Origin of the sequence: Paraburkholderia sp. (assembly GCF_049581445.1) — a bacterium.
GTDB lineage: Bacteria > Pseudomonadota > Gammaproteobacteria > Burkholderiales > Burkholderiaceae > Paraburkholderia.
Window position 1 is genome coordinate 1 of the sequence record NZ_JBAURZ010000328.1, and the last position, 40,936, is coordinate 40,936.

Annotated in this window: 39 protein-coding genes and 1 pseudogene; 13 read left to right on the forward strand and 27 right to left on the reverse strand. The window is 60.4% G+C overall.

Translation table 11 applies throughout. The features are described from left to right. From WCA85_RS27245 to WCA85_RS27255, 3 genes and pseudogenes are all read left to right on the forward strand, one after another. Positions 1 to 279, forward strand: a pseudogene (locus tag WCA85_RS27245) (hypothetical protein); the annotation flags it as partial. Between the two features lie 398 nt (positions 280 to 677). Continuing rightward, positions 678 to 1,358 carry a PspA/IM30 family protein gene (locus WCA85_RS27250; RefSeq protein WP_424067975.1) on the forward strand — a complete coding sequence of 227 codons (681 nt, stop codon included), beginning with the start codon at positions 678 to 680 and terminating at the stop codon, positions 1,356 to 1,358. A gap of 106 nt (positions 1,359 to 1,464) precedes the next feature. After that, positions 1,465 to 2,631, forward strand: a complete 1,167-nt coding sequence (locus tag WCA85_RS27255; RefSeq protein ID WP_424067976.1) for a tetratricopeptide repeat protein — start codon at positions 1,465 to 1,467, stop codon at positions 2,629 to 2,631. A 257-nt stretch (positions 2,632 to 2,888) separates the two neighbouring features. Here the strand turns inward: WCA85_RS27255 and WCA85_RS27260 are convergent, their stop codons facing one another. The 5 genes from WCA85_RS27260 to WCA85_RS27280 form a co-directional block, all read right to left on the reverse strand. Continuing rightward, the gene (locus WCA85_RS27260; protein WP_424067977.1) at positions 2,889 to 3,014 is read right to left on the reverse strand and encodes a hypothetical protein; all 126 of its coding nucleotides are present in this window, start codon (positions 3,012 to 3,014) and stop codon (positions 2,889 to 2,891) included. A 68-nt stretch (positions 3,015 to 3,082) separates the two neighbouring features. Then, the gene (locus WCA85_RS27265; RefSeq protein ID WP_424067978.1) at positions 3,083 to 3,901 is read right to left on the reverse strand and encodes an ABC transporter permease subunit; all 819 of its coding nucleotides are present in this window, start codon (positions 3,899 to 3,901) and stop codon (positions 3,083 to 3,085) included. Further along, positions 3,901 to 4,830: an ABC transporter permease subunit gene (locus WCA85_RS27270; RefSeq protein ID WP_424067979.1), complete on the reverse strand. Its 930-nt coding sequence runs from the start codon at positions 4,828 to 4,830 to the stop codon at positions 3,901 to 3,903. Before WCA85_RS27270 ends, WCA85_RS27265 begins: the two co-directional genes overlap by 1 nt. After that, on the reverse strand, positions 4,827 to 5,993 hold the full coding sequence (locus WCA85_RS27275; protein ID WP_424067980.1) for an ABC transporter ATP-binding protein: 1,167 nt from the start codon (positions 5,991 to 5,993) through the stop codon (positions 4,827 to 4,829). Before WCA85_RS27275 ends, WCA85_RS27270 begins: the two co-directional genes overlap by 4 nt. 99 nt (positions 5,994 to 6,092) lie before the next feature. Continuing rightward, positions 6,093 to 7,193, reverse strand: coding sequence for a polyamine ABC transporter substrate-binding protein (locus tag WCA85_RS27280; protein WP_424067981.1), 1,101 nt, complete (start codon positions 7,191 to 7,193; stop codon positions 6,093 to 6,095). Between the two features lie 716 nt (positions 7,194 to 7,909). On the opposite strand from WCA85_RS27280, the gene WCA85_RS27285 reads away from it, so the two are divergent. Next, positions 7,910 to 8,113, forward strand: coding sequence for a DUF1289 domain-containing protein (locus WCA85_RS27285; RefSeq protein WP_424067982.1), 204 nt, complete (start codon positions 7,910 to 7,912; stop codon positions 8,111 to 8,113). Positions 8,114 to 8,126: 13 nt separating this feature from the next. Here WCA85_RS27285 and WCA85_RS27290 read toward each other — a convergent pair whose 3' ends face one another. From WCA85_RS27290 to cyoA, 6 genes are all read right to left on the reverse strand, one after another. Further along, entirely contained in the window at positions 8,127 to 8,783 is a 657-nt protein-coding gene (locus tag WCA85_RS27290; protein ID WP_424067983.1) for an OmpW/AlkL family protein, read from the reverse strand. A 70-nt stretch (positions 8,784 to 8,853) separates the two neighbouring features. After that, positions 8,854 to 10,044, reverse strand: a complete 1,191-nt coding sequence (locus WCA85_RS27295) for an NAD(P)H-dependent flavin oxidoreductase (protein ID WP_424067984.1) — start codon at positions 10,042 to 10,044, stop codon at positions 8,854 to 8,856. Positions 10,045 to 10,253: 209 nt separating this feature from the next. Then, positions 10,254 to 10,586: a cytochrome o ubiquinol oxidase subunit IV gene (gene cyoD / locus WCA85_RS27300; RefSeq protein WP_424067985.1), complete on the reverse strand. Its 333-nt coding sequence runs from the start codon at positions 10,584 to 10,586 to the stop codon at positions 10,254 to 10,256. Next, complete coding sequence (cyoC, locus tag WCA85_RS27305) at positions 10,587 to 11,195, reverse strand: cytochrome o ubiquinol oxidase subunit III (RefSeq protein ID WP_424067986.1); 609 nt, start codon at positions 11,193 to 11,195, stop codon at positions 10,587 to 10,589. Further along, positions 11,195 to 13,204, reverse strand: a complete 2,010-nt coding sequence (cyoB, locus tag WCA85_RS27310) for a cytochrome o ubiquinol oxidase subunit I (RefSeq protein WP_424067987.1) — start codon at positions 13,202 to 13,204, stop codon at positions 11,195 to 11,197. Before cyoB ends, cyoC begins: the two co-directional genes overlap by 1 nt. 3 nt (positions 13,205 to 13,207) lie before the next feature. Further along, a complete protein-coding gene (gene cyoA, locus WCA85_RS27315) occupies positions 13,208 to 14,101 on the reverse strand; it encodes a ubiquinol oxidase subunit II (RefSeq protein WP_424067988.1) in 894 nt (297 codons plus the stop codon). Positions 14,102 to 14,661: 560 nt separating this feature from the next. On the opposite strand from cyoA, the gene WCA85_RS27320 reads away from it, so the two are divergent. Next, positions 14,662 to 15,459, forward strand: coding sequence for a hypothetical protein (locus WCA85_RS27320; protein WP_424067989.1), 798 nt, complete (start codon positions 14,662 to 14,664; stop codon positions 15,457 to 15,459). Positions 15,460 to 15,470: 11 nt separating this feature from the next. Then, on the forward strand, positions 15,471 to 15,887 hold the full coding sequence (locus tag WCA85_RS27325; protein ID WP_424067990.1) for a DUF4279 domain-containing protein: 417 nt from the start codon (positions 15,471 to 15,473) through the stop codon (positions 15,885 to 15,887). Positions 15,888 to 16,105: 218 nt separating this feature from the next. On the opposite strand, the gene WCA85_RS27330 is transcribed toward WCA85_RS27325, so the two are convergent. Further along, on the reverse strand, positions 16,106 to 17,698 hold the full coding sequence (locus tag WCA85_RS27330) for an ABC-F family ATPase (RefSeq protein WP_424067991.1): 1,593 nt from the start codon (positions 17,696 to 17,698) through the stop codon (positions 16,106 to 16,108). A gap of 351 nt (positions 17,699 to 18,049) precedes the next feature. Between WCA85_RS27330 and WCA85_RS27335 the strand changes: the two genes are divergently transcribed. Then, positions 18,050 to 18,256 carry a dodecin gene (locus tag WCA85_RS27335; RefSeq protein WP_424067992.1) on the forward strand — a complete coding sequence of 69 codons (207 nt, stop codon included), beginning with the start codon at positions 18,050 to 18,052 and terminating at the stop codon, positions 18,254 to 18,256. Positions 18,257 to 18,406: 150 nt separating this feature from the next. On the opposite strand, the gene WCA85_RS27340 is transcribed toward WCA85_RS27335, so the two are convergent. The 4 genes from WCA85_RS27340 to WCA85_RS27355 form a co-directional block, all read right to left on the reverse strand. Next, the gene (locus tag WCA85_RS27340) at positions 18,407 to 19,501 is read right to left on the reverse strand and encodes a BMP family ABC transporter substrate-binding protein (protein WP_424067993.1); all 1,095 of its coding nucleotides are present in this window, start codon (positions 19,499 to 19,501) and stop codon (positions 18,407 to 18,409) included. A gap of 67 nt (positions 19,502 to 19,568) precedes the next feature. Further along, positions 19,569 to 20,498 carry an ABC transporter permease gene (locus tag WCA85_RS27345; RefSeq protein WP_424067994.1) on the reverse strand — a complete coding sequence of 310 codons (930 nt, stop codon included), beginning with the start codon at positions 20,496 to 20,498 and terminating at the stop codon, positions 19,569 to 19,571. 59 nt (positions 20,499 to 20,557) lie between these two features. Further along, positions 20,558 to 21,664 (reverse strand): ABC transporter permease, encoded by a 1,107-nt coding sequence (locus WCA85_RS27350; protein ID WP_424067995.1) that lies wholly within the window; start codon positions 21,662 to 21,664, stop codon positions 20,558 to 20,560. A gap of 61 nt (positions 21,665 to 21,725) precedes the next feature. After that, positions 21,726 to 23,330, reverse strand: coding sequence for an ABC transporter ATP-binding protein (locus tag WCA85_RS27355; RefSeq protein WP_424067996.1), 1,605 nt, complete (start codon positions 23,328 to 23,330; stop codon positions 21,726 to 21,728). Between the two features lie 254 nt (positions 23,331 to 23,584). On the opposite strand from WCA85_RS27355, the gene WCA85_RS27360 reads away from it, so the two are divergent. Beyond that, positions 23,585 to 24,517 carry a LysR substrate-binding domain-containing protein gene (locus WCA85_RS27360; protein ID WP_064269273.1) on the forward strand — a complete coding sequence of 311 codons (933 nt, stop codon included), beginning with the start codon at positions 23,585 to 23,587 and terminating at the stop codon, positions 24,515 to 24,517. A 79-nt stretch (positions 24,518 to 24,596) separates the two neighbouring features. Here the strand turns inward: WCA85_RS27360 and WCA85_RS27365 are convergent, their stop codons facing one another. Next, positions 24,597 to 25,943 (reverse strand): 8-oxoguanine deaminase, encoded by a 1,347-nt coding sequence (locus WCA85_RS27365; protein WP_424068011.1) that lies wholly within the window; start codon positions 25,941 to 25,943, stop codon positions 24,597 to 24,599. Positions 25,944 to 26,641: 698 nt separating this feature from the next. Here WCA85_RS27365 and uraH point away from each other — a divergent pair. The 4 genes from uraH (at position 26,642) to WCA85_RS27385 (ending at position 30,338) form a co-directional block, all read left to right on the forward strand. After that, positions 26,642 to 26,995 (forward strand): hydroxyisourate hydrolase, encoded by a 354-nt coding sequence (gene uraH, locus WCA85_RS27370; protein ID WP_424067997.1) that lies wholly within the window; start codon positions 26,642 to 26,644, stop codon positions 26,993 to 26,995. Positions 26,996 to 27,209: 214 nt separating this feature from the next. Further along, positions 27,210 to 28,403 carry a urate hydroxylase PuuD gene (locus WCA85_RS27375; protein WP_424067998.1) on the forward strand — a complete coding sequence of 398 codons (1,194 nt, stop codon included), beginning with the start codon at positions 27,210 to 27,212 and terminating at the stop codon, positions 28,401 to 28,403. 304 nt (positions 28,404 to 28,707) lie between these two features. Further along, positions 28,708 to 28,977: a helix-turn-helix transcriptional regulator gene (locus tag WCA85_RS27380; protein WP_424067999.1), complete on the forward strand. Its 270-nt coding sequence runs from the start codon at positions 28,708 to 28,710 to the stop codon at positions 28,975 to 28,977. Then, entirely contained in the window at positions 28,974 to 30,338 is a 1,365-nt protein-coding gene (locus WCA85_RS27385; RefSeq protein WP_424068000.1) for a type II toxin-antitoxin system HipA family toxin, read from the forward strand. The genes WCA85_RS27380 and WCA85_RS27385 overlap by 4 nt, the downstream gene beginning before the upstream one ends. A gap of 123 nt (positions 30,339 to 30,461) precedes the next feature. On the opposite strand, the gene WCA85_RS27390 is transcribed toward WCA85_RS27385, so the two are convergent. The 10 genes from WCA85_RS27390 to WCA85_RS27435 form a co-directional block, all read right to left on the reverse strand. Then, entirely contained in the window at positions 30,462 to 30,974 is a 513-nt protein-coding gene (locus tag WCA85_RS27390) for an ureidoglycolate lyase (protein ID WP_424068001.1), read from the reverse strand. Continuing rightward, a complete protein-coding gene (gene alc / locus WCA85_RS27395) occupies positions 30,971 to 31,984 on the reverse strand; it encodes an allantoicase (protein ID WP_424068002.1) in 1,014 nt (337 codons plus the stop codon). Before alc ends, WCA85_RS27390 begins: the two co-directional genes overlap by 4 nt. Positions 31,985 to 32,054: 70 nt before the next feature. After that, positions 32,055 to 32,576 carry a 2-oxo-4-hydroxy-4-carboxy-5-ureidoimidazoline decarboxylase gene (gene uraD, locus WCA85_RS27400; protein ID WP_424068003.1) on the reverse strand — a complete coding sequence of 174 codons (522 nt, stop codon included), beginning with the start codon at positions 32,574 to 32,576 and terminating at the stop codon, positions 32,055 to 32,057. Beyond that, positions 32,573 to 33,523, reverse strand: coding sequence for an allantoinase PuuE (puuE, locus tag WCA85_RS27405; protein ID WP_424068004.1), 951 nt, complete (start codon positions 33,521 to 33,523; stop codon positions 32,573 to 32,575). The genes uraD and puuE overlap by 4 nt, the downstream gene beginning before the upstream one ends. 328 nt (positions 33,524 to 33,851) lie before the next feature. Beyond that, entirely contained in the window at positions 33,852 to 34,586 is a 735-nt protein-coding gene (locus WCA85_RS27410; RefSeq protein ID WP_424068005.1) for an aspartate/glutamate racemase family protein, read from the reverse strand. A gap of 23 nt (positions 34,587 to 34,609) precedes the next feature. Next, entirely contained in the window at positions 34,610 to 36,094 is a 1,485-nt protein-coding gene (locus tag WCA85_RS27415) for an NCS1 family nucleobase:cation symporter-1 (RefSeq protein WP_424068006.1), read from the reverse strand. A 330-nt stretch (positions 36,095 to 36,424) separates the two neighbouring features. Further along, positions 36,425 to 37,141: a GntR family transcriptional regulator gene (locus WCA85_RS27420; protein ID WP_424068007.1), complete on the reverse strand. Its 717-nt coding sequence runs from the start codon at positions 37,139 to 37,141 to the stop codon at positions 36,425 to 36,427. Between the two features lie 323 nt (positions 37,142 to 37,464). Further along, positions 37,465 to 38,391: a muramoyltetrapeptide carboxypeptidase gene (gene ldcA, locus WCA85_RS27425; RefSeq protein WP_424068008.1), complete on the reverse strand. Its 927-nt coding sequence runs from the start codon at positions 38,389 to 38,391 to the stop codon at positions 37,465 to 37,467. Positions 38,392 to 38,424: 33 nt separating this feature from the next. Further along, positions 38,425 to 39,015, reverse strand: coding sequence for a tRNA adenosine(34) deaminase TadA (gene tadA / locus WCA85_RS27430; protein ID WP_424068012.1), 591 nt, complete (start codon positions 39,013 to 39,015; stop codon positions 38,425 to 38,427). Positions 39,016 to 39,095: 80 nt separating this feature from the next. Continuing rightward, positions 39,096 to 39,557: a DnaJ family domain-containing protein gene (locus tag WCA85_RS27435; RefSeq protein WP_424068009.1), complete on the reverse strand. Its 462-nt coding sequence runs from the start codon at positions 39,555 to 39,557 to the stop codon at positions 39,096 to 39,098. A 608-nt stretch (positions 39,558 to 40,165) separates the two neighbouring features. Here WCA85_RS27435 and WCA85_RS27440 point away from each other — a divergent pair. Beyond that, positions 40,166 to 40,936: tetratricopeptide repeat protein (locus tag WCA85_RS27440; protein WP_424068010.1), on the forward strand; the 771-nt coding region annotated here is incomplete at its 3' end.

A 40,936-nucleotide genomic window follows, 5' to 3' on the forward strand; every position in this document is an offset into this window, starting at 1 on the left:
ACCCCGGAGCCTTTGCTGCCCGCCGATGTGCTAGCCGCACTGGTGCGCACGCCCGAAGAGGAACTCGCCGTAGCCGAGGCCGAGGCAGTACAGCGAGTGGCCGCCGCCAAGGCCGCATTCACCGCCTTGCATCCGGATACCACCGCGCAGCCGGCGCCGCATGAGCCCGCCGAGCCGGCTATATTGCCGGTCCTGCGACGGCGCGTGCGGATCGAACCCAGCCGCGACGAAGACGATCCGCGTAACGATCCGACACCGGAAGACGGCCGGTTTGCCTAAACGCCATGCACGCTGGCGACGTACGCACTGTGTCGCCCGCCCCCTCCTCACGTCCCCGTTCGATACATTTCGCATCACTCTTAACAAACCTTGAAATATTCCGTGTGCGAATGGACGCAATCGACGTTTGAAACTCTCCGGAAGCCCCACTTTAAGACGCTTTTAAGACATGCCGTGGTGTAATATCCGCCAGCGTTTGAGCCCCCAGGTTCGCGCTTACCTACAGGCATCACGCAGCCGTCGAACAATTTGCGGCAGCGCTATTGCAATTGGCCGGCGTGCCCCGATTTCCGCACCGGCTGCCTGCGCAATCCTGCGCGCAGGGGCATAAACTAGTGGTCACAGGTAGTTAAGTGCGCCTTGGTACTCAGCGCCGATTTCATTCTACGGAGGTATTCATGTCGCTAATTGACAGCATCTCGCGCACGCTCAAAGGTCTCCTGAACGACGCTGCGGATTCCGTGCAAGACCCGTCGCGCGACTCGCGGCAGATCGTGCGCGAACTCGACGCCAGCATCGCCAAAGCGGAGAACTCGCTGATCGAGATTCAGGCGCAGGTTGCCACTCAGCAAAGCAAGCGCGATGTTGCCGCAGACAAGGCGAGGAAATACGAAGACGGCACCAAACGCGCGCTGCAAGCCGGCGACGAAGCGCTCGCCCGCGAAGCGCTCGGCGCGCAGGCCACCGCTGAAGCGGAGCGCGACGCCCTGGCGAAGGAACTTGCCACGCTCGAACCGTCGGTCGACCAGTTGAAGAGCCAGATCGACGACATGCGCACCCGCCGCAATGACCTGAACGCACGCTCGAATATCCTGCAGGCCAAGCAGCAGATCGCGCAGGCGAAGGACGTCGCGGCGACCGCGCTGGGCGGCATCGGCGGCAAGAACCTGTCCGAGGATTTCCAGAAGCTCGAAGACAAGGTAGCGCTTTCGAATGCGCGCTCGGACGCCCGGCTGAATTCGGCCGACACGAAGAGCGGCAAGGCGCTCGACGACAAGCTCGCGGACCTGAATCGCGGCCCGTCAGTGGAAGACCGCCTCGAAGCGTTGAAGAAGCAGTTGAACACGCCGGCTCAGTAACACGCAGTACACCGGCTGTGACGCGGCGCCGGCTATCGAGCGGCGCTGCGTGTCACAGCGGAGACGATTGCCATGGAGACGGGCGTTAAACCGCCCGGCCCGAAACATGAAAAAACTTTTTGCAGCTGCATTCGGCTCGCTGATGCTGGTCTGCTCGTTGGCCTTTGCGATACCGAGCGCCCAGCAGATCGAATCGGCGATGGCGCAGGGCAACTGGCAGCAAGCCGATACCGAACTCACCGATGTGCTGCAGGCGCATCCGAACAACGCGCGCGCGCACTATCTGTACGGCCAGGTTCTGGTGCGCGAAGGCCGCGCCGCTGATGCGCTGGCGCAGATCCAGCAAGCCAAGACGCTCGATCCGCAAATCCGCTTCACCGATCCGACCCGCTTCGCTCAAACCGAAGCGGCGATCCGCCGTGCCGCCGAACGCGCCGGCGCCACTACTGGCAGCACAGCCAATTCGTTTGCACAGCAGAACACGGCTTCTGTTCAGCAGACAGCCGCGATGGCGCCGCAAGTGCCGCAACGGCACGGGCCGTCAATGGGCCTGTGGATCGGCGTTGCGATCGTGCTCATAGCAGTGGCTCTGGTGTTGCGCTGGACGCTGCGGCGCGCCCGCACGCAGGATGATTCGCGTGCCGACGACGATCGTCGCACCCAACTCAAGCGCGCCACGGATCTGTTGAATGCCGTGCGTTCGTTAAAGCTCGACGTCAAGCTTTCCATCATCGCCGGACATGAGATGCTGGAGAAAGAAGTGGAAGGTACGGAAGACCAGTTGCGCAGTCTGGTTGAAGCGCTGTCCAACAGCAAGAATCCGGTGCCGCCATATCAACTCGACGAACTGGAGCAACGCGTGGCGAGCCTCAGGGCGCGCGCTGAAGGCCGGCCCGACCCATACGCGGCGCAGGCAGCCAGCTCCAGCGACTCGGCTTATGCGCGCGAAGCCGAGCGCTTCGGCAATCCGCCGCAGGCGCCCTATCCTTACCCGCCGCAGCAACAACCTCAAGTTGTCGTCCAGCAAGGCGGCGGTTTTGGAAGTGGTATGGGCGGCTTGCTGACTGGCGTGCTGCTCGGTGAGGCGCTCAGTGGTGGCCGTCAACGTGAAGTCATTGTCGACGACGAGTCACGCCGTCGACGCGACGACGGCGGCGGCAACAACGACGGCGGCCTCGATTTCGGCCAGGGTTCGAACAACTGGGACGACGGCAGCGGTGGTGGCGGTGTCGATATGGGCAACGACGATTCAGGTGGCTGGAGCGATACCTGAGCGATCCCTGCGCGGCCTTCGCCGCCCGCGACGAAAAAGCGAAGCACGTATGACCGCAGGCCCCTTCATCAAGGGGCCTGTTTCTTTATGCGCGACCGGAATTCACCGATCCTTCGCACCCCATAGTACCAATGACGATGGAGGAGGCACCCGAGCGCGTGCTGGCCGATCCTGGTGGGTTTCTTTCTGAGGGGTACGCGGTTGCGTGGTGAGGTTTTTGGTTTTGGAGTTCAGGTTTGCAGGCTTCAGGTGGGCGATTACCCACCACCACCACCGCCTAGAAAACGCAGTACGTCCCACAGGAATTTCAAGGCCATCAGAATCAGTTCCCACAGCTGGTAGAGCTGCTGCCAGCCGGTAAGGAACGCAAAGGTGTGAGGCATTTCTCTGGCCAACATCTGTTGGATGTGTTCGGGGCTATATCATAGCCGAACGCGCTAATACCCCAACATCAAACCGCCATCGCCACCCGCTTCCTCTCACTGCGCTGCATACAATAATTCCCAACAATAACCCCGACAGTCACCACTGCAATAAACAGCGTAGCCAACGCGTTCATCTCGGGATTCAACCCCAACCTCACCCGCGAAAACACGACCAGCGGCAAAGTCGTCGACCCCGGTCCCGACAAAAATGCCGACAACACCAGATCGTCAATCGAAAGCGTAAACGACAACAACCACCCTGCCACCAAGGCCTGAGAAATCAGCGGCAAGGTGATGAAGAAAAACACCCGCAAAGGCGTCGCACCCAGATCCAGCGCGGCCTCTTCAAGAGAAGGATGCAACTCCCGCACACGCGACTGCACAATAATCGCCACATACGAAATACACAGCATCACATGCCCGATCCAGATCGTGAGTACGCCACGCCCTGCCGGCCAGCCAAGCCACTTGGCCATTTCGATAAATAACAGCAGCAGCGAAATCCCCTGAATCACTTCCGGAATCACCAACGGCGCGTTGATCATCCCCGTATAGAGCGTGAAGCCCCGAAACCGCCCCATCCGTGCCAGCACGAAGCCCGCCCACGTGCCGATGAACACCGACGCAAACGCCGTCATCAAACCAATACGCAGCGACAACCACGCCGCCGCGATCAGTTCATCGTCACTCAGCAGCGCCGAATACCAGCGCGTCGAAAAGTGCGTCCACACCGTCACCAGTTGCGATTCGTTGAACGAATACACCACCAGGCTCACAATCGGGATATACAAAAACAGAAAACCAATCCCAAGGGCAATCAGCCGCAAAAAGCGATTTGGCTTCATTAGCGCCGCTCCTCGAGCGCCTTCGCCTGGGCGTACTGAAAGAACGCCATCGGCACCAGCAGCAGCAAGACCATCGCGCACGTCACGGCGGAAGCCATCGGCCAGTCGGCATTGTCAAAGAACTCATTCCACATGACGCGGCCAATCATCAGCGTGTCGGCGCCGCCCAGCAATTCAGGAATCACGTACTCGCCCACCGCGGGAATAAACACCAGTAGGCAGCCGGCAATGATGCCGTTCTTTGACAACGGCAGCGTGATCTGCCAGAACGCCTTCCACGGCTTCGCGCCGAGGTCGTACGCCGCTTCCAGTAACGTGATATCCATTTTCACGAGGTGCGCGTAAAGCGGCATCACAAGGAACGGCAAATACGAATACACCATGCCGATATAAACGGCCGTGTTCGTGTGATACAGCTCGATCGGCGTATGAATCAGACCAATCGACATCAGAAAATTATTTAGCAGACCGTTGTTCTTCAGAATTCCGATCCATGCGTAGACCCGAATCAGGAACGACGTCCAGAACGGCAGCATCACGGCCATCATGAGGATGTTGCGTGTTGCCGGGTTCGAGCGCGCAATGTAATACGCCATCGGATAACCCAGCAGCAGGCACAGCAACGTCGACACCGCCGCGACCACGACCGAGTTCACATAGGTCGCAAAGTACAGACTGTCAGTGAGCAGAAATGCGTAATGGGAGAAATCCAGCGCGATATGCACCACGCCGTCCTGGAAGCTCGTCAGCTCCGTATACGGCGGAATGCCCAGTCGCAGGTCAGCAAAACTGATCTTCACCACCAGCAGGAACGGCACGAGGAAAAACAGCAGCAGCCAGACAAAAGGTCCGGCCACCACGGCCGTGCGTCCGGTCAGGCCGAAACGCCGCACCGGCCAGGACGCAAAAGCACTCAATGCGTTCTTCATGACGTCAGCACCACTCCCGCAGAAGCACTCCAGCGCACGTAGACTTCGTCGCCCCACGTGGGCGGATCGATCTCGGAGAGCGCGAGACTCGTGACGTTCGCCACCACCGTCTTGCCGCCGTCGAGCTTCACGTGATACAGCGAATATCCGCCCATATACGCAATATTCGTGACGACGCCCTTGCCCCAGTTGTAAGCGCCTTCGGGTGGTTTGCGGGTAAGCGCGATACGCTCCGGCCGCACCGAGATCGTTAGCGGCATGCCAAGCGGCCCGGTGATGCCGTGGTTCACATACATGCGTACCGGCAGGTCCGGTGTTTCGATGAAGACGTGATCCGGCTCGTCCTCGACCACATTCCCGTCGAACAGATTGGTCGAACCGATGAACTCGGCCGAGAAGCGGCTGTTCGGATATTCATACACTTCGTGCGGCGTGCCGAGCTGGATGATCTCGCCTTCACTCATCACGGCAAGCCGTCCTGCCATGGTCATCGCCTCTTCCTGATCGTGCGTCACCATGATGCAGGTCACGCCAACCTTGTCGAGAATGTTGACCAGTTCGATCTGCGTACGCTGGCGAATCTGCTTGTCGAGCGCAGACATCGGCTCGTCCAGCAGCAGCAACTTGGGACGCTTGATCAGGCTACGCGCCAGCGCCACGCGCTGCTGTTGGCCACCCGAAAGCTGATGCGGCTTGCGCTTCGTGAAGCGCCCCATCTGCACGAGATCCAGCACCGCCTGGACGCGTTCCTTGAGTTCGGCCTTGGCCACGCCTTCCTGTTTCAGACCGAAGGCCACATTTGCTTCAACCGTCATATGCGGAAAGAGCGCATACGACTGGAACATCATGTTGACCGGCCGGCGATACGGCGGCATCTGCGCGAGATCCTCGCCGTCGATCAGGATCTTGCCCGAGGTCACGGTTTCCAGACCGGCCAGCATGCGCAGCAGCGTGGACTTGCCACAGCCGGAGCTGCCGAGTAGCGCGAACAGTTCGCCTTTTCGGACAGACAGATTGACCTGCTTGACCGCAACCGTCTCGTCGAACTTCTTGACGACATCGACAATCTGCACGAAGTTTTCCGCTGCATTATCTGCAACGGCATTGCTGCCCAAGGGCGGCGCGCCGGCCCCTGCCGGCACACCCGACTGGTCACTGCTCATGATTTGCTACTTCACTCTCGCGTTTGACGAACAAAGCCCCCGGTGAACACCGGGGGCTTGAGGATGGAGCGTTGCTTGCGGTCATTCAGGCCGTAGGCTTTAGCGACCTGACTTGAATTCAGTCCACAGTCGCGTCTGCAGGCGCTGGATTTCCGGCGGCAGCGGCTTCAGCAGGAACAGCGTCTTGATGACATCAGGCGGCGGATAGACGGCCGGATCTTCCGCGACGTCCTTGTCCACGTACTTGCGCGCTTCGAGGTTGGCGCTCGGATAGTAGACCTCGTTGGTGATCGCGGCGTGGACCTGCGGCGTCTCGATGTAGTTGATCCACTCGAGCGCGGCTTCCTTGTTCTTCGCATCCTTCGGAATCGCCATCACGTCGAACCAGATCGGCGCGCCGCCCTTCGGAATGTAGTACTCGATCTTGTACGGCTTCTTCGCTTCAATCGCACGGTGCTTGGCAATCACCACGTCGCCCGACCAGCCATAGGCGAAGCAGATGTCGCCGCCCACCAGATCGTTGATGTAGCTCGACGAGTTGAACTGCGTGATGTACGGGCGGATCTTCTTCATCATCTCGAGCGCGGCACGGTAATCGGCCGGGTTCGTGCTCATCGGATCCTTGCCGATATAGTGCAGCGCCGCCGCGAACATCTGGTCAGGTGCGTCGAGCACCGAGACGCCGCACGTCTTCAGCTTCGAGATGTATTCGGGCTTGAACAGGATGTCCCAATTGTCGAGCGGCACATTCTTGCCGAGGATCTGCTGAACCTTGGTGACGTTGTAGGCGAGCCCCGTCGTGCCGTAGGCCCAGGGTACCGTGTACTTGTTGCCCGGATCCGCGCCGGCGACGAGCGCCATCAGCGCCGGATCGAGATACTTCAGGTTGGGCAGCTTCGATTTGTCGAGCGGCGCGAAGATGCCCGCCGCAATCTGCTTGCCCGCGTAGTTGCTGGTCGGCACGACGATGTCATAGCCCGAGTTACCGGTGAGCAACTTGGCCTGGAGCGTGTCGTCGCTATCGTAGTTGTCGTACTTGACCTGGATGCCGGTCTGCTTGGTGAAGTTCGGGATCGTGTCCTTGGCGATGTAGTCGGACCAGTTATACACATTCAATTGCGTATCTTTCGCTGCCGCCGTCAACCACGGCGTGGCGCACAGCACGAGCGCCGCTAGTTGGCTCACCACCAGTTTTTTCATCCCGATTCTCCGATCTGATCGACCGTGGCCGACCGTCCACTCCACGTGTCGCGGCGCGACGCCTGCGACTCCCCTGAAAAACCCGAAAACTACCACTAATTATTGCGCGCTTCAAAAAAAATGCCACGTTGTCGCACAAACGGTACAGCGTAAGCCGCTCGCGTCTGGAGTCGAGCGTGCCACGTTGACACAAAATTGCGCGCAATTTTAGCCGGTTATCGCCACATGTCCACCGGGAAAAAAACTCCGCAGGGACGTGGTATGACGCCGTGCGGAGTTTTGCCGACGGCAGGTGGACTTCAGGTGACGTTTTCGCTGAGCGGTTCAGGCACGTCCGGGATATATGTGGGATTCAAAAACCCAGATTGGGCGGAATCCATTCGATTGGCTTTCATTCCAGTCCTGCAATCCGCGCGGTAAAGGGTGGACCCCGGCGGCAAGCCCTTCGTGCACGGTACGAAGGGCTTTTGTAATAAGCAGCCCGCGTAGCCCGCGTAGCCCGCGTAGCCCGCACTGGCTGCACTGGCTGCGCTGGCAGACTAGCGCGGCGCCGCTGCTGCCGCCCCGACATCGTGCAAATGAAGCGGCTCCCCATCCCACATGCCGATCGAATATGCCCCCTCAGCAACCCTGCGGCCGCCCCGGGCAAAACCGGACGACCCCGTCGTATCGGCTAACATAGCGGCACTTCCCTGCTTCCCGTCCCAAGGTTTTCGATGGCTTCGAATCTCCACGCTCTTCCCGACAGCCCATGCATCGGCGTCTGCTCCACGCTTTTCGATGAAATCTGCAAGGGCTGCGGACGCACGGCGACCGAGGTATCGAACTGGGTTTTTCTGAGCGACGAGGAAAAGCGCGCGGTCTGGACGCGCATCGAACAGGAAGGCACAGCGATGCGGTTCAAGAACGACAAGCTCTGAACCGCGCCTGCGTCTAGAACTTCATCCCGACGCCCAACCCCACCACCACCGGATCGATACTCAGGCGGCCCAGTGCTTCGCCGCCGAGCGAGGCATCCGTGTGCATCCAGATCTTCTTGATGTCGGCGTTGACGAAGAATGCCTTCGTGACCTGCACATCGACGCCCGCCTGCACGGCCGGTCCAAAACTATGGTTGGTGATCGAAACCGGCTGACCACCCGCATTCAGGCTGTTGTTATAGAAATACGTGTAGTTCAGACCCGCGCCCAGGTAGGGTCTGATGCGGCCCTGATGGTTGAAGTGATATTGCAGCAATAGCGTAGGCGGCAGCACGTTCACGCCGCCCAGGTTACCAAGGCTGGACGTCACCTGATGGCGCGACGTACCGAGAATCAGCTCGACGCCGAGATAGTCGCGAATCATGTAGGTCAGATCCAGCTCCGGCACGATCGCGTTGTTGACGCCAACATTGAGTGCCGACAACGTGTTGGTGGTCTCCACGTTCGGCACGATGCTGATGGCCCGCAGACGCACGAGTACATCGCCGGCGTGGATCCCGTTGATGTCGTCGTCGCTGGCCGCATAGACCTGCGACATGCTCAGGCCCATCCCCGTCAAACAGGCTGCGGCAAACGCAACCTTGATACCTTGCTTCGTTCTCTTTGCCATGTTCTTCCCCGTTGTATGTAATAGCTGCGGGGATTGTCGAAGGTCTGCGCAGACGTCGCGTTGACTGGCATCAACCGAGAGAAAAGGCCAATCGACCTGCGACAGCAGGTCGCGCCACACCGGTGAGCAGCAGTTCGATCAGGTCATGCACGCTGCGAATCGCACTGCCGAACGGCAACGCCTCACGGCCACGAAAGAACAGCCCGTTAGCGACATCACCGCGTAGCGCTGCGGCGAGGCGGGTATCAATGCAGAAGTGTCCGAACTTTTCGATGCCATCGCGCAAGCCACACACGCTCAGGCATTCCAGCGAGGTCGGGCAGACGGCTTTTAGCGCACCGATCTTCTCGCGAATGCGGCTCTCGTTGCGCAAATAGCGTGTCAGCCACGGTGTCTTGACTGCGCGCGCCGGCAGTCCAGTCACGCTGACGAATTCGACGATATCCTCGGGTCTCGCTTCGGCCAGCACGCGCTTGAAGGCGGGATGAGCGTCGCCCTCTTCCGTCACCGCGAAGGGAGTACCCACTTGCACACCCTCGGCACCCGCCGTGAGCCATTCGCGAACCGCCTCGTGACTGTTGATGCCACCGGCGACGATCAACGGCACCTCCTGACGGCTCACGCCAAGGGAGGTAAAAATCGCCTCCACCTCCTCCAGCACGCGCATGAAGTCAAAACGGCCGTCGTTCATGTCGGCGAGATTCGTCACGCCCAGGTGACCGCCGGCGTGGGCCGGATGCTCGATCACAATCGCGTCGGGCAAGCGGCCTTTTTTCATCCACTTCTTCAGGACCAGCCCGATACCACGGCTGTCGGAGAGGATCGGAATCAAGGCAATGTCGTGGCCTTGCGTCATGTCAGGCAGATCGAGCGGCAGCCCCGCGCCCATCACGATCGCATCCGCGCCGCTCTCGCATGCAACCTTCACGTAGTCCGCATGGGCCGTGACCGCCTTCATCACGTTGACGGCGATCATGCCGCGATCCTCGCTCAGCGCACGGGCCGAATGAATCTCGCGCGCCAAGGCAGTGAGATTGGCCCGTTCGAGGGTCGCACGGTCGGGATTCGCACGACATAGTTCGATCAGATCCGCGTGATGGTGGCGTAGATCGATACTGGCGATCGTGCCAACCGCCCCTTCGCGCGCCACGCTACCGGCCAACCGATGCGCCGAAATACCGACGCCCATACCGCCCTGAACAATCGGCAACAGTCTGCGTCCACGTATAACCAGCGGCGCAAAAGAATGAGATGAAAACATGAGGCCCCGCATCGATGAGATAAAACATCGATACTCGCCAATGGGGTGACGCACGCATTGCGGCAGGTCAAACAAAAGAGCGCGTGCCGGGATTGGCACGCGCTCTTTTGATCCACATCACGCGTTACCCGATCGGTACGCGAGGCGAACTGTCGCAGCGGCAGTTTGCGATCGCGTCGATCGCGTCGATCGCGTCTATTAACCGCGGGTTAGCGCGACATCATGTTCATGCTGACGTTGTGCATCACCCACACTGTGCCGCCAATCAGAATGACGGCGGCGATGGCCGTATAGCAGAATGCCATCACGTTCCACCGTTGCCCTGACGACGTGTTCAAGTGCAGGAAAAACACCAGATGGACGACAATCTGCGCGAGCGCCAATACCGCGAGCACCAGCATCGCCGATTGTGGCGGGACCACTCCAAACATCACTAGCCCAAACGACGCGGCCGTCAACAGCACAGCCAGCACGAATCCAGCGACGTACCCGGAAACGCTGCCATGCGCCTCTTCTTCGTGAAGCGATTGCGTATGCGCCATTTAGATCGCGCTCCCAAGATAGACGAACGAAAACACGCAGATCCACACAATGTCGAGGAAGTGCCAGAAGAGACTCAGGCATGCGAGACGCGTGATCTCACGCTCTGACAATTCCGGCTTGAGCACGATCTGCACGGCAAGAACAGCCATCCAGATCAGACCCACCGTGACGTGCAAACCGTGCGTGCCGACGAGAGTGAAGAACGACGAAAGAAATGCACTGCGGCTCGGGCCAGCGCCTTCAGCAATCAGGTGCGAAAATTCGTTCAGCTCGAACCACAGAAACGCCAGCCCCAGCACAAACGTGACGGCCAGCCAGCCCAGCACGACACCGGACTTACGTTTGTGCGCGCCGAGCATCGCAAACCCGTACGTGATGCTGCTCAGCAGCAGCACCGCCGTCTCCATGGCGACGCCCGGAATGTCGAACAGATCCTTGCCCGAGGGGCCGCCCGCGAACTGATGCGCCATCACGGCAAACACCGCAAATAGCGACGCGAACAGCACGCAGTCGGTCATTAGATATAGCCAGAAGCCGAAGACCGAATGCGACGGAGCGTGCTCGCGCTCCAGTTCGGCCAGGTTGGCGAAATTGGTTTTTTGCAGCATCAGTTGACCTCCGCGACAGCGAGTTCGTCTTCACGCTTCGTTTGCACTGCCGCTCCATTTTTCTCTTCGGTCGCTCTGACCGTTGCGGCGGGTATGTAGTAGCCGTCGTTGTCGCGGAAGCTGCGACCGATAACCGTCGCCATGATGGCGATGAGCGCCAGGACCGCGAGCCACGTGATGTGCCATACGCCGGCAAAGCCGAGCAACAGGCTAAAGATGCCAATAAAGAATCCTGCGCTCGTGTTCGACGGCATATGGATCTCTCGATACACCGCCGCCTTGCCAAGACCCTCGCCGCTTTCTTTCATGTGCGCAAAGGCATCGAGTTCACGCACCACCGGAATCGTCGCGAAGTTGTAGACCGGTGGCGGCGACGACGTGGCCCATTCGAGCGTGCGGCCATTCCACGGATCGCCAGTCACGTCGCGGTAAGCGGGCAGATTCCGGTTACGGACGCTAACCACGATTTGCGCGACCTGACACACCACGCCAACGGCAATCAACACCACACCGCATGCCGCGATCATCATCCACGGATGCCAGGCCGGGTTGTCGTAGTGATTCAGGCGACGTGTCGCACCCATAAAGCCAAGCACGTACAACGGCATGAACGAGACGTAGAAACCGACGAACCAGAACCAGAATGCGCACTTGCCGAGCTTTTCATTCAGCTTGAAGCCGAATGCCTTCGGGAACCAGTAATGAACACCCGCCAGATAGCCGAATACAACTCCACCGATAATCGCGTTATGGAAGTGGGCAATCAAAAACAGGCTGTTGTGCAGCACGAAGTCGGCGCCTGGGATCGCCATCATCACGCCAGTCATGCCGCCGATCGTGAAGGTAATCATGAAGCCGATCGTCCACAGCACGGGTGTGGTGAATTCGAGCCGGCCGCGATAAATCGTGAATAGCCAGTTGAATATCTTCACGCCCGTCGGAATGGAAATCACCATGGTCATAATGCCGAAGAACGCATTGACATCCGCGCCGGAACCCATCGTGAAGAAGTGATGCAGCCAGACGAGGAAGGCCAGCACCGAAATCGCGCAAGTCGCATACACCATGGTCTTGTAGCCAAACAGAGGCTTCTTCGCAAAGGTTGCGATCACTTCCGAATAGATACCGAACGCCGGCAGAACCAGGATGTAGACCTCGGGGTGGCCCCAGGCCCAGATCAGGTTCAGATAAACCATCGCGTTGCCGCCGGCATCGTTCGTGAAGAAGTGCATGCCGAGGTATCGGTCAAGACCCAGCAACGCCAGCGCGATGGTGAGAATCGGGAACGTGGCCATGATCAGCACGTTCGAGCACAGCGCCGTCCACGTGAACACGGGCATCTTCATGAGCGTCATACCTGGCGCGCGCATGCGGATGGTGGTCACGAAAAAGTTGATGGCCGTAATCAGCGTGCCAACGCCCGAGAGCTGCAAGCTCCAGATGTAATAGTCGACCCCGACGCCCGGACTGAACTGCAACTCCGACAGCGGCGGATAAGCCAGCCAGCCGGTTTGCGCAAACTCACCGATCACCAGTGAGATGTTGATCAGGATCGCGCTGATTGCCGTCATCCAGAACGAGAGCGAGTTCAGGAACGGGAACGCCACGTCGCGAGCGCCGATCTGCAACGGCACGATCAGATTGAAGAGCCCCACCATCAACGCCATGGCCATGAAGAAGATCATGATGACGCCGTGCGCCGTGAAGACCTGATCGTAGTGATGCGGTGGCAGATAGCCCGGCGACTGGAAGGCCAAGGCCAGTTGCAGACGCATCATGACGGCATCCGCAAAGCCGCGCAGCAGCATGAGCACCGCCACCACGATGTACATCACGCCAATCTTCTTGTGATCGACGCTGGTGAGCCATTCGCTCCACAGCCATTTCCATTTGCCAAACCAGGTCAACGCACCCATTACCGCGAGCACGACGATCGCCATCAGGGCGCCCGCACCCATGATGATGGGCTGATCGAACGGAATCGCCGAAAGTGTCAGTTTTCCGAACATGCATTACCCCTTCGTACTGCAGTTGCTGTTCTGCAGATCAAGAACATTGCCGTTGTTGTACTTCGCAATGATGTTATGGAACAGCTTGGGATCGACCGACGCGAAGTACCGCACCGGGTCCTTCTCACTTGGCTGTGCGACCGCGTTGTATTCGTTCATATCCAGACGGCCGGACGATGCCTTGACCTTTTGCACCCACGCGTCGAACTGCTCCGGGCTCGTTGCGAGCGCCCGGAACTTCATGTCGGAGAAGCCCTTGCCGCTGAAATTCGCTGAGACGCCGGCGTAGTCGCCAGCCTCATCCGCGAGGAGGTGCAACTGCGTCTGCATGCCGGCCATGGCGTAAATCTGGCTGCCCAGACGGGGAATGAAGAACGAGTTCATCACCGAGTCGGATGTGATCCGGAAATTGACCGGCGTGCCGACCGGGAACGCGAGTTGATTCACCGAGGCGATGCCAAGATCGGGATAAATGAAGAGCCACTTCCAGTCCAGCGCCACCACTTCCACGTTGATGGGCTTGACCGCTGATTCGATGGGCCGATAGGGATCGAGTTCGTGCGTGGTCCTCCACGTCAACACCCCGAGACACAGGATGATGATGGAAGGTATTGTCCACACGACGACTTCAATCGCGGTGGAATGCGCCCACTTCGGCGCGTAGGTTGCGCGACGATTGCTCGCCCGGTAACGCCACGCGAACCACAACGTCATCAGGATCACCGGCACGACGACGAGCAGCATCGTGTAAGTGGCCGTGCCGATGAGCGACTTTTCCGCTGCGCCCACGCTACCCTTCGGGTCGAGCACGTCGAGCTCGCTACACCCGGAAAGACATGTCATCAGCGCAGCGCCGAGGGGTATCCACACCCTGTTTTTGAGGACTCCCTTGTTCATCCTGTTTGCCTGTGTTTGCCTGTTAATCATTGAGCCAACCCCGAAATCCGCGACACGTTCGCCACACGCAAGCGACGCATACAACGGCGTACACCGCGGGATTCTACGAAGGACGGTTCAAGCTCAATTTGATCCTGGCCAAGAAAAGCTCAGAGGATCTGTCAAATTGTTTGGAGGCGTTGACGGCGGGCGTGGATCTGGATGCGGGTGGGGGCCTCTGGCAACGGGAGAGGAAGGGAATACGCGGTGCACATGGCGTCGAAAAAGCTTAACGAAACTTACGGCGGAACGGCGCAGAGAGGTGCGACGCGAGACAGCGTTGATTGACTACGACATCTGCGATATACCCACGAAGCACGGCCGGCCAGTGAATACAAGGATTTGCAATATGGGAAAGGCTGAGCGTATGCGGCGGCGCAATACTGGCTGATTGCCAGAGCAAAGTTTGGGTCTAGTCAAGTAAGGCCATTGAGCGCCACTACGGCCTAATGCCCATCCCAAAAACAAGGCTGCGTACCGATCTGGTACTTTGTTTGCCGACTTCACAGACAGGACGTGGTATGGGCGGAACCGACCTGAAAACGGATTCAACAAAACGATGGATGATCTACAGCAAGGAAACCTATGGAATTGGGCGCATCTTTCTGAGCGCTGAGCAAAAGCAGGCTGCTGAAGAAGGCAAGAAATTCGCCCAGCGCGCTTACGCCGACGTGTGGGCAAAGGATATCGCGCTCGTGCAGCGTGTCCGCTCTTTCCTTAACTCCAATTTCCACTGGCATCATCGGCTGACGAAGGTCGGCGCCGATCTGGAGGTCATACAGACCTTGCAGTCCATGATTCGCGGCGACAGTGTGGTACTCGTCGCCGAGCAATCGCGGACAGGCGGTTCGGTGGGCACTTCGTCGCCCAAGCCTCAAGGGCTTCCCAGCTTTCGACAATCGTTGATGACAAGCTACGGAATGACTTATGAAGAGGCTTCGGACTATATAAAGCGTTATAACGCGATGATCGATCAGGTTCAGGCGGTTGCGGCCAGCCTCGCGAGCGGGGTCGTGTCCTCCTTCACCGATGATGCAAGCGGCGAGGCGGGCGCCGCTACACCGCTCGGTGATGCGCAGCCATTCGAGTACATACCGGACGCGTTGACCGATGATGTTGAAGCGCTGGCGGCTTCTACCAACAATCCAGACTACGCTGCAAAAATGCTTGGATACGACCGCAAGACGTTCGGATATGTCCTGCATGAATTCAAGCCGGCCAATGGTCTTGGGCCGGCGGACAACGTAATTTGGCACGACAACGGAGACGTTTATTTCAATGGAAATTTCGCAGCCAACTTCCACGATTGGGCCAACTGACAGGATCGCCAATGGCTGACCAACAATTAGCGCACGCAACGTTTCACGTAATGGGCGACTCGGTCGTCCCTGCATTCTGGACCGACTACTTCGGTGTCCATCCTGATACCGCCATTGCAAAGGGCGAACCCTTCATCACACCTTCTGGACGGATAAGCCGCACGCTGGGCCGTGTGGGACTGTGGGCCGTCGCGAGCAAAAAACTCGTCCATAGCAATGCGCTCGAACCACACTTGCGCTTTCTGGCAAAACGACTTGATCTCACGCGGCCCGGTCTTCGTGAAACACTGGAGCGCGAGGGCGCAAAAGCCCGGTTCTGGTGCTACTGGTACAACGAGACAGGTGAGCGTGTACCCGATGTGCCTGACGACATTCGAGCGATGATGGAGTCGCTTGGCGGCACTATCGAAATTGACGAATACAAGTAGCAGCCGCGTGGCCCCTCCGGCGCTGCGCTTGCTGATGTAGCCAGCGGCAATGCCTGGTCGCGACCAATTGCGCTAGACGCGATTTAATGAGGCCTGCACGGCTGTTCGCGCCGCTGAATAGATTTGATTGCGTCGCAGGTTACGCGCCGCACAACCATTGTCCCAGCGGAACAACTCCGCGGAACAACGGTGTCACATAAATGGGCGCGGTGGGACAGTTACTGCACGCCCTGGCTGGCGAGGAAGTCCTCGTAGTTACCACCGAAGTCATTGAGCGTGCCATCCGTACGCACTTCAATGATCCGGTTCGCCAGACCGCTCACGAACTCACGGTCATGTGACACGAAAATCAGCGTGCCTTCATACTTGTCGAGCGCGATCTGCAGCGACTCGATCGATTCCATGTCCATGTGGTTGGTCGGCTCGTCCATCAGCAGGACGTTATGGCGGCCCAGCATCAGCTTGCCCCAGATCATGCGGCCTTTCTCACCACCCGAGAGCACCTTGACCGACTTGCGGATGTCGTCGGCATTGAACAGCAGGCGCCCCAGCGTGCCGCGCACCATCTGCTCGTCGTCACCTTCCTGGCGGTAGCCGTCAATCCAGTCCATCAGCGTGGTGTCGTCCGGGAATTCTTCGTACGTGTCCTGCGGCATGTAGCCGACGTTGGCGTTCTCCGCCCACTTCACCGTGCCGTGATCGGTCTTCACGCCGCCTTGCAGCGAACGCAGCAGCGTGGTCTTGCCCGCGCCGTTCTGGCCGATGATCGCAATGCGCTCGCCCGGCTGCACGCTAATGCTGAAGTTCTGAAAAATCGTCCGCTCGTACTTCTTCGTGATGGTGTCCGCCACCACCGCGATGTTGTGCAGCTTTTTCTCGTACTCGAAGCGGATAAACGGGTTCTGGCGCGACGACGGCTTGAATTCCTCGATCTTGATCTTGTCGATCATCTTCAGACGGCTGGTGGCCTGACGTGCTTTCGACTTGTTCGCCGAGAAGCGGCGCACGAAGTCCTGGAGGTCGGCAACGCGTTCCTTCGCCTTGGCGTTGGCATTCTGCTGACGCTCACGGGCCTGGGTGCTGGCCAGCATGTAGTCGTCGTAGTTGCCCGGATAGACCTTCAGCGTGCCGTAATCCATGTCTGCCATGTGCGTGCAGACCTGGTTCAGGAAGTGTCGATCGTGCGAGATGATGATCATCGTCGAGTTGTACTGGTTGAGCATGTCTTCCAGCCAACGGATCGAGTTGATATCCAGGTTGTTGGTCGGTTCGTCCAGCAGCAGCACGTCCGGCTTCGAGAACAGCGCCTGCGCGAGCAGCACGCGCAGCTTCCAGCCCGGCGCCACGTTGCTCATCGGGCCGTTGTGGTCTTCGATGGCGATGCCGATACCGAGCAGCAGTTCGCCCGCACGCGCTTCAGCCGTATAACCGTCGTACTCGGCGAACTTCGCTTCGAGTTCGGCGGCGTGCATGTAGTCGTCGTCGGTGGCGTCCGGGTTCGCGTAGATCGCGTCGCGCTCGGTCATGGCGGCCCACATTTCCGAGTGGCCCATCATCACCACGTCGAGTACGCGCACGTCTTCGTACGCGAATTGGTCCTGACGCAGCTTGCCCAGGCGCACGTTCGGTTCGAGCATCACATTGCCTGAACTCGGTTCCAGATCGCTGCCCAGAATCTTCATGAAGGTGGACTTGCCGCAGCCGTTCGCACCAATCAGGCCATACCGGTTCCCTCCCCCGAATTTGACCGAGATGTTCTCGAACAGGGGCTTGGGCCCGAATTGCATGGTGATATTTGCGGTAGACAGCACGGCGCGTCCTTTGAATGGTGTTTGCAGCGAACAACCCAATATTTTAGCAGGTTATCAAGATGTTAGCCCCCGCGCGCGCCATTTTTGCGCCCTGTTGCCGACCCATTAGCGCTCTTCCCCGCTCATGGGTGGCCCATGGGTGGCTCGTTCGCCGCTCAATCCACGCTAATTTGACGAGTATCAGCGCCCCGTACGCCCCCACCCCGCGCAGCAAGTGCCAAATCATCGGCGCGCCCATCAGACCCAGGCTGCACGAACCAATTCCACTCTCGACGGCTCGCGACAAGGCAGTCCGCACCCGGGCACGATTGCCTATACTTTTTCCACCAACCCGAGAAGAAGGAGGAGATGATGAAAGACCATGTATACAAGCAGATCGAACTGACCGGCTCGTCGGAGAAGTCGAGTGACGATGCGGTCCGCACTGCGATTGAAAGGGCGTCGAAAACCCTGCGCAATCTGCACTGGTTCGAAATCACCGAAACGCGGGGCCAAATCGAGGACGCCAAGGTTGTGCACTGGCAGGTGACGATCAAGGTGGGGTTGCGAATCGAGTAGCGCACCCCGCGTAGGCGCAAAAAAAAGCTGCGTCCACGTGGATGCAGCTTTTGAAAGCAGCGGTTGCTAAACCGCCGCCTGGTCGACTGTTGGCGCCCCGTTGAGGTTTCAACCGCAGCGGCACAGGGCGCCGCTTGGGCGCTGTCAGCATTACTTCGGCAGCGAGCCGTCAACTCCCTCCACGTACCAGTTCAGGCGCTGCAAGTCCGCGTCACCCAGCGTCTTGCCTGCAGGCACCTTCACGTCACCGGCCTGATCCTTGATCGGGCCCGTGAAAACGTCCCACTTGCCGCTTGCCAGCTGATCGCGCTTGGCCCCGACGTCCTTCTGAGCGGCGGCCGGAATCGCCGACGTGTTCAGGTCGTCAAGATCAACGGCTTTCTGCGGGATGCCCCACCACACCGGGTCATTCTTCCACTTGCCGTCCAGCACTTGCTGGATCACCGCGCTGTAGTACACGCCCCAGTTTCCAACCACGGAGCCCAGGTGCGCATCCGGGCCAAATTTTTTCATGTCCGAATCCCACCCAAACGCATGGACATGCTTCTCCGACGCAGTAGCGAGCGTCGCGCTCGAATCCGTGTTCTGCAACAGCACGTCCGCGCCCTGGCCGATCAGCGTTTCAGCCGCCTGCTTTTCCTTGCCCGGATCGAACCAGCTATTGATCCAGATGACCTTGGTGTGAATCTTCGGATTCACCGACCGCGCGCCCAGCGTATAGGCGTTGATATTGCGCACCACTTCGGGAATCGGTACCGAAGCGACGAAGCCGAGCGTGTTGGTCTTCGTCACGTAGCCTGCCACCACGCCGGCCAGGTACGCGCCCTGATACATCCGCACGTCATAGGTACCGAAGTTCGGCGCTTTCTTGTAGCCGGTTGCGTGCAGGAACACCGTATCCGGAAAGTCCTTGGCAACCTTCAGTTCGAAATCCTGATAGCCGAAGCTCGTGCCGATGATGATCTTGTTGCCCTTGTTGGCGAGATCGCGGAACACGCGTTCCGAGTCGGCGGATTCCGGCACGTTTTCCACGCGGGTAATCTTGATCTTGCTGCCGTATTTGGCTTCGGCTTCCTTCGAGCCCGCATCGTGCGCGAAGGTCCAGCCCGCGTCACCCGGGTTGCCAAGGTAGACGAATGCAACACCCGGTGCATCCGCGGCCTGCGCGCCTTGCGACAGCGTCACACCAAGACTGAGCGAAACGGCACTCAGCGCCGCAGCGGTCAGCAGGTTTCTTCTTTTCATGTTCTCTCCGGTCGTTTGATGGGTTGCTTCAATTCGTTGTTTCGATTTCTGTGTTTCCCGGGGGGCACTAACCCGCTGCAAAGAAAGGCCTACCAAGCGAAGCCGGCGCATTCAGTCGGATCGTGTTCGGATTGCGCGAGATCAGCACCAGCACCACGATCGTCGCCACATACGGCAGCATCGCGAGGAACTGCGTGGGCACCGGCACGCCGATCGCCTGAGCGTAGAACTGCAGCCCGGTCACTGCGCCGAACAGCAGCGCGCCGATCAACAGACGCCCTGGCCGCCACGTCGAAAACACCACCAGCGCCAACGCGATCCAGCCGCGTCCCGACGTCAGTTGTTCCTGCCAGAGATGCAGGTTGACGATTGAGTAATAGCCGCCTGCCAGACCCGCCATGCCGCCACCGAAGGCCACCGCGCCATAGCGCACGCCAATCACCGGGAAGCCCACCGAATGCGCCACCTGCGGCGACTCGCCGACCGAGCGCAACACCAGACCCGCGCGGGTGCGATACAGAAACCAGCCGACCACTGCGAACATGAGGAACGCGAGGTAATCGAGCGGCGTGAGGCTGAAGAATGCCGGCCCAAGCACGGGAATCTTCGAGAGCAGCGGAATCGTCCACACGTCGATCGTCGCGCGCACGGCAGCCGACGTATAGGGCTTGCCGACATACGCCGACAGACCAATGCCGAAGATCGTCAGCGACAGACCCGTGGCCACCTGGTTAGCCAGCATGGTCAGCGTGAGAAAGCCGAACAGCAGCGACATGGCGAGGCCCGCGCCAATCGATGCGAGCACGCCAAGCCACGGATCGCCGGTCACCGCAGTGACCGCGTAACCGCTCACGGCGCCCATCAGCATCATGCCTTCCACGCCGAGATTGAGGACCCCCGATTTTTCGGTGACGAGTTCGCCGACGCCCGCAAACATCAGCGGGATCGCGGCGGTGACGGCGCTCGAAGTCAGCGCGCTAGCTTGTTGAATATCCATATGATCGGGTCGGGGTAAATCAGTGAGCGTGGGTGGGCGTTAGTGCATTTGAACGCACATTAATGGGCCTGCACGGCCACGGTACGGCGGCGCACGCGGTAATTCACAAACAGGTCAGCACCCAGCAGGCAGAACAGCAGCAAGCCCTGAAACACGCCGGAGAGGGCCTGAGGCAACTGCATCGACGTCTGCACGGCTTCACCGCCCAGATACAACAGCGCCATCAACAGACTCGCCAGCACGATACCCACCGGATGCAAACGCCCCACGAACACCACGATGATCGCCGTGAAGCCGTAACCCGGCGACCACGTCGCCTGCAACTGACCAATCGGGCCAGCGATCTCCCCCATGCCGGCCAGTCCCGCCAGACCGCCGCTGATGAGCAGCGAGGTCCAGATGGTTTTCTTGTCCGAGAAGCCCGCATAGCGCGCGGCGAGCGGTGCCAGTCCGCCCACGTTCATGCGGAAGCCCGCAAAGCTCTTGCGCATGAAAACCCACACCAGAGGGATCGCAATGATCGTGACGAAGATCGATGCATTGAGCCGCGTGCCGTGCAGGAATTTCCAGTGCCAGTCGCCTGAGAAAGTCGGGTACAACGCGTCGCCACTGAACATTTCGGAGAGCGGAAAATTCATGCCCTGCGGATCGCGCCACGGGCCGCTCACCAGATAGATCAGCAACTGCGTCGCCACGTAGGTGAGCATCAGGCTCGTGAGGATCTCGTTGGTGTTGTAGCGGCTCTTCAGAAACGCAGGAATTGCTGCCCACACCATGCCGCCGACAATCCCGGCGAGCATCATGGTGGCCAGAATCCACCAGCCGCTCGCCTGATCGAAATAGATCGCCACACCGCTCGCGGCGATGCCTCCGAGCACCATCTGCCCTTCCGCGCCAATGTTCCAGACGTTCGCCCGATAGCCAACTGCAAGGCCCAGTCCAATCAGGCACAACGGCGAGGCCTTGAGCAGCAGTTCCGACCAGCCGTTGGCATCGGAGAGCGGTTCGATAAAGAACGCATGCATCGCCTCCAGCGGATCGCGGCCAACGAGACTGAAAATCAGGAAGCCGATCACGAGCGTGAGCAGCGCGGCGATCAATGGCACGGCGATCCGCATCGTGCGCGATGGCGCGGTACGGGCTTCGAGTCGATACGGAAAGATCATGAGTCAGCGTGGGAGCGTGAGGTTGTGCGTGAGTGTCGAGTGAAGAGTCGCAAGGTGTCGGTCAGGCATGCGCTGGCAATTCCGCAGACGGCGCGGCGCCCTCTTCGCGATTGCCGAACAGGCCTGCCATCCAGCGGCCAATCTCCTCCGCGTTGGTGTCACCGGTGACGCGCACCGGCGAGAGCCGGCCGCGCGCCAGCACCGCGATGCGATCGCAGATGTCGAACAGTTCTTCGAGTTCCTCGGAGATCACCAGAATGGCGACGCCACGCGCCGACAGGTCGAGCAACTGCTGACGAATGAAGGCAGCGGCGCCGACGTCCACGCCCCAGGTGGGCTGCGCGACGACCAGCACCTTGGGCGCCTGCAGAATCTCGCGTCCCACGATGTACTTCTGCAGATTGCCACCCGAGAGGCTTTGCGCGAGCGCTTCGGTGCCGCCGCAGCGCACGTCGAAGGCTTCGATGCATTTCTTCGCGAAGGCGCGCATTGCGCCGGCCTTGATCCAGCCGGAGTGCACCATCTTTTGACGGTACCCGGTCAGCAAGGCGTTTTCTGCAAGCGACATGGCCGGCACGGCGCCGCGACCAAGGCGCTCCTCCGGCACGAAGCCAAAGCCGAGCGAGCGCCGCCCGCCTGCCCCGAGCTTGCCTGCGGGCTTGCCGCAGATAGTAATGGCATCGGCGAGCGCGCCGCGCTGCTCGCCCGAGAGCGCCGACAGCAACTCAGCCTGGCCGTTGCCCGACACACCGGCAATACCGAAGATCTCACCGGCGTGCACGCTGAACGAGACGTCCTTAAGCGAAGTGCCGAACGGATCATCACTCGCAGCCGAAAGTTGCTTCACATCGAGCAGCACGTCGCCCGGCGTATGCGTGCGGCGAGTGTAGTCGGGCAGCGAGTGACCCACCATCAGTTGCGCCAGCGACGTATGTGTCTCTTCGCGCGGCTTCACGTGACCTGTCACGCGGCCACCGCGCAGCACCGTAGCCGTGTCGCACAGTTCCTGGATTTCGTCGAGCTTGTGGCTGATATAGAGAATGCTGCAGCCCTCGGCCGCAAGCCGACGCAGCGTTTCGAACAGCTTTCGGACCGCTTGCGGAGTGAGCACCGAAGTCGGCTCATCCATGATCAAAAGACGCGGGTTCTGCAGCAGACAGCGCACGATCTCGACGCGCTGACGTTCGCCCACGGTCAGGCTGTGCACATGGCGCTGCGGATCGATGTCGAGGCCGTAGTCGGCGGACACCTCGCGAATGCGTTTGGACAGGGTTTTCAGATCGAAGGGTTCATCGAGCGCAAGAGCGATGTTCTCGCCCACCGTCAGCGTCTCGAACAGCGAGAAATGCTGGAACACCATGCCGATGCCAAGCTTGCGCGCAGCCGCCGGACTCGCGATCTCGACCGTTTGCCCTTCCCAGCGAATCTCACCGGCGTCGGGACGCACCGCGCCATAGATGATCTTCATCAGCGTGCTCTTGCCCGCACCGTTTTCGCCGAGCACGGCGTGAATCTCGCCGGGGGCGACGATGAGCGTCACGTCGTCGTTGGCCCGCACGGCCGGATATTGCTTGCTGATGCCCGCCAGCACGAGGCGCGGCACGACGGCCGGCCCACCCGCGGGATGAGCGGCGGCGTCGCCGTTATAAGAAGAAGAGTCGCCCATGTGATTTCGTAATACACCAATGACTGCAATTTGCGACGAGACGGCGCGCCCCGGACGTTTGCGCCGTTTCACGACCCTAGCTCAATGACAATACCTAATTCGACCCTGTCAGTCGAGCCGCCAAAATTCCCCGCAAACCCAAGCCACACCGCGCTGTGCGGGTATCCCACTCTTGACGCATCTTTGTGTTCATATTAAAAGTCATATACCCCTAGGTCCACTCGATCAGCCAGAACATATATATCGGAGAAGTCATGAGCCAGCAACGCGAGGCGATCGACACATACTTATTGCGCGTCTTGCACACCCTTTTGATGGAGCGCAGCGTGACGCGCGCGGCCGTCAAACTCAATCAGTCGCAACCTGCGATCAGCGCGGCGCTGCGCCGTCTGCGCGACATCACCGGCGACCCGCTGCTGGTGCGCGGCAAATCCGGCATGGTGCCGACCGAATACGGCCTGCGTCTGCTCGAACCGGTGCAGAACGCGCTGCGCGAGATCGAGCGCATCAAGTTCCAGCAGCACAACTTCGACCCGGCGACTTCGATCCGCTGCTACCGGATCGGCTGTCCGGACTATCTGAACGTGTTGTTCGTGCCGACGGTCGTGGAACGGTTTCGTCAGGCCGCGCCCAATGCAACGCTTGAATTTCATTCGCTCGGCCCGGCGTTCGACTATGAACTCGCGCTGGAGGACGGCAAGCTCGACACCGTGGTCGGCAACTGGCCGGAACCGCCTGAGCAGTTGCACCTGTCGAACCTGTTCGTCGACCAGATCGTCTGCCTGATGAGCAACACGCATCCGTTCGCCAAGCGCGGCGGGTTGACGCTTGACCAGTATCTGAATGCGCCTCATCTTGCGCCGACTCCTTATTCGGTTGGCCAACGCGGCGCGATCGACGTGCACCTCGCGCGCGAGCGCCTCAAGCGTCATGTGGTCGTCACTCTGCCGTACTTCAATCTCGCGCCGTATGTGCTGATCAAGTCCGATCTGATCTTCACGACGACGCGCCTGTTTGCCGATTACTACGCCAAATTCCTGCCGTTGACCGTGGTGCCCGCGCCGCTGGATTTCCCGCCGATGCAGTACTACCAGTTGTGGCATGAACGCGTTCACTACTCCGACGAAGTGCGGTGGTTAAGGAGCCTGGTCGCCGAAGCGACCAAGACCCTCATCGACAAGCCCTAAGGCTGGCGGTCCCGCGGTGCAGGCCACGCGCGGGACTCCTGTTGGTGATTCCACGCGACATACCCGCGTTACATACCCGTCACGCAGCCTCGTACAGCGCCTTCGCCAACCGGTTGTGCTGTTCGATCACCGGACCGAGTTCCACCGTGGCTAACTGCCCATCCTTCACCACCACCTTGCCGCCGATCACGCTATACGACACCTGTGACGGCGCGCAGAACACTAGTGCCGCCACCGGATCGTGCAACGCGCCAGCAAACAACGGCTGACGCAGGTCAAACGACACGAAATCCGCCGCCATACCCGGTGCGAGCGCACCGATATCGTCGCGATTGAGCACCTTGGCGCCTCCCAGCGTCGCAATCTCGAGCGCTTCGCGCGCCGTCATCGCATCCGGACCGAAGCCGACCCGCTGCAGCAGTAGCGCCTGGCGAACTTCCGCGACCATTTGCGCACCGTCGTTCGACGCCGAACCGTCCACGCCTAATCCCACCGGCACACCAGCAAGACGCATGCGCCTGATCGGCGCGATACCGGAAGCGAGCCGCATGTTCGAACACGGACAGTGCGCCACGCCCGTCCCCGTGCGGGCGAACAGTTCGATACCCGCGTCGTCGAGTTGCACGCAGTGGGCGTGCCACACATCGTGACCAACCCAGCCCAGATCCTCCGCATATTCCGCCGGCGTCATGCCGAATTTCTCGCGGCTATACGCGATGTCATTCACGTTCTCGGCCAGATGCGTGTGCAGCGACACGCCGTATTGCCGCGCCAGCACGGCTGATTCGCGCATCAGATCGCGGCTCACCGAGAAAGGCGAACACGGCGCCACCACCACACGCAACATCGCGTAGCGCCCCTCGTCGTGATAAGTCTCAATCAGGCGCTGTGTATCTTTCAGAATGTCCGGCTCGCGCTCAACCACCGAGTCAGGCGGTAGGCCGCCGTCCTTCTGCCCCACGCTCATGCTGCCGCGGCTCGCATGAAAGCGCATGCCGATCCGGCGCGCCGCCGCAATGCTGTCATCGAGCCGGCTACCGTTCGGGTAGATGTACAAGTGATCGCTTGAGGTCGTGCAACCGGACAACAGCAACTCGGCCATTGCCGTGAGCGTCGACACCTCGATCATTTCCGGCGTGAGATTCGCCCACACCTTGTAAAGACTCGTCAGCCAGCCGAACAACTCCGCATCCTGCGCGGCGGGAATTGCCCGCGTCAGGCTTTGATACATGTGGTGATGCGTATTGATCAGACCCGGTATCACCAGATGACCGCGCATATCCAGCACTTCGTCAGCCGTCGCGGGCAGTTCCGCCGTCGGGCCGACCGCAACGATCCGGTTGTCTTCGATAAACAGGCCACCGTCGCGCAGTTCGCGCCGGGCGCCATCCATCGTGACCAGCATGTCCGCGTGCTTGACCAGCATCGTTTTGCCGCGTGTTCCTGCGTTCCTGAGTGCGCTTGTGTCCGCGCTTGTGCGTTCGCTTCTGCCTTCGTTCGTGCCAGCCTGCTGCTTCATCGTCATTCGCTTCTCCACTTTGTTGCTGCCGTTACCGCACGCCGTAAGTGGCGGTAACGACGGGGCCGAACCGGCCGCGCCGTCACGGCGCGTCATACCGGCAGTCAGCAAAGTCGTTCGAACGCGATGGGGCGGCCACGCTAGCCGTGCCGCCGCGTCCATTCGAACGCCATTGGCCCGGTTACCCAGCGTGCTACGCCGTCTTCGGGGTGCGCGGCATCGCTGCTGCGCACAGACGTAACCTTCGACGGACAAAATAACGCTGACAACTCGCGCCAGTGCGATACCCAAGTTCAGGCAGCCGATATAGTGGGCATTTTTGGCACCGGTAGGATCGAGACGCCTGCTCAACCTGTGACGAGGCCAACGCGACAAGGGTTTCCCCGCGATGGCCGCGCACCTTTCAGCGAGCTGTCATGCGCCAGGTATTATCTTTCCTATCGCTCGCGCGCGGACGGGAACATCCTTTTTACAATGGCTGCCACGGCGCTCGCTTCAATTCGCCGACGGGTATGTAGCCACTGACGTGGAGCCTCGATCCGCCGCAACGTAACTCTGGATCGGGCCGCCGCCGAACCCCCGCATTCACATAAGGAAAATTGCGAATGGGAAAGCTCACTACCCATGTGCTCGACACCGCGAACGGTCGTCCCGGCGCGGGCATCAAGGTCGAACTCTTCGCGCTCTCCGGCGACACGCGCCGTGCGCTGAAAACCACCCTCACCAACGACGACGGACGCTGCGACCAGCCGCTGCTCGAAGGCGACGCACTTGTCACCGGCGAATACGAACTCGTGTTCGGCGCGGGCGACTACTTTGCTTCGATCGGCACGAAGGTGCCGGAGCCGCGCTTTGTCGACCGCGTCGTGTTGCGCTTTGGCGTGGCCGATGCCGGCGCTCATTATCACGTGCCGCTACTGGTGTCGCCGTGGTCGTACAGTACCTATCGAGGCAGCTAAATAGGCAACTAAGCAGGCTACCAGGCCGCATCGAATAAAACTGGATGGAGACCGGGTTGGGACCGCCGTTGACGCCGGACGAACTGAGCGTACAGCGCCCCTGATCCGCAGTCAGCGCGAGCGGCGCACCGCATGCCTCACACGACGGGTGTCGTGTCCCCAAGGGCAGCCACTTACCGCCGCGCGCACAACGAATCAGAAGTGGAGGAGTTTCATGGAAGGCTTTATCACTGACTGGCTGAACCTGGCATTGCGCTGGTTTCACGTCATCGCCGCCATTGCATGGATCGGCGAATCGTTTTATTTCGTCGCGCTCGACAACAGCCTGAAACCGCCGACGGACCCGAACCAGCGCCGCCGCGGCGTGTTCGGCGAACTGTGGCACGTGCACGGCGGCGGCTTCTACAACATGCAGAAGTACACCGTTGCGCCGCCCGAAATGCCGGACGATCTGCACTGGTCCAAGTGGCCGTCGTACACCACGTGGCTCTCTGGAGCGAGCCTCTTCACGGTGCTGTATCTGTTCTCGCCGAGCACGTATCTGATCGACAAGAGCGTGCTGGACATGGGTCCGGTGGTGGCAGTAGCGTCCGCGCTTGGTTTCCTCGCCGCCGGCTGGATCGTCTACGATTCGCTGTGCCGCCTGCTGGGCAGCAAGGACAAAGTACTCGGCATCTGCGTCGGCATTTACGTGCTGATCGCCGCGTGGCTTGCCTGTCACATCTTCGCGGGCCGCGCCGCGTATCTGATCGTGGGCGCGATGCTGGCGACGATCATGTCGGCCAACGTGTTCTTCGTGATCATTCCGGGCCAGCGCAAGATGGTCGCTGCGATGTTGAAGGGCGACACGCCGAACCCGATCTACGGCAAGCGTGGCAAGCAGCGCTCCGTGCACAACACGTATTTCACGCTGCCCGTAGTGTTCGCGATGCTGTCGAACCACTACGCAATGACCTACACGAACCAGTACAACTGGCTCGTGCTGACGATGATCATGCTGGCAGGCGCATTGATTCGCCAGTTCTTCGTGATGCGTCACCGTGGCCAGGTGCTTTGGTATCTGCCGCTGGTCGGCATCGTGCTGATGTTTGGCGCCCTCTTCTGGACCATGCCGAAGCCGGTGGTGCCGCAGGCCGAAGCCGCCAATGCACCGACACTGAAGGTGGCGGACATTGCACCGATCCTGCAACAACGTTGCGCTGCATGTCACTCGGCGCATCCGACCTTGATGGGTAGCGCCCCGGCTGGCGTGATGTTCGATACGCCCGACGAGATCTCGCAGAACGCGCAGCGTCTGTATCAACAGGCTGTGACGTTGAAGGCCATGCCGCTGGGTAACGTCACGCACATGACGGACGACGAACGGCAGAAGATCGCCGCCTGGTTCCAGGGCGGTGCCGTCAAGTGATTGACTGAAGCTGGACGCCGCGGCGTCCGGTGTGTGAATGAAGTCAAAGCGGGCTTTTCGCGTGAGCGGAAAGCCCGCTTTTTTTGGCGTGGCGTGTTCAGTGGACCAGCAGGCGCTGGTTGCAAGTACGTTCCCGGGATTTGTGGTTTAGCCTTGAGAGTGGTGTTTTGTACCTCACAGGCTACAAAATTGATCGATGAGCTCGAATTCGTAGCCCTTGGGACACAAATGATGCGTGATGTTTTGTGCCTTTTGGGCTACAATATACGATGAATTCTGGAAAATGGATGCCCCAAGGCTACAAATGACTACCCTCGCCGACGTTTCGGACATGCTCAAACAAGTGCGCCGTGAAGCCAGCCTGTCGCAGGACGAACTGGCGCGGCGCGCAGGGGTGGCGCGCACCACGGTCGCGCGCATGGAAACGCTCGCTAAAAACGATATGAGCGTATCGGTGCTCGTGCGTCTGCTCGAAGCCGCCGGCTATGACCTTAAGCTGGTCGCCCATGGTCACGGCCGAACGCTCGAGGACATCCTTGCCGAACAACGAGCATCGTCGGGCTCCAACTCATGAAGCTCGACGTTCAGGTTCAGGCTAAAAAAGTCGCGAGTCTCTTCCGTGATCGCGATGACTATGTACTCCTATACGACCGCGACGCAAAGCCAGGTGACTTCGTCAGCCTGACAATGCCCGTGCGGGAAGAGCCGTGGCGCTGGCCACGCGATCTGCATCCCTTCTTTCGCCAGAACCTGCCCGAAGGCTATCTGCTCAACCTCATCCGGGAACAGTTCGGTCCCCTGCTGGACGGCACGGACCTCTCGCTACTCGCGGTGGTCGGCGCAATGGGGATCGGGCGCGTCACCGTGACCCCCGAAGGTGTTGCACCAGGTAGCGAGTTGCAGCCGCTGGACGTCAAAGACATCCTCCATGGGGACAACACGGCGGATCATTTTGCCAGGCTGGTTCGCGACTACGCACGCGCCGCCATCTCCGGTGCCGTTCCCAAATTCATTGCCCCGGAGAAAGACACCGCCGAGGGCGTACAACGCCTCGCTGCCGTACCACTCGGTAAGCCGACCATCAAAACAAGCCGCTATATCGTCAAAGGATCCGACGAAAGCACGCCGTTCCTCGGTTTTAACGAGTTCTACTCGATGCGCGTGCTCGAGCGGCTCGGTGTCGTGCCCGTTGCGCCCACACAAATGTCGGACGACGGCCGGGCCCTCGTAGTCGAGCGTTTCGACGTGAACGCAGAAGGTTTCCCCGTCTATGGGGTCGAGGATATGTGCGGACTACTAGGTTTACCGCCGCATGAAAAATACAACTCGACGACCGAGAAAATGCTGAATGCGGCGAAGGCCTATCTGCTGAACCGGGACAGCATGCGTCAACAACTGCAACATTTGGGCTGGCATCTGCTAACGAACTACGTCGTGCGCAACGCGGATTGCCACACGAAAAACATCGCCCTGTTCTACACGTCCGTTGACGATGTAGCGTTCACACCCGTCTACGACATTGTCACCACCCAGGCTTATCCACGTTTCGCCGCCAATCCGCCCGGCCTTCCCATTGACGGTCGAAAAACGTGGGCCGCTGGCAAGACACTCGAGCGCTTCTTCAACACGCGTGTCGGGATTGCGCCACGCCAATATGCGCAAATGGTCGAGGCTCTGTGCGACTCGGCCGTCGCGGTAGGTCATGAGCTGATCGAAGCGGCGAAGAACGAACCGCAGTGGCGCGGCGTCGCGAAACAGATGCTGCACGCGTGGAACGACGGCATGGAATCGTTGCGCTCGCCGAAAAAGAGCGTGCCATTCAAGGGCCTCACGACCGCTATCGAAGCCGCAGGTTTCTCCGCCGCCGAACCGCCTGAGCGGCCACGCGAAGTCATCGGCCACTCGCCTTTGCTCGGCAAGCGCGGCCGCAAATAGGCTTGCAGTTATCTCCAGCGTGGCCACTGCGCACTGCAGCGTCTCCACATGCGACAACGCCCACGGCAAATGCCGTGGGCGTTCTTGTTCAGATGGGTCAAACGATAAGCTACAACCCAAGAATCAAACCGTCACCGTATTCAACGCGTCTTCGGTCAACCAGAGCGACTCAACGAGATCCTGTTCATTCAGATTGAGCCCATCACCGCCGCGATCCACGACGATAAAATCGCTCACCTCACCGAGCGCGATCAGCGGATGGTGCCACACGCCTTTCGCGTAGTTCACCCCCTGCCAGCCACTTGTCACGAACGCCCGAATCCGCGTCGCGTCCAGTTCCCCAGCAGGCGCAACCACGATGAGATACGGCTTGTCGTTCACCGGCACGAACGCCTGACTGCCGAGCGGATGCCGCTCCAGCATCTTCACCTCGAATGGCAGCGTGCGCGGCTGCCCGCGAAACAGGTTCACGAGCGTGCGACCGCCCTCGTCGGTCACGTCCACTTTCGCGAGATCGTGATAGCGGATGGTCGTGCCGAGGTTGATCGGAATCTGCTTCGCGCCTTCGAGTTCGATCACGTCGCCGAATGCGGCGAACGCTTCCTTCGTCAACGGTTCGATGGCCAGCGTTTTCATGATGCGAGCGTACCCCACAGACGCAGACGGGAAACACCGCCGTCCGGAATGATGTTAAAGCGCACGTGCGTGACCGGACCAAGCGCGGCGACTTCGCTTTCAAAGTAATGCTGCTTGTCCATCTGCAGTTTCTGTTCACCCAGCAGAACCGGCCAGAACATCGCCTGCGTGATGAGCGAGCTATCCGTGCCGCCCGTGACGTACGCGGCCTGGATCGAGCAGCGATCCGGGAAATTACCCTTGAAGTGCGCGGTGTCCACTTCGATCTTCTTGATCACGCCTGGCTGTGCCAGCGCGACGATGGCCCAGTCGTTGCCCGGCTCGCGACGACGGCGCGTTTCCCAGCCGTCGCCCATGTTCACGCCACGACCCGGCATCAGGATCGTCGACGCCGCGCCGAAGTGCTGGTTATTCGCCGCCACCAGATAGGCGCCGTTTTCCATCGAAGCCAGATCAAACTGCTCAGTACGGCTCGCGCCCGCCCAATCCACTTGCGGCTGACCGTAGACGCGCAAACGCGCAATCCCGCCATCCGGATAGATGTTGACGCGAAGGTGGGTGTAGGCGTTGGTGTCGCTGACTTCGTGATAGTGGTGGCTATTGCCTTGCAGCGTGGTCGAAGGAACGATTTCGGTCCACTGGGTGGACTGGTTCGGCTGGCCTTCCACGACGCGCGCCGCTTCCACGGACGCAGCCGGCGGGAAGTTACCCGTGAAGTGGCTCGTATCGAGATCGAGCCCTTTGATCACGCCCGGACGTGCAAGCTTGACGACGCACCAGTCGTAACCCGTGGTGCGCTTGCGGCGGGTTTCCCAGCCGTCCATCCACTTGCCATGCTCGTCGTACTTGCCCGGAATAAAGACGGCGGGTTCCGGATTCAGCATCCGTTCCTTCGGCGCGAAGAAATCGTCGCTAGCCTCGAGCGCCTGCGCGCCGAGACGCGGGTCCGCCAGGTTCACATAGCGGCGGGTGAAGTCCGGTGCGTTGGGGTCGAGAATCGGGAGTGCCATCTTGTCGTCCTTCCTGTCTGTTAGAGCAAGTCGTGCTAGAAAACGCTACGTTTCGGAGATTGCGACGCGCTTAAGCGTCGATCAGATCGTCGAGTCTGAAGCGTGCGATACGGTAGATCATGTCGAGGCTCGCACGCAGTTCGTCAGCGCGGCTGTTGTTCACGCGCGCTTCGAAGTTGGCGATGATGCCGTGCCGGTCATAACCGCGCACCGCGAGAATGAACGGGAAGCCGAACTTCTCGCGATACGCCGCGTTCAGCGCGACCAGCTTGTCGAATTCCGCTTGCGTACATTGAGCCAACCCGGCACCGCTTTGCTCGCGAGTGGACTCCGCAGTCAGTTCGCCGCGTACAGCAGCTTTGCCGGCAAGCTCCGGGTGGGCGTTGATCAGCGCGAGCTGCTTTGCTTCGCCAGCGGTTTCGACGGCGTTCGACATCGTCTGATGCAACGCATCGATGCTCGCATACGGTCGCTGGTTCGCCGCAATTTCCGCGACCCACGGCGAGTGCTCAAAAATGCCCGACAGCGCTGCGACGAATGCGTCGGTCGAGATGCGGTTAAGTTGGTCCAGAGTGTATTGCATCGCCTTCATGCCGCAGCCCCGCGGTGGTTTTGTTGGTAAGGATGGTATTCGCGCCAGTGCCGCGCGATATCGACGCGCCGTGTCACCCAGACGCGATCGTGCTGTTCGATGTGGTCAAGAAAACGCTGCAGCGCGCGGAAGCGACCGGGACGGCCGAGCAACCGGCAGTGCATGCCGATCGACAGCATCTTCGGTGCTTCGTCGCCCTCTTCGTAGAGCACGTCGAACGCATCGCGCAGGTAGGTGAAAAAGTGATCCGCCGTATTGAAGCCTTGCGGGCTGGCGAAGCGCATGTCGTTGGTGTCGAGCGTGTACGGCACGATCAGCTGCGGCGTCTTCGCGCCGCCGGTGACCTCGACGTCCATCCAGAACGGCAGATCATCGCCGTAGTAGTCCGAGTCGTACAGGAAGCCACCGTGTTCGGCGACGAGGCGATGCGTATTGGGACTATCGCGCCCCGTGTACCACCCCAGCGGACGCTCGCCTGTAATGCGTTCGATCGCTTCCATGCCAAGGCGCATATGTTCCGCCTCTTTCTCCGGCGACACATCCTGGTAGTGAATCCAGCGATACCCGTGGCACGCGATCTCATGCCCCAGTTCCACGAAGGCACGGCCAAGATCAGGATGCCGTTCGATCGCCATGCCGACACCAAACACCGTCAGCGGCAACCCGCGTTTTTCGAATTCGCGCAAAATCCGCCAGACGCCCGCACGCGAGCCGTATTCGTAAATGGACTCCATGCTCATGTGGCGCGCCGGATAAGACGCCGCCCCAACAATTTCCGACAAAAACTGCTCTGAGCCCGGATCACCGTGCAAAACGCAGTTTTCGCCGCCCTCTTCGTAATTGAGTACGAATTGCACCGCGACGCGTGCCCGTCCGGGCCAGTTTGCCTGCACCGGGTGGCGGCCGTAGCCGATCAGATCGCGGGGATAGTTCGAGTCGAGTGGCATGGTTTGACGAATACGTGGTGACAAAACGAAGTGACGAAACGCGAAATTCGCAGAAGACGCGCGCCGGCACGGGCACAAGCCGCAATGAAATGCCGGTTGAGTCTCTCAGCGCCTGGTGGGACCAGTTTAGCGAAAACCCCCGGGTGCGCCCATACACCCGGGCAGATAGTGCGTGTCAGAAGGAATGTATGTGCAAGGCCGGCCCGCCGGCGATTTAGGACCCCGGCACGCTAGCGTTTACCCGCGTCCGGGGCGCATTGATGGCATGGTCCGTTCTTGCCGGCGTATCCACTATCGCCGCCGGCACCGCGTTCGCCAGAGACAGCACCTATTCCGGACTGAATCGGGCCAACTCACCGTCGTACTGCTTGGCAAGCGGCCGCGCGTAATCGCCACGCTTGGCCGTGCCAAGCCGCAGCGAAACGAGCGCCTCCACCCATTTCACCGCCGCAGTCACGCCTTCGACAACCGGTGCGCCTAGCGCGTCTTCAATCTCCCTGCACAGTTCGGCCATGCCCGCACAACCCAGCACGATGGCGTCCGAACCATCCTCTTCGAGAGCCCGGCGGCACTCGTCGAGAATGATGCGGCGCGCTTCCGAACCCGGCTGATCGAGCTCGAGCACAGCGACGTCGGTGGCCCGCACGTTACGGCAAAAACGCGTCATGCCGTAGCGCTCCGCCAGATGCCAGGCCATGCCGCAAGTGCGCGAGAGCGTCGTCACGACCGAGAAGGCCGGGGCGAGCACGCTTGCCGCGTGCATCGCCGCCTCAGCAATGCCGATCACCGGTCCGCGCGCGAGTTCACGCGCGGCATATAGACCGGGGTCGCCGAAGCAGGCGATTACGTAGCCGTCGACGCCCTCGCGCTCGCCCGCCGCCACCTCGGCGAGCAGACCCGGCATGGCGAGCGCTTCGTCGTAATAGCCTTCGATGGACGGCGGTCCCATCGTCGGACTCACCGCGATCACTTCGGTGCCGGGTGCCACGACCTCCCGCGCGCAACGCCCCATAGCGTCGGTCATGCGCTGGGTCGTGTTCGGGTTGATCAGTTTGATGCGCATATTGAACTCCTGTTGCAACGTGCTTACTTGAGCGTCAGCACACGGTAGAACACCGCACCGAGGGCCGCGCCGATGAACCATGAAAAATTCGCCATGCCGTCAAGCGAGGGCACCATCACGCAGACCACCGCGATCACCGCAGCCGGCAGCAAAGCTGCTACAGCCTTGTAGTTCACCCCGTTGCGATACCAGTACGAACCAGTTTCGGATACGCTGTAAAGATCGTCCAGTACAATTTTCTGGCGTTTCACCAGATAGAAATCGACGATCAGGACACCATACAAAGGACCAATGAAGCTGCCGAGTACGTCAAGCGTGTAGTGAATCACAGCCGGGTTGTTGAACAGGTTCCACGGCGTGATAAAAATCGACGCCACGGCCGCGAGCATCCCGCCCATGCGCCAGCTAATGAGGCGCGGTGCGACGTTGGAGAAATCGAACGCCGGCGAGACGAAGTTCGCTACGATATTGATACCGATTGTGGCAATCGTAAAGGTCAGCGCGCCGAGAATCACTGCCGTCGGATAATCGATCCGTCCCACTGTCTCCACCGGGTCCGTAATCAGTTGTCCGAACACCGGCAGCGTGGCCGCCGTGGTCACCACCGTGACGAGCGAGAACGCCAGGAAGTTGATCGGCAAACCCCAGAAATTGCCCCGCTTCACACTGCGAAAGCTCTTGCCGTAGCGAGAAAAGTCGCCGAAATTCAGCATCGGCCCGGAGAAATACGACACGACAAGCGAGATCGCCGTGATCATCACCGGCACCACTTCAAGCCCGTGATACTTCACACCGCCCAGGTTAATGCCGATGTTCTGCCAGCCGGCGCGCCACACCATATAGCCGGCCAGAATGAACATCACGACATACACGGCGGGACCGGCGAAATCGATGAACTTCTTGATCGTCTCCATGCCGTGCCAGAACACGAATGCCTGCAATACCCAGAGCAGCATGAAGCCGGCCCAACCAATCGTCGACAGACCAAACAGCCCATGATGATGGACGTCCGCGTAAGGCAACAATTGGGGGAAGAATTTCAGCAACACGATCACCAGCGCGCTAGATGCCAGGTAGGTCTGAATACCGTACCACGCGACCGCGATCAGGCCTCGAATCACCGCAGGGATATTCGCGCCGAGCACACCGAAAGTGGCGCGGCATGCAACCGGATACGGCACGCCGTTCTGCTGGCTCGGCTTGGCGATCATGTTGCACAACAGATTGACGATCGTGATGCCCACCAGCAGCGCAATCAGCACCTGCCAACTGGTGAGACCGAGTGCAAAGAGACTGCCGGCGAATACGTAACCGCCCACGCTGTGCACATCCGACATCCAGAACGCAAAGATGTTGTAGGCACTCCAGTTTTGATCACGCAGCGGGGCGAGGTCCTCGTTATAGAGCCGTTCGCTGTAGCCAGCGGGCATGGATGAATCGCCGCCGGTAGCGTCGCTCTCGAAACTGGGAATGGCGGGATTATGCGGTGCTGCACTGAACTGAGCCATAGCTCCTCCTGGATTTTGGGGGACCGTCGATTACGCCTCGACGGGCATTGCATCCGGCATGTCGAACGTCCTTTCCCGCTAGGGGTTAGCACACCCGCATGGCGGCACCGCGGTAATTGCCGTACTTACGCACTTGTTGTCATCGCCCCGCCATCCGCCGCGGATTGGTGGCGAAGCGTTTCTGCGAATGCGCGACGCCGTGTGGGCGAACGCGCGCCAGCCGTGGGCGAGTTGCGCCGCACCGCCATGTCGCGATGATTCGTCGTTTCAAGTTCGTTGCAGCGCACACCCTTCAGAGACAGTCACGGGTGCGCGTCGAGGCGGGACGCCTCAGGGTGACGCGGATTTCCCCGGCCGGGCGCCGAACACTTCGTGCAGATCTGCTGCACCGCCTGCGGGCCGGTCGAGCATCTTCAGTTCGACGCTTTGCAAGTGGCGCGACATCAGGGCCGCTGCCTCCTTGGCATTGCCGGCGTCGAGTGCGGCAAGAATGGCTTCATGATCTTCGAATGAACACGGACTGCGGCCGAGCGATTCGTACAAGGCCGAAATCAGTGTTGAGCGCGCAACCAGTCCGTTCAGGCAATCGCACAACACCGTATTGCCGGTGAGCGACGCAAGCTCGGTATGAAATTCGCCTGACAGCCGGATCCACGCGGAAAAGTCACGCGTCTCGAACGCTTTGCGCTCCCGCCCGATCATGCTGCCGATCGCCTTCAGACGCCGCGGACCGTGTCCCGCGCAGATCCGTTCGACTACCGCCAGTTCGATGATGCGACGCATCTCGAACACTTCATGCACCTCTTGCAGCGACGGACTGGCGACAAACGCGCCGCGATTCGGCTCGAGATCGACGAGCCGGTCTGTCGCCAGTTGCGCCAGCGCTTGCCGGATAGGCCCGCGCTTGACACTAAATACTTCGCATAACTGCGCTTCGGTTAACTTGGCACCTGGGGCCAGACGATGTTCGAGAATCGCTGCGCGAATGCGCTCGGCGATCGCTTCGGGTTTCGAACTATTCGAGTTGACTGAGGGTGGCATCGACATGATGTGCGTTCCGGTATGTTGGCCATCATAGGATGGACATAATTATTGTCAACAATTTTTCGAGTGGATTTTCGACAATCCTGAAGTGACATTTATGTGGGGTATTCAAGGCATCCGCTCAGAATGCTTGTGGGTAAGGCAGAGAACGCGATCGCCCCATGAACTGGCACCGTTTTGGTGGCGAATATTGTCAACAAAACCGACGCGCCACACTGAACCCCTGTGCCCGTGCACGCTTAAATACATAGGCTGTTAGTTGCGTTTGTGGGCAAAAATAAAGCGGGCATTGCCCGCTCGCGCCCTCCCCGCTTTGTTCCCGAAACTCAGGCGAGGTACGGGTATCCCGACACAGTCAGCTTGAAGCCGTGGGAGTCGGCGACCAGATGCGCATCCGCGCCGACGGGCAGTGTCACCAGGTTCGGGATATGTCCGAACTGCAGTCCGGTGATCACCGGTATGCCAATCACCGAGCGCACGTGCTCGATCATTGCGTTCAGATCGTAGCCGTTGTCGTATTCAAACGGCTTGCCGCCCGAGAAATCGCCCAATACGAGCGCCTGCTGCCGCTCAAGAATCCCCGCCAGGTGCAGTTGATACAACGAACGTTCGAGCCGGAACGGCTGTTCGTTGACGTCCTCCACGAACAGGATGCCGCCTTCCACCGGCGGCAAATACGGCGTTCCGACAAGCGATGCCAGCACCGCCAGATTGCCGCCCCACAGCGTGCCGCTGACGTCCACCGGTCGCGGCTGCGGCACGGTTCCCGTCAGCGTCAGACTCGGCTTGGTGAGCGCCTGCCAGAAGTGCTGTTGCATGGCTTCGTTCAGATCCTCCGCGCCGAAATCGCCCATCAGCATCGGGCCGCTGAAGGTCTTCAATCCGGCACGGGCCAGGAGAGCCAGTTGGATCGCAGTGAAGTCGCTGTGACCGACAAAAGCAACAGGCTGGTCGGTCAAACGCCGCTGCAGGCCTTCGTAGTCGAGACCGTGCAGGATCCGCACGGCACCATAGCCGCCGCGCACCGCGAGCACGATGTCCGGCAGCTTTCGAGACGGATCAGCGAGACGGTTCAACTCGGCGGCGCGCTCGCCGTCGGTGCCGGCAAAACGTTGATAGCGACGCTCGGTGGCACTCACGCCTTCGACGCGATGGCCTTGCGCATGCAGGCGATGCAACGCGCGGTGAATCGCCTCCGGATCATGCGGATAGCCCGATGGCGCGATCAGTTCGAAAGTTCGATGGGCGGTCATGATCGGCAGTCGGCAGTAAGATGAGAAGTTGTTTTAGTGTGGCTCGGTTGGCCCGGCTTCGAGTCCGGTCTCGTCATTCGTGGTGCGCGCAGCGCGTCCCTCACGCAAGGCGCGTCGCCGCTGCGCGAAAAACGACTTGAGCGCCGCGCCGCACTCGTTTTCAAGCGCGCCGCCGAGCACAGTTGTGTGATGGTTGAGCTGCGGATTCGCAAACGCATTGACGACACTCCCGCATGCGCCCGTCTTCGGATCACGGGCGCCGAACACTACGCGAGCAATCCGCGCATGCATGATCGCACCGGCACACATCAGACACGGTTCAAGCGTCACATACAGCTCGCATCCCGGCAAGCGGTAATTTTCGAGTGTGTGTGCGGCAGCGCGCAGGGCGACCATTTCAGCGTGGGCGGACGGGTCGTGTGCGCCGATCGGATGATTGAAGCCCTTGGCGATGACTTCGTCGCCGCGCACCAGCACCGCGCCGACCGGCACTTCACCCACGGCGCGTGCTTCCTCGGCAGCGGCTTGCGCCAGCTTCATGAAGTGCAGATCGCGTTCGGAGAAGGAAACTGGGGAAGATTCTTCGGTAGATAACGCTGCAACCGGATCAGGTTGAGCGGCCAGCGGCTGAAGCGCTGGCGCAGCAGGATCAGGAACGTCGGCTGGATCGACTGAACCGGCCGAGGTTGCAGGTAGCGGCTCGCTCACTGCGGCCTCAGATCATCGGCGGAACCCGAGATTGAACCCGCGGCCAAACCGTTGATGGAACCGCCGTCTGAACCCGCAGCTTCGTTGCCCGCGGCGCGCTCGCACAGCCGCTCGGCGATGCGGCGGCAGTATTCGTGCGGCAACACCAAGGGGCCGCCTCGAAGCGATTCGAGCGCCATGTCGAGGGCCAGCATCCGCGCCTGCAGTTGACAACAAATTGACGGGTCGCTGACCGCGTTCAGTTCGTTCTGCAAATCGCGCAACGCCCGCAGTTGCTCCACCGCAGGCGGCACGAAACCCGCATTCTTCAGAATCCGGTTGGCGACGCGCACTTCCGGCGGAACCAGGGAATCGTCGTCCAGGGCAAGCGGTGCGCCCGCGCCCGGCAAAACGTCGAACTCACCACGCGCCGCCGCGGCGGCTATTCGCTGTTCAACTAACGCATCAAGCAATCTCATCTGCAGTCCACTACGTTGCGGCCAACGCATTCTATCAGGGAGCCACACGTAAATTTCAACGCCTCAACTGACGACCTCCTCTGATTTTCGGATTCAGCGTATTTGAGGGACGCATACCATCCGCCAGGATGCGAAGTGGCGGGCCGCTTCATGATGGCAAACTTTACACATTGCCTACAAAATGACCAGACGGTCCTCGCCCTGCCCCGTTCCAGACTAACGAGAGTTCAGATTCCCTATGTTTCCCAAGATGCGAAGCCGTTCCAACTTATTCCTTTGCGCTGCGTCGCCCGCCTCAAGCGCCCAATGCGCTGCACAGTCACGCGCAGTACGCAATGATCTCCGAGCCGGCCGTCATGTGTCCGTTGCGCGTGCCGTCCTGATCGGTGCCGTTACGGCCCTCGCCCTCTCAGGCTGCGGCGTGTTCTGCGGCGCCGGGGGCGGCAGCGGCGGCGCCTTCGCAGGCGGCTGCGCAACCGGCATGCGTTTCTGATCTCGTGTCGCAAATTCCCGCAACGCTCACGCAAAGCCTGTAATCTGGATGCCGCGCGCCAGGCCTCCTTCGGGCGCGCGACTACGCATCGCTACGACGTACATCCCGTAGGACTATGACTCGAGATCTCAATCGCCTCCAAACCGGCACGGCTACGCACGCAACCGAACACCCGGACAGCCATGAACCCGCGCTTTCACCCCAACTGGACGAGCCGGTCACCGATACCGAACCGCTCGACCCTGCGCGACATCGCGCGTTAGCCGATGCCAGCCGCGCCGCTGGCGATGAACTTGGCGCAATCGCCCACCTGATCGCCGCACACACGCTGGACGCCTACGCCAGCCACGCGTCTGACGTCAGCGCCGCCAACCTGTGCGACGTCGCGACCGGCTATTTCATGAAAGGCGATCACGAGGCCGCGGCCCGCTGGTATCGGCTCGTCCTCGCGCTGAACCCGCAGAGCGCGATCGCCTGCCAGAACCTTGCGGCCATTCGTGCCAGCGCGGGGCGCAGCGCCGAAGCGGATGCCTACCGGCAGCGTGCCTATCAGATCCAGCGCGTCTTCATCGAGCAGGCACCAGGCCAGACGCGCCGCGTATTAGTGCTGTGCGCCGCGCGGACCTCCGGCAACGTGCCGTTCGAGGCGCTGCTGCCAGGCGCAGTCAATTGCCGGATCAAATATGCGATCGACTACGCCGCGCCCGAGGAGGACGCGCAGTTGCCGCCCTTCGATCTCGTGTTCAACGCAATCGGCGAACCGGACGTGGCCGTTCCGCTCGCCGAGCGGCTCGCGCGGTTCGTGAGTACGTGCGAGCGCCCGCTGATCAATCCGCCCGCCGCGATCGGGCGTACCTCGCGCGACCGGATGCCCACTCTCCTTGGC

Excerpts from the sequence above, each read along its gene's own strand:
- WCA85_RS27250 (WP_424067975.1), top strand. The coding sequence starts at position 678 with ATGTCGCTAATTGACAGCATCTCGCGCACGCTCAAAGGTCTCCTGAAC.
- WCA85_RS27255 (WP_424067976.1), top strand. The coding sequence starts at position 1,465 with ATGAAAAAACTTTTTGCAGCTGCATTCGGCTCGCTGATGCTGGTCTGC.
- WCA85_RS27260 (WP_424067977.1), bottom strand. The coding sequence starts at position 3,014 with ATGCCTCACACCTTTGCGTTCCTTACCGGCTGGCAGCAGCTCTACCAG.
- WCA85_RS27265 (WP_424067978.1), bottom strand. The coding sequence starts at position 3,901 with ATGAAGCCAAATCGCTTTTTGCGGCTGATTGCCCTTGGGATTGGTTTT.
- WCA85_RS27270 (WP_424067979.1), bottom strand. The coding sequence starts at position 4,830 with ATGAAGAACGCATTGAGTGCTTTTGCGTCCTGGCCGGTGCGGCGTTTC.
- WCA85_RS27275 (WP_424067980.1), bottom strand. The coding sequence starts at position 5,993 with ATGAGCAGTGACCAGTCGGGTGTGCCGGCAGGGGCCGGCGCGCCGCCC.
- WCA85_RS27280 (WP_424067981.1), bottom strand. The coding sequence starts at position 7,193 with ATGAAAAAACTGGTGGTGAGCCAACTAGCGGCGCTCGTGCTGTGCGCC.
- WCA85_RS27285 (WP_424067982.1), top strand. The coding sequence starts at position 7,910 with ATGGCTTCGAATCTCCACGCTCTTCCCGACAGCCCATGCATCGGCGTC.
- WCA85_RS27290 (WP_424067983.1), bottom strand. The coding sequence starts at position 8,783 with ATGGCAAAGAGAACGAAGCAAGGTATCAAGGTTGCGTTTGCCGCAGCC.
- WCA85_RS27295 (WP_424067984.1), bottom strand. The coding sequence starts at position 10,044 with ATGTTTTCATCTCATTCTTTTGCGCCGCTGGTTATACGTGGACGCAGA.
- cyoD (WP_424067985.1), bottom strand. The coding sequence starts at position 10,586 with ATGGCGCATACGCAATCGCTTCACGAAGAAGAGGCGCATGGCAGCGTT.
- cyoC (WP_424067986.1), bottom strand. The coding sequence starts at position 11,195 with ATGCTGCAAAAAACCAATTTCGCCAACCTGGCCGAACTGGAGCGCGAG.
- cyoB (WP_424067987.1), bottom strand. The coding sequence starts at position 13,204 with ATGTTCGGAAAACTGACACTTTCGGCGATTCCGTTCGATCAGCCCATC.
- cyoA (WP_424067988.1), bottom strand. The coding sequence starts at position 14,101 with ATGAACAAGGGAGTCCTCAAAAACAGGGTGTGGATACCCCTCGGCGCT.
- WCA85_RS27320 (WP_424067989.1), top strand. The coding sequence starts at position 14,662 with ATGGGCGGAACCGACCTGAAAACGGATTCAACAAAACGATGGATGATC.
- WCA85_RS27325 (WP_424067990.1), top strand. The coding sequence starts at position 15,471 with ATGGCTGACCAACAATTAGCGCACGCAACGTTTCACGTAATGGGCGAC.
- WCA85_RS27335 (WP_424067992.1), top strand. The coding sequence starts at position 18,050 with ATGAAAGACCATGTATACAAGCAGATCGAACTGACCGGCTCGTCGGAG.
- WCA85_RS27340 (WP_424067993.1), bottom strand. The coding sequence starts at position 19,501 with ATGAAAAGAAGAAACCTGCTGACCGCTGCGGCGCTGAGTGCCGTTTCG.
- WCA85_RS27345 (WP_424067994.1), bottom strand. The coding sequence starts at position 20,498 with ATGGATATTCAACAAGCTAGCGCGCTGACTTCGAGCGCCGTCACCGCC.
- WCA85_RS27350 (WP_424067995.1), bottom strand. The coding sequence starts at position 21,664 with ATGATCTTTCCGTATCGACTCGAAGCCCGTACCGCGCCATCGCGCACG.
- WCA85_RS27355 (WP_424067996.1), bottom strand. The coding sequence starts at position 23,330 with ATGGGCGACTCTTCTTCTTATAACGGCGACGCCGCCGCTCATCCCGCG.
- WCA85_RS27360 (WP_064269273.1), top strand. The coding sequence starts at position 23,585 with ATGAGCCAGCAACGCGAGGCGATCGACACATACTTATTGCGCGTCTTG.
- WCA85_RS27365 (WP_424068011.1), bottom strand. The coding sequence starts at position 25,943 with ATGCTGGTCAAGCACGCGGACATGCTGGTCACGATGGATGGCGCCCGG.
- uraH (WP_424067997.1), top strand. The coding sequence starts at position 26,642 with ATGGGAAAGCTCACTACCCATGTGCTCGACACCGCGAACGGTCGTCCC.
- WCA85_RS27375 (WP_424067998.1), top strand. The coding sequence starts at position 27,210 with ATGGAAGGCTTTATCACTGACTGGCTGAACCTGGCATTGCGCTGGTTT.
- WCA85_RS27380 (WP_424067999.1), top strand. The coding sequence starts at position 28,708 with ATGACTACCCTCGCCGACGTTTCGGACATGCTCAAACAAGTGCGCCGT.
- WCA85_RS27385 (WP_424068000.1), top strand. The coding sequence starts at position 28,974 with ATGAAGCTCGACGTTCAGGTTCAGGCTAAAAAAGTCGCGAGTCTCTTC.
- WCA85_RS27390 (WP_424068001.1), bottom strand. The coding sequence starts at position 30,974 with ATGAAAACGCTGGCCATCGAACCGTTGACGAAGGAAGCGTTCGCCGCA.
- alc (WP_424068002.1), bottom strand. The coding sequence starts at position 31,984 with ATGGCACTCCCGATTCTCGACCCCAACGCACCGGACTTCACCCGCCGC.
- uraD (WP_424068003.1), bottom strand. The coding sequence starts at position 32,576 with ATGAAGGCGATGCAATACACTCTGGACCAACTTAACCGCATCTCGACC.
- puuE (WP_424068004.1), bottom strand. The coding sequence starts at position 33,523 with ATGCCACTCGACTCGAACTATCCCCGCGATCTGATCGGCTACGGCCGC.
- WCA85_RS27410 (WP_424068005.1), bottom strand. The coding sequence starts at position 34,586 with ATGCGCATCAAACTGATCAACCCGAACACGACCCAGCGCATGACCGAC.
- WCA85_RS27415 (WP_424068006.1), bottom strand. The coding sequence starts at position 36,094 with ATGGCTCAGTTCAGTGCAGCACCGCATAATCCCGCCATTCCCAGTTTC.
- WCA85_RS27420 (WP_424068007.1), bottom strand. The coding sequence starts at position 37,141 with ATGTCGATGCCACCCTCAGTCAACTCGAATAGTTCGAAACCCGAAGCG.
- ldcA (WP_424068008.1), bottom strand. The coding sequence starts at position 38,391 with ATGACCGCCCATCGAACTTTCGAACTGATCGCGCCATCGGGCTATCCG.
- WCA85_RS27435 (WP_424068009.1), bottom strand. The coding sequence starts at position 39,557 with ATGAGATTGCTTGATGCGTTAGTTGAACAGCGAATAGCCGCCGCGGCG.